This is a genomic window from Polymorphospora sp. NPDC050346, from assembly GCF_040655695.1.
Classification (GTDB): Bacteria; Actinomycetota; Actinomycetes; order Mycobacteriales; family Micromonosporaceae; genus Polymorphospora; species Polymorphospora lycopeni.
Map to the genome: position 1 here is coordinate 173015 of NZ_JBFAKM010000009.1, position 55627 is coordinate 228641.

The 55627-nt window shown below is 70.9% G+C and carries 56 protein-coding genes and 1 tRNA gene (2 of these 57 cut by a window edge); 32 read left to right on the plus strand and 25 right to left on the minus strand.

The genetic code is table 11. From position 1 onward, the window contains the following. From AB0I42_RS12320 to AB0I42_RS12330, 3 genes are all read left to right on the plus strand, one after another. Window positions 1-130 carry the final stretch of an FAD-dependent oxidoreductase gene (locus tag AB0I42_RS12320; RefSeq protein ID WP_357536690.1) on the plus strand. 1256 nt of this gene lie to the left of the window's left edge, so 130 of the gene's 1386 nt are visible here — the last part of the coding sequence; its start codon lies beyond the left edge, outside the window; the stop codon is at window positions 128-130. 89 nt (window positions 131-219) lie between these two features. Further along, the gene (locus AB0I42_RS12325; protein ID WP_357536692.1) at window positions 220-1659 is read left to right on the plus strand and encodes a DUF234 domain-containing protein; all 1440 of its coding nucleotides are present in this window, start codon (window positions 220-222) and stop codon (window positions 1657-1659) included. 246 nt (window positions 1660-1905) lie between these two features. After that, on the plus strand, window positions 1906-4905 hold the full coding sequence (locus AB0I42_RS12330) for a glycine--tRNA ligase (protein ID WP_357536812.1): 3000 nt from the start codon (window positions 1906-1908) through the stop codon (window positions 4903-4905). Window positions 4906-5044: 139 nt separating this feature from the next. Here AB0I42_RS12330 and AB0I42_RS12335 read toward each other — a convergent pair whose 3' ends face one another. Then, window positions 5045-5617, minus strand: coding sequence for a TetR/AcrR family transcriptional regulator (locus AB0I42_RS12335; protein WP_357536694.1), 573 nt, complete (start codon window positions 5615-5617; stop codon window positions 5045-5047). Window positions 5618-5713: 96 nt separating this feature from the next. Between AB0I42_RS12335 and AB0I42_RS12340 the strand changes: the two genes are divergently transcribed. Further along, the gene (locus tag AB0I42_RS12340) at window positions 5714-7243 is read left to right on the plus strand and encodes an MFS transporter (RefSeq protein WP_357536696.1); all 1530 of its coding nucleotides are present in this window, start codon (window positions 5714-5716) and stop codon (window positions 7241-7243) included. Between the two features lie 33 nt (window positions 7244-7276). Then, window positions 7277-8206, plus strand: a complete 930-nt coding sequence (locus AB0I42_RS12345) for a GNAT family N-acetyltransferase (RefSeq protein WP_357536698.1) — start codon at window positions 7277-7279, stop codon at window positions 8204-8206. On the opposite strand, the gene AB0I42_RS12350 is transcribed toward AB0I42_RS12345, so the two are convergent. Beyond that, a complete protein-coding gene (locus AB0I42_RS12350; RefSeq protein WP_357536700.1) occupies window positions 8184-9152 on the minus strand; it encodes a peptidoglycan DD-metalloendopeptidase family protein in 969 nt (322 codons plus the stop codon). The two genes, AB0I42_RS12345 and AB0I42_RS12350, sit on opposite strands and share 23 nt — an antisense overlap. Window positions 9153-9298: 146 nt before the next feature. On the opposite strand from AB0I42_RS12350, the gene AB0I42_RS12355 reads away from it, so the two are divergent. The 4 genes from AB0I42_RS12355 to AB0I42_RS12370 all read left to right on the plus strand — a co-directional run bounded on the left by AB0I42_RS12355 (window position 9299) and on the right by AB0I42_RS12370 (window position 13242). Beyond that, window positions 9299-9853, plus strand: a complete 555-nt coding sequence (locus AB0I42_RS12355; RefSeq protein ID WP_357536701.1) for a PadR family transcriptional regulator — start codon at window positions 9299-9301, stop codon at window positions 9851-9853. Continuing rightward, a complete protein-coding gene (locus AB0I42_RS12360) occupies window positions 9850-10506 on the plus strand; it encodes an ABC transporter ATP-binding protein (protein ID WP_357536703.1) in 657 nt (218 codons plus the stop codon). Before AB0I42_RS12355 ends, AB0I42_RS12360 begins: the two co-directional genes overlap by 4 nt. After that, window positions 10503-12773, plus strand: a complete 2271-nt coding sequence (locus AB0I42_RS12365; RefSeq protein WP_357536705.1) for an FtsX-like permease family protein — start codon at window positions 10503-10505, stop codon at window positions 12771-12773. Before AB0I42_RS12360 ends, AB0I42_RS12365 begins: the two co-directional genes overlap by 4 nt. Window positions 12774-13011: 238 nt before the next feature. Beyond that, entirely contained in the window at window positions 13012-13242 is a 231-nt protein-coding gene (locus AB0I42_RS12370) for a hypothetical protein (RefSeq protein ID WP_357536707.1), read from the plus strand. Between the two features lie 12 nt (window positions 13243-13254). Here AB0I42_RS12370 and AB0I42_RS12375 read toward each other — a convergent pair whose 3' ends face one another. The 4 genes from AB0I42_RS12375 to AB0I42_RS12390 are packed head-to-tail and all read right to left on the minus strand — an operon-like array spanning window position 13255 to window position 15931. Then, window positions 13255-14091 (minus strand): SMI1/KNR4 family protein, encoded by an 837-nt coding sequence (locus AB0I42_RS12375; RefSeq protein ID WP_357536709.1) that lies wholly within the window; start codon window positions 14089-14091, stop codon window positions 13255-13257. A gap of 10 nt (window positions 14092-14101) precedes the next feature. Beyond that, on the minus strand, window positions 14102-14701 hold the full coding sequence (locus AB0I42_RS12380) for a DUF4291 domain-containing protein (RefSeq protein WP_357536711.1): 600 nt from the start codon (window positions 14699-14701) through the stop codon (window positions 14102-14104). A 40-nt stretch (window positions 14702-14741) separates the two neighbouring features. Then, window positions 14742-15179, minus strand: coding sequence for a GNAT family N-acetyltransferase (locus tag AB0I42_RS12385; RefSeq protein WP_357536712.1), 438 nt, complete (start codon window positions 15177-15179; stop codon window positions 14742-14744). Between the two features lie 44 nt (window positions 15180-15223). Then, complete coding sequence (locus AB0I42_RS12390; protein ID WP_357536714.1) at window positions 15224-15931, minus strand: NAD(P)H-binding protein; 708 nt, start codon at window positions 15929-15931, stop codon at window positions 15224-15226. Window positions 15932-16103: 172 nt separating this feature from the next. On the opposite strand from AB0I42_RS12390, the gene AB0I42_RS12395 reads away from it, so the two are divergent. Beyond that, window positions 16104-16739 (plus strand): TetR/AcrR family transcriptional regulator, encoded by a 636-nt coding sequence (locus tag AB0I42_RS12395; RefSeq protein ID WP_357536814.1) that lies wholly within the window; start codon window positions 16104-16106, stop codon window positions 16737-16739. A 4-nt stretch (window positions 16740-16743) separates the two neighbouring features. On the opposite strand, the gene AB0I42_RS12400 is transcribed toward AB0I42_RS12395, so the two are convergent. Beyond that, a complete protein-coding gene (locus AB0I42_RS12400) occupies window positions 16744-17118 on the minus strand; it encodes a VOC family protein (protein WP_357536716.1) in 375 nt (124 codons plus the stop codon). Between the two features lie 113 nt (window positions 17119-17231). Here AB0I42_RS12400 and AB0I42_RS12405 point away from each other — a divergent pair, with 113 nt between their 5' ends. The 9 genes from AB0I42_RS12405 to AB0I42_RS12445 all read left to right on the plus strand — a co-directional run bounded on the left by AB0I42_RS12405 (window position 17232) and on the right by AB0I42_RS12445 (window position 26250). Further along, on the plus strand, window positions 17232-17483 hold the full coding sequence (locus tag AB0I42_RS12405; RefSeq protein ID WP_357536718.1) for a hypothetical protein: 252 nt from the start codon (window positions 17232-17234) through the stop codon (window positions 17481-17483). Window positions 17484-17503: 20 nt separating this feature from the next. Next, window positions 17504-18031, plus strand: a complete 528-nt coding sequence (locus AB0I42_RS12410) for a hypothetical protein (RefSeq protein WP_357536720.1) — start codon at window positions 17504-17506, stop codon at window positions 18029-18031. Beyond that, the gene (locus AB0I42_RS12415) at window positions 18028-19488 is read left to right on the plus strand and encodes a hypothetical protein (RefSeq protein ID WP_357536722.1); all 1461 of its coding nucleotides are present in this window, start codon (window positions 18028-18030) and stop codon (window positions 19486-19488) included. Before AB0I42_RS12410 ends, AB0I42_RS12415 begins: the two co-directional genes overlap by 4 nt. 39 nt (window positions 19489-19527) lie before the next feature. Further along, window positions 19528-22266, plus strand: a complete 2739-nt coding sequence (locus AB0I42_RS12420; RefSeq protein WP_357536724.1) for an AAA family ATPase — start codon at window positions 19528-19530, stop codon at window positions 22264-22266. A gap of 70 nt (window positions 22267-22336) precedes the next feature. Further along, window positions 22337-22873 (plus strand): RNA polymerase sigma factor, encoded by a 537-nt coding sequence (locus AB0I42_RS12425; protein ID WP_357536725.1) that lies wholly within the window; start codon window positions 22337-22339, stop codon window positions 22871-22873. Next, complete coding sequence (locus AB0I42_RS12430; protein WP_357536726.1) at window positions 22870-23631, plus strand: anti-sigma factor; 762 nt, start codon at window positions 22870-22872, stop codon at window positions 23629-23631. The genes AB0I42_RS12425 and AB0I42_RS12430 overlap by 4 nt, the downstream gene beginning before the upstream one ends. Further along, window positions 23628-24380 carry an ABC transporter ATP-binding protein gene (locus AB0I42_RS12435; RefSeq protein ID WP_357536728.1) on the plus strand — a complete coding sequence of 251 codons (753 nt, stop codon included), beginning with the start codon at window positions 23628-23630 and terminating at the stop codon, window positions 24378-24380. The genes AB0I42_RS12430 and AB0I42_RS12435 overlap by 4 nt, the downstream gene beginning before the upstream one ends. Continuing rightward, window positions 24377-25636, plus strand: coding sequence for a hypothetical protein (locus AB0I42_RS12440; RefSeq protein ID WP_357536730.1), 1260 nt, complete (start codon window positions 24377-24379; stop codon window positions 25634-25636). Before AB0I42_RS12435 ends, AB0I42_RS12440 begins: the two co-directional genes overlap by 4 nt. Next, window positions 25633-26250: a hypothetical protein gene (locus AB0I42_RS12445; protein ID WP_357536731.1), complete on the plus strand. Its 618-nt coding sequence runs from the start codon at window positions 25633-25635 to the stop codon at window positions 26248-26250. Before AB0I42_RS12440 ends, AB0I42_RS12445 begins: the two co-directional genes overlap by 4 nt. Before the next feature lie 8 nt (window positions 26251-26258). Here AB0I42_RS12445 and AB0I42_RS12450 read toward each other — a convergent pair whose 3' ends face one another. After that, complete coding sequence (locus AB0I42_RS12450) at window positions 26259-26939, minus strand: helix-turn-helix domain-containing protein (RefSeq protein WP_357536732.1); 681 nt, start codon at window positions 26937-26939, stop codon at window positions 26259-26261. Window positions 26940-27003: 64 nt separating this feature from the next. Here AB0I42_RS12450 and AB0I42_RS12455 point away from each other — a divergent pair, with 64 nt between their 5' ends. The 3 genes from AB0I42_RS12455 (at window position 27004) to AB0I42_RS12465 (ending at window position 29997) form a co-directional block, all read left to right on the plus strand. Continuing rightward, on the plus strand, window positions 27004-27798 hold the full coding sequence (locus AB0I42_RS12455; protein ID WP_357536734.1) for an isocitrate lyase/phosphoenolpyruvate mutase family protein: 795 nt from the start codon (window positions 27004-27006) through the stop codon (window positions 27796-27798). An 83-nt stretch (window positions 27799-27881) separates the two neighbouring features. Then, the gene (locus AB0I42_RS12460) at window positions 27882-29390 is read left to right on the plus strand and encodes an MFS transporter (protein WP_357536736.1); all 1509 of its coding nucleotides are present in this window, start codon (window positions 27882-27884) and stop codon (window positions 29388-29390) included. A gap of 31 nt (window positions 29391-29421) precedes the next feature. Beyond that, window positions 29422-29997, plus strand: coding sequence for a TetR family transcriptional regulator (locus AB0I42_RS12465; RefSeq protein WP_357536738.1), 576 nt, complete (start codon window positions 29422-29424; stop codon window positions 29995-29997). A gap of 13 nt (window positions 29998-30010) precedes the next feature. Here the strand turns inward: AB0I42_RS12465 and AB0I42_RS12470 are convergent, their stop codons facing one another. Continuing rightward, window positions 30011-30838 (minus strand): DUF72 domain-containing protein, encoded by an 828-nt coding sequence (locus AB0I42_RS12470; protein ID WP_357536816.1) that lies wholly within the window; start codon window positions 30836-30838, stop codon window positions 30011-30013. Window positions 30839-31287: 449 nt separating this feature from the next. Between AB0I42_RS12470 and AB0I42_RS12475 the strand changes: the two genes are divergently transcribed. Next, a complete protein-coding gene (locus AB0I42_RS12475; protein WP_357536740.1) occupies window positions 31288-32874 on the plus strand; it encodes a TROVE domain-containing protein in 1587 nt (528 codons plus the stop codon). 42 nt (window positions 32875-32916) lie between these two features. On the opposite strand, the gene AB0I42_RS12480 is transcribed toward AB0I42_RS12475, so the two are convergent. Next, window positions 32917-33540 carry a hypothetical protein gene (locus AB0I42_RS12480; RefSeq protein WP_357536741.1) on the minus strand — a complete coding sequence of 208 codons (624 nt, stop codon included), beginning with the start codon at window positions 33538-33540 and terminating at the stop codon, window positions 32917-32919. 181 nt (window positions 33541-33721) lie between these two features. Here AB0I42_RS12480 and AB0I42_RS12485 point away from each other — a divergent pair, with 181 nt between their 5' ends. Together AB0I42_RS12485 and AB0I42_RS12490 are read left to right on the plus strand one after the other, a co-directional pair. After that, the gene (locus tag AB0I42_RS12485; RefSeq protein WP_357536743.1) at window positions 33722-34276 is read left to right on the plus strand and encodes a hypothetical protein; all 555 of its coding nucleotides are present in this window, start codon (window positions 33722-33724) and stop codon (window positions 34274-34276) included. Further along, a complete protein-coding gene (locus AB0I42_RS12490; protein ID WP_357536745.1) occupies window positions 34269-35858 on the plus strand; it encodes a phosphatidylserine/phosphatidylglycerophosphate/cardiolipin synthase family protein in 1590 nt (529 codons plus the stop codon). The genes AB0I42_RS12485 and AB0I42_RS12490 overlap by 8 nt, the downstream gene beginning before the upstream one ends. Before the next feature lie 40 nt (window positions 35859-35898). On the opposite strand, the gene AB0I42_RS12495 is transcribed toward AB0I42_RS12490, so the two are convergent. Continuing rightward, window positions 35899-35974, minus strand: a tRNA-Arg gene (locus AB0I42_RS12495). A gap of 696 nt (window positions 35975-36670) precedes the next feature. Between AB0I42_RS12495 and AB0I42_RS12500 the strand changes: the two genes are divergently transcribed. The 4 genes from AB0I42_RS12500 to AB0I42_RS12515 all read left to right on the plus strand — a co-directional run bounded on the left by AB0I42_RS12500 (window position 36671) and on the right by AB0I42_RS12515 (window position 40528). Next, the gene (locus AB0I42_RS12500; RefSeq protein ID WP_357536747.1) at window positions 36671-37159 is read left to right on the plus strand and encodes a VanZ family protein; all 489 of its coding nucleotides are present in this window, start codon (window positions 36671-36673) and stop codon (window positions 37157-37159) included. Window positions 37160-37245: 86 nt separating this feature from the next. Next, window positions 37246-38238, plus strand: coding sequence for a tyrosine-type recombinase/integrase (locus tag AB0I42_RS12505; RefSeq protein ID WP_357536818.1), 993 nt, complete (start codon window positions 37246-37248; stop codon window positions 38236-38238). A 36-nt stretch (window positions 38239-38274) separates the two neighbouring features. Then, window positions 38275-39021 carry a hypothetical protein gene (locus AB0I42_RS12510; RefSeq protein WP_357536748.1) on the plus strand — a complete coding sequence of 249 codons (747 nt, stop codon included), beginning with the start codon at window positions 38275-38277 and terminating at the stop codon, window positions 39019-39021. Between the two features lie 379 nt (window positions 39022-39400). Continuing rightward, window positions 39401-40528: a hypothetical protein gene (locus tag AB0I42_RS12515; RefSeq protein WP_357536749.1), complete on the plus strand. Its 1128-nt coding sequence runs from the start codon at window positions 39401-39403 to the stop codon at window positions 40526-40528. A 132-nt stretch (window positions 40529-40660) separates the two neighbouring features. Here the strand turns inward: AB0I42_RS12515 and AB0I42_RS12520 are convergent, their stop codons facing one another. The 9 genes from AB0I42_RS12520 to AB0I42_RS12560 all read right to left on the minus strand — a co-directional run bounded on the left by AB0I42_RS12520 (window position 40661) and on the right by AB0I42_RS12560 (window position 47867). Beyond that, window positions 40661-41113: a hypothetical protein gene (locus AB0I42_RS12520; protein ID WP_357536751.1), complete on the minus strand. Its 453-nt coding sequence runs from the start codon at window positions 41111-41113 to the stop codon at window positions 40661-40663. A 330-nt stretch (window positions 41114-41443) separates the two neighbouring features. Beyond that, the gene (locus tag AB0I42_RS12525) at window positions 41444-41818 is read right to left on the minus strand and encodes an Imm1 family immunity protein (RefSeq protein ID WP_357536752.1); all 375 of its coding nucleotides are present in this window, start codon (window positions 41816-41818) and stop codon (window positions 41444-41446) included. Next, the gene (locus AB0I42_RS12530) at window positions 41815-42210 is read right to left on the minus strand and encodes a DddA-like double-stranded DNA deaminase toxin (protein WP_357536754.1); all 396 of its coding nucleotides are present in this window, start codon (window positions 42208-42210) and stop codon (window positions 41815-41817) included. The genes AB0I42_RS12525 and AB0I42_RS12530 overlap by 4 nt, the downstream gene beginning before the upstream one ends. Next, a complete protein-coding gene (locus tag AB0I42_RS12535; protein ID WP_357536756.1) occupies window positions 42122-42838 on the minus strand; it encodes a DUF6244 family protein in 717 nt (238 codons plus the stop codon). Before AB0I42_RS12535 ends, AB0I42_RS12530 begins: the two co-directional genes overlap by 89 nt. A gap of 154 nt (window positions 42839-42992) precedes the next feature. Then, window positions 42993-44213, minus strand: coding sequence for a helix-turn-helix transcriptional regulator (locus tag AB0I42_RS12540; RefSeq protein WP_357536758.1), 1221 nt, complete (start codon window positions 44211-44213; stop codon window positions 42993-42995). A 337-nt stretch (window positions 44214-44550) separates the two neighbouring features. Beyond that, window positions 44551-44937 (minus strand): hypothetical protein, encoded by a 387-nt coding sequence (locus tag AB0I42_RS12545; RefSeq protein ID WP_357536760.1) that lies wholly within the window; start codon window positions 44935-44937, stop codon window positions 44551-44553. A gap of 91 nt (window positions 44938-45028) precedes the next feature. Further along, window positions 45029-45844 carry a methyltransferase domain-containing protein gene (locus tag AB0I42_RS12550; RefSeq protein ID WP_357536762.1) on the minus strand — a complete coding sequence of 272 codons (816 nt, stop codon included), beginning with the start codon at window positions 45842-45844 and terminating at the stop codon, window positions 45029-45031. A gap of 81 nt (window positions 45845-45925) precedes the next feature. Continuing rightward, a complete protein-coding gene (locus AB0I42_RS12555; protein ID WP_357536763.1) occupies window positions 45926-46891 on the minus strand; it encodes an ABC transporter substrate-binding protein in 966 nt (321 codons plus the stop codon). A gap of 148 nt (window positions 46892-47039) precedes the next feature. Continuing rightward, entirely contained in the window at window positions 47040-47867 is an 828-nt protein-coding gene (locus AB0I42_RS12560) for an SAM-dependent methyltransferase (RefSeq protein ID WP_357536765.1), read from the minus strand. Window positions 47868-48101: 234 nt separating this feature from the next. Here AB0I42_RS12560 and AB0I42_RS12565 point away from each other — a divergent pair, with 234 nt between their 5' ends. Continuing rightward, a complete protein-coding gene (locus AB0I42_RS12565; RefSeq protein WP_357536819.1) occupies window positions 48102-48665 on the plus strand; it encodes an NUDIX hydrolase in 564 nt (187 codons plus the stop codon). Here AB0I42_RS12565 and AB0I42_RS12570 read toward each other — a convergent pair. The 4 genes from AB0I42_RS12570 to AB0I42_RS12585 all read right to left on the minus strand — a co-directional run bounded on the left by AB0I42_RS12570 (window position 48662) and on the right by AB0I42_RS12585 (window position 52644). Then, the gene (locus tag AB0I42_RS12570) at window positions 48662-50038 is read right to left on the minus strand and encodes a helix-turn-helix domain-containing protein (RefSeq protein WP_357536767.1); all 1377 of its coding nucleotides are present in this window, start codon (window positions 50036-50038) and stop codon (window positions 48662-48664) included. The two genes, AB0I42_RS12565 and AB0I42_RS12570, sit on opposite strands and share 4 nt — an antisense overlap. 307 nt (window positions 50039-50345) lie before the next feature. Beyond that, window positions 50346-51452, minus strand: coding sequence for a methyltransferase domain-containing protein (locus AB0I42_RS12575; RefSeq protein WP_357536769.1), 1107 nt, complete (start codon window positions 51450-51452; stop codon window positions 50346-50348). Window positions 51453-51454: 2 nt separating this feature from the next. Further along, window positions 51455-52402 carry an ATP-grasp ribosomal peptide maturase gene (gene tgmB, locus AB0I42_RS12580; RefSeq protein ID WP_357536770.1) on the minus strand — a complete coding sequence of 316 codons (948 nt, stop codon included), beginning with the start codon at window positions 52400-52402 and terminating at the stop codon, window positions 51455-51457. Next, window positions 52402-52644 (minus strand): hypothetical protein, encoded by a 243-nt coding sequence (locus AB0I42_RS12585; RefSeq protein WP_357536772.1) that lies wholly within the window; start codon window positions 52642-52644, stop codon window positions 52402-52404. Before AB0I42_RS12585 ends, tgmB begins: the two co-directional genes overlap by 1 nt. Before the next feature lie 488 nt (window positions 52645-53132). On the opposite strand from AB0I42_RS12585, the gene AB0I42_RS12590 reads away from it, so the two are divergent. Next, the gene (locus tag AB0I42_RS12590) at window positions 53133-53543 is read left to right on the plus strand and encodes a hypothetical protein (RefSeq protein ID WP_357536774.1); all 411 of its coding nucleotides are present in this window, start codon (window positions 53133-53135) and stop codon (window positions 53541-53543) included. A 320-nt stretch (window positions 53544-53863) separates the two neighbouring features. Next, window positions 53864-54778, plus strand: a complete 915-nt coding sequence (locus tag AB0I42_RS12595; protein ID WP_357536776.1) for an aminoglycoside phosphotransferase family protein — start codon at window positions 53864-53866, stop codon at window positions 54776-54778. Between the two features lie 64 nt (window positions 54779-54842). Here AB0I42_RS12595 and AB0I42_RS12600 read toward each other — a convergent pair whose 3' ends face one another. Then, window positions 54843-55627, minus strand: the 3' portion of a protein-coding gene (locus AB0I42_RS12600) for a dienelactone hydrolase family protein (protein ID WP_357536779.1). 10 nt of this gene lie beyond the right edge of the window; only the last 785 of its 795 coding nucleotides appear in the window; its start codon lies beyond the right edge, outside the window — the gene reads right to left on this strand; its stop codon occupies window positions 54843-54845.

Below are 55627 nucleotides of genomic sequence, written 5' to 3' on the forward strand. Positions count from 1 at the left end.
TTTCGCCACCGGTGAGGCGGCGGGTACGGCGGCGGCGCTGGCGGTGCGGGAGGGGGTCAGCCCGCGACTGCTGGACGTCGGGGAGTTGCAGGCCCGGCTGCGCCAGCGGGGCGTGATCGGCGCCCGCTGAATCAGGTCGTGGCCCGCCCCGGAACCGGGGCGGGCCACGCTCACATCCGAGTTACTATCATCAGAGATAGTATCCTGAACGATAGTAACGTGGGTGATATCTTGACCGCCTTCGTCGGCCGCGACGCCGAACTCGCGCTCCTCTCGACCGAATTGGGCCGGGTCCTGCCCGGCACCGACCGGCCGGGACGCTGCCTGCTGATCCGTGGGCGCCGCCGGGTCGGCAAGTCCCGGCTGGTGGAGAAGTTCGTCGAAGACACGGCCGTCGCCGACTTCTTCTTCACCGCCGCGGGCTCGTCTCCCGGCGAGGAGATCCGGCGGTTCTGCGCCGACGCCGCCGAGTCGACGCTGCCGGACCGCGAACTGCTGGCGACGGCGAACCCGCGCGACTGGGACGCCGCCTTCCGGCTTCTGGCGACCACGCTGCCCGACGAGGCACCGAGCGTCGTGGTGATCGACGAGGTCCCGTACCTGATGGACTCCGAGCGGGTCTTCGAAGGGCTGTTGCAACGGGCCTGGGACCGACAACTCTCCCGCAAGCCGGTGCTGCTGATCCTGATCGGCTCGGACCTGTCGATGATGGAAGCGCTGAACGACTACCGCCGCCCGTTCCACCAGCGGGGTCGCGAAATGGTCGTCGGGCCGCTCAACCCGGCGGACCTGGCCGTGATGATGAACCTGCCGGCCGCCGAGGCCATCGATGCCGCCCTGGTGACCGGTGGGCTTCCGCTGATCTGCACCGAGTGGCCGCCCGGCACCGACCTGTGGGACTTCCTCGCCGCCGCGACGGCCGACCCGACCTCGGCGCTGATCGTCTCCGCCGAACGGTCACTGGCCGCCGAGTTCCCGTCCCAGGTCCAGGCCCGCACCGTCCTGTCCGCCATCGGGTCCGGCGAGCGTACGTTCGGCAACATCGCCCGCGCCTCCGGTGAACTCGCCGCCACCTCGCTGCAGCGGTCGCTGTCGGCCCTCACCGACAAGCGGCTCGTCGTCGGCGAACTACCCCTGTCGACCGCCCCGTCGAAGGAACGGCGTTACCGGATCACCGACCCCTACCTGCGGTTCTGGCTCCGGTTCATCGCCCCGAACATGCCGGAGATCGAACGCGGCCGCGGTGACCTGACGCTCGAACGGATCCGCCGCGGCTGGACCAGTTGGCGTGGCCGGGCCGTCGAACCACTGATCCGCGACGCGCTCGCCCGGATCCTGCCGGACGGCCAACTGCCCGTGGCCGGGACCATCGGCGGCTACTGGACCCGCACCAACGACGTCGAGATCGACATCGTCGGCGCCGACCGTGGTCCGGTCGCCCGCGAACTGCTCTTCGTGGGATCGATCAAATGGCTCGACCGCGACACGTTCGACGTACGCGACCTCACCGCGCTGCAACGCCAGCGGGACCGGCTGACCAGCGAACCACTCCCCCTCGTGGCGGTCTCCCGCGGCGGCGTGTCCTGCCCCGGCGTCGACGCGTCGTACGGCCCCGAGCAACTGATCGCCGCCTGGCGCCCCACCGGCAGCGCCCGCTAACTCCGGCTCTGGCGGGCACGAGCCGGCCGATCCGGTACGTGACGACCTTGCGCACCTCCCAGGCGTGGGCCACGAGGCCCACCCCACCTCGCGCTGTGCGGGGCTACCGAGGCCTTCCCAGGTCTCATCCCGGACGAGCCGGCGGAACTGCCGGCAGCCAGCCAGAAACCTGGTGGTCGGGTGGGAAGTAGAGTCGCCTGCGGACGTACGACGATCGCCGGGGAGGTGCGACCGCCTCCCGACCGGATGGAGTTACCCGACGTGTTGACGATGCAGGATGCGCTGGCCCGACTCGCCGCCTACTGGGGCGAGCAGGGTTGCCTGACGGTCCAGCCGATGAACACCGAGGTGGGAGCGGGCACGCTCAACCCGGCGACGTTCCTGCGGGTGCTCGGTCCGGAGCCGTGGCGGGTCGCGTACGTCGAGCCGTCGGTGCGCCCCGACGACGCCCGGTACGGCGAGAACCCGAACCGCATCCAGACGCACACCCAGTTCCAGGTGATCCTGAAGCCGGAGCCGGGCAACAGCCAGGAGTTGTACCTGGGCAGCCTGGCGGCGCTCGGCATCGACGTCGCCGCGCACGACGTACGGTTCGTCGAGGACAACTGGGCGTCGCCGGCCCTGGGCGCCTGGGGGCTGGGCTGGGAGGTCTGGCTCGACGGGCTGGAGATCACCCAGTTCACGTACTTCCAGCAGGCGGGCGGGATCAACCTCGACCCGCCGGCGGTGGAGATCACGTACGGGATCGAGCGCATCCTGATGGCGCTTCAGGGGGTGCGGCACTTCAAGGAGATCGCCTACACCGACACCGTCTCGTACGGGGAACTGTTCGGGCAGGGCGAGTACGAGATGTCGCGCTACTACCTCGACGACGCGGACATCGCGGCGAACCGCAGCCTGTTGCAGCTCTACGCGTCCGAGGCACAGCGGATGATCGACGCCGGGCTGCCGGTGCCGGCGCACACGTACGTGCTGAAGTGTTCGCACGCGTTCAACGTGCTCGACGCGCGGGGTGCGGTGTCGACGGCGGAGCGGGCGACCGAGTTCGCCCGGATGCGCAAGTTGGCCGGTGACGTGGCGCGGTTGTGGATGGAGCGCCGGGCCGAGCTGGATCATCCGTTGGGGGTCTGCGCGCCGGTCGCCGTACCGGAGGCTGTTGATGTCGACCTTGTGCCGCGTGGGCCGGAGCCGCGCGCGTTCGTCTGCGAGGTCGGCACCGAGGAGATGCCGCCGGCCGAGGGGCGGGCCGCCGCCGGCCAGCTGGCGCAGGAGCTGACGGCGCGGCTGGCGAACACCCGGCTGGCGCACGGCCGCATCACGGTGCGGGCGACGCCGCGCCGGCTGGTCGCCCTGGTCGACGGGGTAGCGGCCCGTGAGGAGGACCAGGACCGGGTCGTGAAGGGGCCGAAGGTGGCGGCGGCGTTCGACGCGGCCGGCGAGCCGACCCCGGCGGTGCGGGGGTTCGCGCGGGCGCAGGGGGTCGAGGTCGCCGACCTGGTACGGCAACAGGTCGGCAACGCCGAGCACATGGTGTTGGTGCGGCGTGAGATCGGGCGGGGTGCGCCCGAGGTGCTGGCCGGTGTCGTCGAGGGCGCGGTCGGGGCGCTGCGGTCGGGCCGGAACATGCGGTGGAACGATCCGAAGCTGGCGTTCACCCGGCCGATCCGGTGGCTGCTGGCGTTGTGGGGCGACCAGGTGGTGCCGGCCCGGGTGTCGGCGCTGGTCGCCGACCGGCGGACCCGGGTGTTGCGGACGGCGCCCGCCCCGGAGGTCGCCGTCGAATCGGCGGAGTCCTATGTGGAGACTGTGGAGGCCGCCGGGATCGTGCTCGACCACGCGGACCGGCGGGCCCGGATCATCGAAGGGTCGCGGACGCTGGCCGACGGGGTGGGCGGTCATGTCGACGTCGACGGTGAGCGCGGGCTGATCGAGCAGGTCGCGTTCCTGGTGGAGCAGCCGGCGCCGCTGCTCGGCAGGTTCGACGACAGCTACCTGTCGCTGCCGGAGGCGGTGCTGGCGACGGTGATGCGCAAGCACCAGCGTTACCTGCCGATCCGGGGTGCCGACGGCCGGCTGCTGCCGTACTTCGTCGCGGTCGCGAACGGGCCGGTCGACGCCGACCTGGTTCGGGCCGGGAACGAGGCGGTGCTGCGGGCGCGGTACGAGGACGCGCTGTTCTTCTACCGCACCGACCGGGAGACGCCGCTCGCGCAGATGCGGGCGAAGCTGGCCCGGTTGACGTTCACCGACCGGCTCGGCTCGGTCGCGGAGCGGGCGGACCGGATCGGCACGCTGGCCCGCCGGCTCGCGGACGGGGTCGGGCTGGACGGGCCGGACCGGGCGGTGCTGGAGCGGGCCGCGGCGCTGGTCAAGTTCGACCTGGGCAGCCAGTTGGTGACGGAGATGACCAGTCTCGCGGGGACGATGGCCCGGGACTACGCGGCGCATGCCGGGGAGCCGGCGGCGGTCGCCGAGGCGTTGTTCGAGGCGGAGCGGCCGCGCAACACCGAGGACGCGCTGCCGCGTGGCGACGCGGGTGAGCTGCTGTCGGTCGCGGACCGGCTCGACCTGCTGACCGGGCTGGCGGCGACGGTGGGGCTGCCGACCGGGAGCAGTGACCAGTTCGCGCTGCGCCGGGCCGCGCTCGGGCTGCTCGGGGTGTTCCGGCGGCGGCCGGTGCTGGCGCCGGTGTCGCTGCGTAAGGCGTTGCGGCTGGCGGCCGACCTGCAGCCGGTGCCGGTCTCCGACGAGGTGTTGGAGGCCGTCGCCGAGTTCGTCACCCGCCGGTTCGAGCAGCAGCTCACCGAGGAGGAGCAGCCGGTCGACCGGATCCGGGCGGTGCTGCCGCACGCCGACCGGCCGCACTTCTTGGACCGGACGCTGGCGCAGCTCGACAAGCTGGTCGACCAGGCCGGGTTCCAGCAGCTCACCGAGGCGTTGCAGCGGGCGCGGCGGATCGTGCCGGCCGGCACGCCGGCGCAGTACGACCCGGGGGTGCTGGTCGAGCCGGCGGAGGTCGCCCTGCACGACGCGCTGGTGTGGGCGCGGGCCGGACTCGGCGACGCGCCGGATCTGGACCGGTTCGTCGAGGCGACCGGTGGGATCGTACGGCCGGTGAACACGTTCTTCGACGACGTGTTCGTGATGGTCGACGACGAGCGGCTGCGGCAGGCCCGGCTGGGTCTGCTGGCGTCGGTCGCCGATCTGGGCGCGCCGGTGCTGGCCTGGGAGCACCTGCGGATGTGACCCGCCGCCCGGGTGCCCGGGCTGCGCGCTAACCCGGCGCCCGGGTGTGCCGCTGATCAAGGACAAAGCGTGCCTGCTGTGCCACGGTTTGTCGCGCAACTACTCCTTGATCAACCCCGGGGGCCGGGGCCGAGGCCGGTCAGGTTGTCCGACCGGCCACCGTGCGCAGGGCTACGGCCAGGTCGCGGCCGGTTGGTGCGTTGTCGGGGTCGATGAGCCACTGCAGCACCATGCCGTTGATCATCGTCATGGCGAGTGAGCCGACGGTCCGCGCCTGCTCCTCGGTGACCTCGGTCGGGTCGACCAGCAGCAGCAGGGCCGCCATGTCGCGGCGGGCGACCTTGAAGGTTTCCGCGACCTGCTCGCGGACCTCGGCCGCGTGCAACGCGACGGCGAGCGCCTGGGCGCTGCCCGCCGCCACCGTCCGGTCGGCGTGGACCGCGGCGACGATGCCGTCGAGGAACGCTTCCAACCGGTCCACCGGTTCCCCGTCGCCGACCACCTCCACAGTGAGGCTGATCGCGTCGCCCCACTCGTCGAACGTGGCCAGGATCGCCGCGTTGAGCAGGGCTTCCTTCGAGCCGAAGTGGTAGCCGATCGAGGCGAGGTTGGTGCCGGATTCGGCGACCAGGTCCCGGGCGGTGATCTGCCCGAAGCTCTTCTCCTTGACCAGGCGCTTCGCGCCGGCGAGAAGGTCCTCCCGATGTCCCATCGCGCCATCCTACGCCAAGATTTATACGCTCGTTCTAGACGGACGTATTAGACACTGTACTAGACGTATGTATAAGACGCTCGTATAGTTCCGGGCATGACTGACCACACCGCCAAGGCGGGTGGGCGGGAATGGGTGGGCCTCGCCGTGCTCGTCCTGCCCGCCCTGCTCGCCTCGATGGACCTCTCCGTGCTCTTCATGGCCACGCCCTGGATCAGCGCCGACCTGCAACCCAGCGGCACCCAACTGCTCTGGGTGATGGATGTCTACGGCTTCCTGATGGCCGGTCTGCTGCTGACCATGGGCTCGCTCGGCGACCGCATCGGCCGGCGGAAACTCCTGCTGATCGGTGCCGTCGCCTTCGGCGCGGCCTCCCTGCTCGCCGCGTACGCGAACAGCACCGAACTGCTCATCGCCGCCCGCGCCCTGCTCGGCATCGGCGGCGCCACCCTCGCCCCGTCGACGCTGGCCCTGATCCGCAACATGTTCCACGACCCTGACCAGCGCCGCGCCGCGATCGGCATCTGGACCGGCGCGTTCACCGGCGGCGTCGCGCTCGGCCCGATCATCGGCGGGCTGCTGCTCGAACACTTCTGGTGGGGATCGGTCTTCCTGATCAACGTGCCGGTGATGGTGCTGCTGCTGATCCTGGCCCCGATCCTGCTGCCCGAGCACCGGGACCCGGCCGGTGGCCGCTTCGACCTGCTCAGCGCGCTGCTGTCGATAGCGGCCGTACTGCCGGTCATCTACGGGATCAAGGAGCTGGCCGAGGCCGGCCTGCACTGGCCGGCGGTGCTGGCGATCGTGGTCGGGCTCGCGGTCGGGGTGCTGTTCGTCCGCCGCCAGTCGACCATGGCCGACCCGCTGATCGACGTCGGCCTCTTCCGCAACGGGGCGTTCAGCGCCGCCATCGGCGCGTACGCGATCATGGTTTTCGCCAGCGCGGGCACCGGCTACCTCGCCGTGCAGTACATGCAGGTCGTGCTCGGGCTCCGGCCCTTCACCGCCGCCCTGTGGATGCTTCCGACCGTGGCCGGGACCATGGTCGGCATCGCGCTGGCCACCGCGCTGGTCCGGGTCGTCCGGCCCGCGCTCGTGGCGGGTGCCGGCCTCGCCGTCGCCGGCTGCGGATTCCTGCTGGTCAATCGGATCGACGTCGACTCGTCCGAGATCGTGGTCATCGCCGGCTACACCGTGCTGACGCTCGGGATCGGGATGGTCGCCCCGCTCGCCATCGACCTGATCGTCTCCACGGCCCCACCGTCCCGGGCCGGCACCGCGGCGGCGCTCGGCGAGACCGGTGCCGAGTTCGGCGGCGCCCTCGGCATCGCCGTCCTGGGCAGTGTCGCCATCGTCGCCTACCGGGACGGGATCGGTGATTCACTGCCCGCCGGGGTACCGGCCGAGGCCGCCGACGCCGCGACCGGCACCCTCGGCGGTGCGGTCGCCGCCGCTGGCGCGCTCCCGGCGGAACTCGCCGGCCCGCTGATGCAGGCGGCGAACGTCGCGTTCACCGACGGCTTCAAGCTGGCCGCGGTCGTGGGCGCCGCCCTGCTGTTCACCACCGCCGTCGTGGTCGGCATCCGGCTGCGACGGGTACGTCTGGACCAACCGGTATCGCATTGAGCCGACGGCCGGCAGCCGGCTATAAAACGGGGCGTGACAGCGACCGACCTGCGGATGCGCGGCTACCGCGATGCCGACCTGCCCCGCCTGACGGACACCTTCGCCGGCTGGATCGCGCAGGCCGGAAGCTGCGGGTACGACCACGTCGGCGAGGTGCCGCACCGGATATACGAGAACCTGCGCGGCCGTCCCATCGGCGAACTCGTGCAACTGTGGGAGCGGGACGGTGAGATCGTCGGGTTGGCCGTCAACGGCCGATTCGGCAACGCCTTCGACGTCTTCACCGCCCCCGGCCAGCGCGGTGGTGGGGCGGAGCTGACGATGCTGCGGTCGGCGGCCGACACGACCGCCGGTCAGACCGACGAGGGGGCGGTCCTGACCGACGTCTTCGATTGCGACACGACCAGGATCGAACTGCTGGAACGGCTCGGATTCGCCCGCTTCCGCACCTGGGACCACGTCAACGAGCGTGATCTGCGCGAAGCCGTCGAGGAGTCCCGGCTCCCCGACGGCTTCGCCGTACGACCCGCGCGGTTGGTCGACGCCGACCAGCTCGCGGCCGTCCGGAACCACTCGTTCGGCACCTCCTGGATCGGTGACCTCTACCGGTCGGCGGTGATGACCAAACCGGGCTACGACCCGGCGCACGAGATCGTGGTCGAGGCGCCGGACGGCCGGATCGCCGCGTTCGCCGTCTGCTGGCTCGACCGGCGCAACCGGATCGGCCACTTCGAGCCGGTCGGCACGCACCGCGACTTCCAGCGGCGCGGGCTGGCCGGGGCGGCGATGCGGCACGCGATGCGGTGGATGGCGGGACTCGGCATGACCCGGGTGAGCGTCAACCACGACGCCGAGAACGTGGCCGCCCGCCGGCTCTACGCGTCGCTCGGCTTTCACAAGCGCCACGAGACGTACGGCTACCGGCGGGCGATCGACACCGTCAGACCAGCACGCTCCAGGTGAGCGGGCCGACCTGGCCGTCGGCGACCAGCCCGTTCGCGCTCTGGAAGGCGCGGGCCGCGGCGGCGGTGACCGCGCCGAACCCACCGTCGACCAGGAGCGAGGCGCCCCGGGCGTTCAGCGCCGTCTGGGCGGCCCGGACGACGTCGCCGGAGCTGCCCTGCTGCACCGGAAGGATCAGCGCGGTCCAGGTGATCGGCCCGACGAGCCCGTCGGCGTAGAGGCCGCGTCCACTCTGGAACGTACGGACCGCCGACGCGGTGCCCGGCCCGAAGTAGCCGTCGACGACGACGGAGACGCCCCGCCCGCGCAGCAGGTACTGGATGGTCCGCTGGACCCAGCCGGTGCCGCCGGACACCGAGGGCCAGCCGGTGCTGCCGAGCGGGGCGGTCGAGCCGAGACTGATCCCCCGGTTGGCCAGGAACACCCGGGGGTCGGTCGAGGTGAGCCGGGGGCGGTGGATCTCGAAGTGCAGGTGCGGACCGGTGGAGTTGCCGGTGGTGCCCATCAGCCCGATCAACTGCCCGCAGCTGATCTGCTGTCCGGGGCTGACCAGGACCCGGTGCAGGTGTCCGTAGTAGGTGAAGTAGCTGTCGACGTGGTTGAGGTGGACGCTGTTGCCGGTGCGGCCGGGCAGCGGGCCACTGGTCTGGTCACCGGGGTAGGAGCCGGTGCGGATGTCGCGGACGGTGCCGGCGGCGGCCGCGTAGACCGGGGTGCCCTGGGCGGCGGCGACGTCCCAGCCGAGGTGGCCGGGCCGGCTCGGGGTCTTGTACCCGGAGGTCAGCGTGCCGCGGGTCGGGTTGGTCCAGGTGCTTGGGCCGGCCGCGACGGCCGCGCCGGGTAGTCCGAGCGTGCCGGCGCCGATCCCGGCGCCGAGAGCCACGAACAGGGTACGGCGACTCGCCGCCACGTCACCCAGCCGGCGCGATCGACTCTGATCGTTCATCCGTTCGGTCCTCCAGCGTCCGTACGCCCCGACATCCGGGGTTGATCACCGTGGCGATTGATCGTAGATGATCGATGCTCCATCGGGAAGGCCGGCAAGTAGCAACCCGATTGCTAATTAGCAACCGGGTTGCTACGGTCTCCGCCATGTCGGTCTCCCGCACCCTGCTCGGCCTGCTCGAGCCGAAAGCACAGCACGGCTACACACTGCGCCGCCGCTACGACGGCTGGTTCGGGTCGTCCCGCCCCCTGAAGTCGGCCCAGGTCTACGCCACCCTGCAACGACTCGACCGCGACGGCCTGATCGAACTGGCGGGAGTGACCGCCGGCGAAGGCCCCGACCGCCGGATGTACGCCATCACCGACGCCGGAGTGTCCGAACTGGAGCGGTGGCTCGAGGAGCCCGAGGTGCCCGACGTGACGGCCACCCGCCGGGTGCTGTTCTCGAAAATGGTCATCGCACTGTCCAGCGGCCGGTCCGCGAACCAACTGCTGGACCGCCAGCGGCAGGCCCACCTCGCCCGGATGCGCGACATGCGGGCGCAGCGCCAGCGCGGCGACCTGATCACCCAACTCGACGCCGACTTCGAGATGTACCACCTCGACGCCGACCTCAAATGGATCGACGGCGCCCAGGCCCGCCTGGACCGGCTCGCCACCCTGCTCGGCGAGACCGGCGATCCGGCGGAGGGACAGCCGTGACCCTGACCGCCCGCGAGGTCGGCATCCGGTTCGGGGCGACCGACGCGCTACGGGGCGCGGACATCGAGATCGGCGAAGGGGAACTCGTCGCGGTGATGGGTCCGTCCGGCTCCGGCAAGTCCACGCTGCTGCACGTGCTCGCCGGCATCCTGCGCCCCGACCGGGGCGAGATCCGGCTCGGCGACCGGCGCATCGACAACCTCGCCGACGGTGCCCGCAGCGCCCTGCGCCTGACCTCGTTCGGGTTCGTCCTCCAGTTCGGCGACCTGGTTCCGGAACTGTCGCTGCGGGAGAACGTGGAGCTGCCGCTGCGGCTGCTCAAGGTACGCCGGTCGGATACCCGGGCCCGGGCCGCCGCACTGCTGCGCGAACTGGAGGTCGAGGAGTTCGCCGACCGCCGCCCCGGCGAGGTTTCCGGCGGCCAGGCCCAGCGGGCCGCGGTCGCCCGCGCCCTGGTGCACCGCCCGGCCATCGTCTTCGCCGACGAGCCGACCGGGGCACTGGACAGCGTCGCCGGCGAACTGGTGCTCGACGCGCTCACCGGGCTGGCCCGCCAGCAGGGCAGCGCGGTGGTGATGGTGACCCACGAGGCGCGGGTCGCCGCGTACGCCGACCGGACCGTCTTCCTACGCGACGGGCGGGTCGCCGCATGAGCCGCTGGCTGTGGCTGGGCCTGCGGCTGTCGGTCGGCTCGGGCCGCGCCGGCATGCTGCGTACGGTGCTGATGGCCAGTGGCGCGGCGATCGGGGTGTTCACCGTGCTGGCCGGTCTGGCCGGCGCCACGGTCGCCGTCAGCCAGCAGGAGCGGACCGGGGCGCGCACGCCGGTGCGGGTGGAGAACGGCCCCGGCCAGCTACGGATGATCGAGATCGAGGACGGGATCGGCACCCGGGTGCTGCGCCGTACGGCGCTCACCGGCGCGACCGTCGACAGTCCCCGCCCACCGGGCGTCGACGCCTATCCCGGTCCCGGCGAGGTGGTGCTCTCCCCCGCGCTGGCCGACCTGATCCGGGTCGACGAACGCGCCGCCGACCGCTTCCCGCAGCGGGTCGTGGGGGTCATCGGACCGGCCGGCCTGGTCGCGCCGGACGAGCTACGCGCCTACGTGGGCGTACCGGCGGGCGATCCGATGCTCGACGGTGACGAGCCGTTCTTCCGGGACAGTGTCGTGGTCAGCTTCGGCGCCCCACCGACCTTCGCCCGCGGTTCGGCGTACGGCACCGGCGCCGACGTGTTCACGCCGGGACGGTGGCTGGCGGCCGCGTTCGCGCTGTTCGTGCTGGTGCCGTTCGGCGCGTTCCTGGCCACCTGTGCCCGCCTGTCGGCCACCACCCGCGACCGCCGCATCGCCGCGCTGCGGCTGCTCGGGGTCTCGGCCCGGCAGGCGACGCTGGTCAACGTCGTGGAGACCGGTGTGGTCGCCGCCGGTGGCGCCCTGCTCGGCGCGGCGGTGTTCGCGGTCCTGGCCCCGCTGTCGCAGGGCTGGCGGATCGGCCGCCTGCACTGGTATGTCGCCGACATCGCGTTGCCGGCGGGCTGGATCGCCGCGGTGCTCGCCGGAACCGTGCTCTTCGCGGTCCTGGTCGGGGTGCTCGCCGCCCGGCCGGCCAGGTCGAGGCCGCTTTCGGTACGCCGTGGCGGGTCGGCGCGACGGCCGGGCTGGTGGCGGTCGCTGCCACTGGTGTGCGGGCTCGGCGCGGTCGTGTTCGCCGCCACGGACGCCGCCCCACTGACCCCGAGCGGCCGCGGCATGGTCTTCATAGTCGGGCTGCTGGTCACCGGCCTGGCGCTGCCACTCGTGCTCCCGTTGCTCGCGTACTGGCTGGCCGTCGCGGTCGGCCGTATCCCGAACGCGCCGGTCTGGCTCGGGTTGGCCGCGGCCCGGGTACGGCACACTCCCGGCGTGGCACCCCGGCTGGTCGCCTCGCTGGCGGTGACGCTCTTCGTCATCGGGATGGGGTCGCTCGGAGCGGCGCTGTTCACCAACGACCGTGACCTGCGCAACGACCGACTCAGCCCGCTCTACCAGGTCATCAGCAACGATCCGGGCGTCGTGGACGTACTGCGTGCGGTGCCCGGCACGACGCTCATCGAGTACGGCTCCACGCAGGTGACGTTTGACGACCGACCGGCCTCGGTGATGATCGCCGACTGCGCCGACGTCACCGCCATGCACACCCTCGGCGCGGGCCAGACGTGCGTGGATGGCGAGACGTACCAACTGCTCAGTCCCGGCGCCGCGCCACTTCGACCGGATGCCGAGGTGACGTCCGAGAACGGCATTCGCATCCCAGTGCCGCGGCACGCCCTGGAACTGACCAGCCGCTACGGCGTCGGCTACGGCGACGTACTGCTGGTCACTCGACAGGCGCCGATCGCCGCCGACCTCGCGGTCAGGTGGGACATTCCGTGGCTCTTCGCGCCCGACCGGGATGCCTTCGATCGGGCGGCCCGGGTTTTCGTGGCGCAGGCGCCGGCGGGCATCCTCAACGGGGACCTCGGCGTCCACCGTGGAATCGACAGCGACCTGCTCTTCACGCTCCTGGTCGCCGGGTTGAGCATCAGCCTCGTGCTCGGCATGGGATCGTTCGCGGCGGCCGCCGTCGACCGGGCCGTCGAGCGCCGCCGCGACAACGCGACCCTGGCCGTCGTCGGCGTCCGGCCGGCCGTCATCGCCGGTGGCGAGACCGGGTTCGGCGGACTGCCGCTGGTGGTCGGGGTCGGCGCCGCCGCTGCCGCCACGATCGTCGTCGGGGCCAGCCTCGCCGCCGTCCTCGACACCCCGACGGCCGCGGTCTTCGGCCGGATCGCCCCGATCCTGTTGTTGGGGGCCGGGGCGACCGTTGTCGGGCTGATCCTGATCGCCGTACCGGCGTGGTTCACCCAACGCATCACCGCCGAACAGTTGCGACGGCCGTGACCGGGTCGCCTTCCGACCGGGCTCGGCCGGAAGGCGACCGTCGGGGAGCAGACCGGTCAGGATTCGAGAAGCGTGAGCAACCGGGCCGCACCTAACGTGACTGTCATCGGCACCGCCCTGCGGCTGGCCGGGGCGGCGAGGCACTTTCGCCGTCGATCACACGTCTACGAGCGGCTGAACGTCCTTTCCCGGCGGACCGCCGGGCCATGGGATCGCTCGTCTTACCGAGGAGACCCCGATGAACTGGAACAGGTTGGTTCGGCAGAGCCACCGCTGGCTGTCGATCGCCTTCACGGTGACCGTCGTCATCGCCACCGTCGCCGCCCTGGCGGTGGAGGAGCCCGCCGTCTGGGTGTTCCTGCTGCCGCCGCTCCCGCTCGCCCTGCTCCTGCTCACCGGCCTGTACCTGTTCGTGCTGCCGTACGTCGCCCGGCGGCGCGGCGCGCGACACATCGCCCGCGAAAGCTGACGCCGACCGGGGTCAACGGGTCCAGGTCGGTGTTCCGTCGCCGGTCATCGCCGACAGCACCCGGCAGCCCATCGACGCCACCGCGGCCGACAGCGCGGCACGGACCCGGTCGGCGTCGCCGGGCGGGAACGCGATCCGGATCTGGTGGCCGTACATCGTCTCGTACGTGACCCGCCACCGGGCCGCCGTCGCGACGAACCGGTCCTGGCGCAGCCCGTCGGCGGATTCGACGCCACCCCGGTCCGCGGTGGGGGCCAGGGCGGCGCGCAGGATCCGCAGCCGTTCGGCGTACGGATGTTCGTCGCCGGCCAGGCGGACGTAGATCCGGGTGAGGTCACGTACCGGTTCGAACCAGGGCGCCACCTGCGGCATCGGCGGGAAGAGCCCGCAGGTGAGACGGCCGTCGATCCACGCGGACAGGAACCCGGTCGCGGTGACGTCGTGGCGCTCGTACCGGGAGCCGCGCGGGTCCCAGACGACCACCGGCCACCGGTGTGGCTCTCCCCCGGTCAGCCAGCACAGCCGGTCGCCGTTGACGGTGGCGGCCCACACCAGCAGGCCGCCCGGTTCTGGATGCAGCGGGTACGGGTAGTTCTCCGGGAACTCGTCGCGCAGCGGTCCTTCGAGTTCGAGGAGTCCGTCCGCCTCGTCGAGAAGGTTGCCGAGGCCGAACGGGGTGTGCGGGAAGAGGAAGTCGAGGAACTCGCCGCGGCCGTAGCGGCGTACGAGGTCTTTGAAGTCGGCCGGCAGGGACCGGCCGAGGGTGCGGTCGACGGCCGTCCAGTCGCCGTCGCCGTCCACCGGTGCCGGCGGTGGCGGCACCCGCCGGACCAGGTCGTCGATCGTCACGGCGGCCAGGCTATCCGCTGGCACCGATCGTGGCGGCGAGGCCGGCGGGCAGCGGGTACGGCCGCTCGGGCGGCAGCAGTGCGGTGGCGCCGGTCTCGTCGCCGGCCCGCAGCCGGTCCCGGACGGCGTGCGCGGTGTCGGTGACGTCGGTGAGCCGGACGATCCAGTCGTCGACGTAGCGGTGGACCGCGTCGCCGCTGAGCCCGACCTGCAGCGACCGGTGCGGCAACGCGGCCAGGTGCGGCGAGCGCTCCGGGTCCCACTGCACCCGGACCGGGCTGGACCGCAGCCGCGCCGACCAGTCCTCGCGGCTTTCGTGGTTGTCCCGGTCGTGGTGACTCAGGCATGAGTTGGCCAGCGCCCATTCGAAGCCGGCGCGGGTGATCTCGATGGCGAGGACGTGTTCCTGGTCGGGCTTGGTGGCGTAGCCGCAGCGGTACATCATCCAGAGGAACGAAGGTTTGATCCAGGTCATCCGTTCGCGTTTGAACGGGTCCACGAACCGGCCGGTGGCCAGCGCCGGGCGGGCGATCCGGGCCGGGTACGCCTGGTAGACGGTGATCGTGTCGGCGGTGTGGACGGCGCGGATCTGACGTACGGGAACTGACACGTCGTTGATCGTCGGCGGTGTCGCGGCGGGTCGCCAGCGGTTATCGGTCGGACCAGTCGTAGACGACGATGGTGGTGCCGGGTTCGAGGGTGGCGCCGGCGGCGGCGTACATGCGCAGCGCCGGCTCGTTGTCGTGTTCGGTGCCGGTCCACATTCCGTAACAGCCGGCGGCGCGGGCGATGTCTGCGAGGGCTCGGACGAGGCCGCGGCCGATACCCCGGTCGCGGGCGTGTTCGGCGACGCCCAGTTCGTAGATGAACATCTCGACGCCCTTGTCGGGGTGGATCATCTCGACGCCGGTGACGAAGCCGACCGGCCCGTCCGGGGTCTCGGCGAAGACGAGGTGGTGGCCCGGGGTGGTGAGGAACCGCTCGGTCCACTCCCGTCGGGGCGGGTCGTCGAAGAGGTCGGCGGCGGTGAGGACGAGGTCGACGTCACCCGGTCCGAGGACCCGGTAGTCGACGGTCAGCGGTTCCATCCGCCGATGGTATGGCTTGTGCGCTTCGCGCACGTCCGCCCCGGTCAGTGTGCGGCGAGCGCCGAGGGCGTCTGGCGGCCGACGATGGCCGGGGCCTCGTGGATCAGTTCGTCGTCGACGATGGCGTTCACCATGAACAGCGCGAAGTCGGTGCGCCGTGTGATGTTGCTGCGCAGGGCCGGGTCGCCGACGTGTCGCCGCCACACCGGCAGTCCCTGGCTGTCGCCTTCCTCGAGGTCGCTGCCGCGTACGACGGTCCAGCGGGTGTCGCTGGCGAAGATCCGCCGGCAGGCCTCGACCTGGTCGTTGATGTCGACGGCCCGCGCCAGCCGGCCGACCACCGCGAAGAACCTGACGGCGGCGCGGACGCTGAGCGGGTAGACGTCCTTGCCGTCGCGGGTGATGTGCCAGCCGCAGGAGAAGACCAGGCGGGCGTCGTCCCGGGCGTGGTCCATCACCGCCTGGGCGGTGCCGCTCGAGTAGTTCTTGACGCCCCAGGGGACCAGCACGGTCAGTACGGCGTCGCAGCCGGCGACCGCCTTCGCGATCACCTGCCGGTCGTTGGTGGGTCCGGGTACGACGGTGATGCGGTCGCCGAAGTCGGCCAGCTTCCCGACGCTCCGCTCGCGGCAGACGGTCACGACCTGGTAGCCGCGGTCCAGTAGGTGCCGAATCATGTACTGCCCGAGTTTGCCCGATCCGCCGACGACGCAGACCCGCTTGCCCCGCCCGAGGCTCTCCTGCGTGCTCATCTTTCCTCCTCGAGAGGCGGTTGCGGGCGCAGCGCCCGCAACCGCAGCCAGCCTTACGCTCGTAAGGTTGACTGCAGGTTATCCTTACGCCCGTAAGGTCGTCAATCAGGAACTGGAGTGCCCGGTGGTTCCGAGCCCCAAGCGGCAGCGCCCGCGACTGACCAGGGAACGCGTGTTCGAGGCCGCCGTAAGCGTGGCCGACGCACGCGGGGTCGCCGCCGTGACCATGCGAAACGTCGCCGAGCAGCTCGGAATCGAGGCGATGTCGCTCTACCACCACGTGGCGAACAAGGACAAGATCCTCGATGGGATCGTCGACCTGGTCTTCGCGCAGATCGAGCTGCCCGACGACGAGTCCGACTGGAAGAACGCAATGTACCGGCGGGCCGCCTCCGCCCGGGCGGTGCTCTCGCGCCACCCGTGGGCACTCGGCCTGATGGAGTCCCGCCGCAACCCGGGGCCGGCGACCCTGCGGCACCACGACTGGATGATCGGTCGCCTCCGGACCGCGGGGTTCTCGATCCGGTTGGTCGCACACGCGATCTCGGCCATCGACGCGTACGTCTACGGCTTCGTGCTCCAGGAGTCGACGCTGCCGTTCAGCACGACCGAGGAACTCGAGGAGGTGTCGGCCGGGATCGTCGAACACCTGCCGGCCAACGGGTATCCGCATCTCGCCGAGATGTTCGAACACGCGCTGCGGCCCGGATACTCCTACGCCGAGGAGTTCGCGTTCGGGCTCGACCTGGTTCTCGACGGCCTCGAACGGGCCTTCACCGAAGCGGGTGGATCACCCCGCCAGGGCTGAGGCCCTACTCGGCGAGGACGGAGAGGATGTTGCCGGCCGGGTCGGTGAACCAGGCGATGTGCGGGCCGCCGCCACGGAAGACGTCGTCTTCGTCGGTCTTCAGGCCGGGCATGTCGTAGCTCTCGAACGGGACGCCGCGGGCCTTGAGGTCGGCGACGGTCTTCCCGACGTCGGCGACCGGGAAGTTGAGGATGGTGAAGGGCGCCGGCCGGTGGTCGCGCTTGGGGTAGACGAAGACCCGCGCGCCGGTGGCGAGGTGCAGTTCGAGCATGCCGTCGGCCTCGGTGACGCGCAGGCCGAGGGTCTCCCCGTAGAAGCGTTTCGCGGCGGGTACGTCGTCGACGGAGAACCCGGAGAACGCCTTCGATTCGCCCAACATGCCCCGACGATAACGGCCCTCGTGTGCCCCCGCAGGCCGAACGGCACACCCCCGGCGGGTGCATAGGGAAACACCCGATTCGTCGGCGTGGGTCGCGGCCTAGCGTCGATGGCGTGCCCGGTTCCCTGTTCGCGGTCGAGCGCTACGAGCGCCGGGGCGACCAGCGAACGCCGTCCCTGCCGTCGCTGCCGGCCGATTCCGGCGCGCGGCTGGTGGTGGCCGTCCACCTGCCGGCCGACGAGGTGGTGATCGCGTTGGTCGAGGCGGACGACGTCGCCGCCGCCGAGGCGGCGGCGGTGGGAGCCGGGTGGCAGGTGGACCGGGTCACGTCGGCCATCTGGATCGTGCCGCGGGACTGTGCCTGACGAACCACTTTGGAGCCACGATGCGCAAGACCCTCTCCCTGCTCGGCCTGACCGCGCTCGTGCTCGCCGGCACACTCGGCTGCGGAAGTTCGGCGCCACAGGTGCCGGTCGCCGAACCGTCGGTGACGTCGCCGCTGGACGAGCCGACCGTCGAGGAGACCTCCGGGAAGCCGCCGGCCGCGGACCTGCCGGACCCGTGCGCGCTGCTGCCGAAGCCCGAGGCGGAGACGCTCGCCGACGCCAAGCTCGAGGACCCGGTGCCGATCCGGGAGACGTGCACGTACACCGGGGCGCCGACCGGGCCGACGGCACAGGTGGAGGTCTACGTCGGCGACGGGGCGAAGAAGATGCTGGACATCGACCGCGAACTCGGCCACGAGTTCACCGCGCTGTCGGGCATCGGCGACGAGGCGCACCTGGAGAACGGCACGGTGTTCTTCAGCAAGGGCGGGGTGTGGGTCGCGATCCGGCTGGTCCGGCTGACCGACGACGCCGAGAACAACAAGCGGCTGGAGCAGGCGGCCCGGTCGGCCGCCGGCCGGCTGTGAGCGCGTCGCGGGCCCGGCGCGGCCGTACGGTACTCGCCGCCGCCGTCACCGTGCTGCTCGCCGTGTCAGGCTGTTCCGGCGGCGGTTCCGGGGGCGCACCCGGTGGCGAGGACGACCTGCGGTACGGGGGTGCGCCGGCCCGCGACGCCGACGTGACGTTCCAGCCGGACGTGGTCGTCGTCGGTGACGGCGGCCGGTCGGTGCGGTCGGTCACCGACGACGGGCTGACCTGGCGGATCGACGCGAAGGCGCGCAACGCGGCCGACCTGGATCCCGGTGAGGTCATGTTCGTCACCGGGCGCGGCGTCGGCCGGGTGCTCGATATCGCCCCGGACGGCGACGACCTGCTGGTGACCATCGGTCCGGTGGACATCACCGAGGTGATCCGCGACGGCACGTTCGAGCAGCGGGACGTGACCCTGTCCGACCCGGTGGTCTATGCGGCCGGCGAGCCGTTCTGGTCCGAAGAGGAGCCGGCCGCGCCGAGCACGTTCGGCCGCAGCGTCGCCGTACGGCCGTTGCGGGCCCCGGTGCTGGCGCAACGGCCGGTCGCGCCGCCACCGAAGCGCGGTGGCGGGGCGGACACGAAGTCACACGGGTATTCGGTGTTCTCGTCGTGCTGTACCGACGGCGTCGGCGCCCACTTCAAATACGACGACGGCGGGGTGCGGCTGGTCGGCACGGTGACGCTCACCTCGCGGCGGCCGGACGCGACGTTCCACCTCAGCATCGGCGCCGGGCGGGTCAGCCGGGCCGAGCTGGAGGTCAGCGGCGGGTTCGGGATCAAGGTCGAGTTCGAGGCGGGCATCCAGGACGGGCAGAACCACCGCAAGGAGTTCCCGATCGCCGCCGACTTCTCGTTCCCGATCGGGCAGGTGGCCGGCGTTCCGCTGTCGTTCACGGTCAGCCAGACGCTCGGGGTCCGGACCGCGTTCGGCGCGAAGCTCGGCACGATCAAGGGCTCGGGTGAGTTCTCGCTGGCCGGGTCGCTCGGTTTCGGCTACCGCGACGGGTCGTTCGGGCCACGCGTGTCGCACAACTTCCAGCGGAAGTCGAGCCTGATCAACTCGCTCACCGGGGTTCCGGTCGGCGTCATGGGCCTGGTGATCGAGCACGGTATCCGGTTCACGATCGGCATCAACGCCTACCTGTTCAAGGCCGGGATCTACTTCGAACTGCAGGTCAAGTACGGGCAGACGCTGGGTTCGGCGCTCGGTGCCCCGTACGCGCAGTGCCGTGGGGTCGGGATCGGTGTGCACGCGGTCTTCGGCGTGGGGTATTCGATCCTGGAACCGGTCGTCAAAGTGATCAACAAGTTCCTGAGCCTGCTGGAGCCCGTCACGTCGCTGAAGATCCCGCCCATCAAGGCCGAATCCGGGATCAGGTCGAGCAAGGAGGTCTACACCGCCAGCGAGACCATCCCCGACAGTCCGATCTGCGGCAAACCGCCGGTCTGACCCATCCCCGCCCGGGCGCGGCCGTGCCATCATCGCGCCATGGCGACCGCGGTGTTCGGCCGGGACGCGACCCTCGACGAGGCGTGGCGGCGGCTGGCGGCCGGCACACCCGTCCTGGTCGAGGGTCCGGCCGGGATCGGCAAGACCGCGGTCTGGCGGGCGCTGGCCGGGCGGGCCCGGGCCGAAGGCTGGCTGGTGCTGGCGTGCGCGCCGACCGAGACGGAGCGGGCACTGCCGTACGCCGCGCTCGCCGACCTGCTGCGCCCGTGCGCGCACCTGGTGGCCGGGCTGCCGCCGCCGCAGCGGGTCGCGGCCGAGGTGATCCTGCTGGCGGCGGCCACCGAGGAGGCCATCGACGAACGCGCGGTCGGTGCCGCGACCCGGTCGCTGCTGGCCGGCGCGCTGGCCGGGCCGGCGAAGGTGCTGGTCGCGGTCGACGACGCGCCGTGGCTGGATCCGCCGAGTGCCCGGGCACTGCGGTTCGCGTTGCGCCGGCTGGTGCCCCGGCCGGCGCTGCTGGCATGCAGCCGCACCGACGGCGCCGGGCCGGCGGCCACCCCGCTCGGCCTCGACACCGGCCCGGCCGGCGACGACCTGGAACGGGTCACGCTGGCGCCGCTGGGCGTCGGCGCACTGCACCACACGCTGCGGCAGCGGCTGGGCCGTACGCTCAGCCGGCCGCTGCTGGCCCGGATCGCCGGCGACGCGGGCGGCAACCCGCTGCTGGCGATCGAGTTGGCGCGGGCGGTGCTGCGGCTGCCGGAGCCGCCGCGACCGGGCGACGACCTGCCGGTCGTGGCATCCATCCAGCAGTTGCTGGCCGACCTGCTGCGGTCACTTCCGGCCGACAGCCGCGACGCGGTACGGCTGGCCTCGCTGCTCGCCGTACCCACGCTCGACGACCTCGTCGCGGCCGGGACGTCGGCGGCGGCGTTCGACCCGGCCGAGGAGGCGGGTCTGCTGACCGTCGACGCGACCGGGCTGGTCTTCGCCCACCCGGCGTACGCGGCGGCGGTGCGGGCCGGCATCCCGGCCGGAATCCGGCGCCGGCTGCACCGGCGGCTGGCCGCCGCCGTCACCGACCCCGACGAGCGGGCCAGGCAGTTGGCCCGGTGCACTGACGCCACCGACGCGGCGGTCGCGGCCGAGCTGGCGGCCGCCGCGGGGCGGCAGCGGGCACGGGGTGCGCCGGACCTCGCGGCCGGGCTGTACGAGCAGGCCGCCCGGCTCACCCCGCCGGAGGCGCCGGTGGACCGTGACGGGCGGCGGCTCGCGGCCGCGCACTGCCTTTTCGACAGCGGGGACTACGCCACCGCGGACACGGCGGCGGCGACGGTCGCGGCGGCCGGGACGGGTGAGTTGCGGGCGGAGGCGCTGCTGTTGCGGGCCGTGGTCGCCTGGTCGTCCGACGACCTGGCCGGGGCGGTGACGTACGCCGGGCGAGGGCTTTCGGCCGTGCCGGCGGACAGCCGGACCGCCGGGCAACTGCACGCCCACCTGAGCCTGTTCAACGACGCCCCGCAGGGCGGGCGGCGGCACGCCCGGGCGGCGCTGTCGATCCTGTCCGCCGGCGGTGACCGTGAGCTGGTCTGTGCCGCCCTGCTGCAACTGTTCTTCCACGAGGTACGGGCCGGACTGCCGCCCCGGCCCGAGTTGGTGGACCGGGCGCTGGAGCTGGAGGACGGTCACCCGTCGCGGCTCAGCGGGACGATCCCGGCGATCTGGTGGAAGGCGGTCGACGACCACACGCGGGCGAGGGCACGGCTGCACGACATGCGCCGGTACGCGTCGGCGCGCGGCGACGAGCCGCTGCTGCACGAGGTGCTCTGCCACCTGGGTGAGACCGAGCTGTTCGCCGGCCGGTTCGCGGCCGCCGCCGAGCACATCGCGGCCGCCCGTGACCTCGGTGACCAGGTCGGGTCCGGGCTGGTCGGCGAGACGTGGCTCGCCGCGACGCTGGCCGCCTGCCGGGGTGAGCTGGACGGAGCCCGGCTGGTGGCCGAGGCCGGGCTGCGGCACGCGGACCGGCTCGACGACCCGTGGGCGCGGCGGATCCACACGCAGCTGCGGGCGTTCGTCGCCCTGTCGACCGGACGCATGGCCGACGCCGCCGCCGCGTACGGCGACCTGGCGCGGATGCTGGCCGGCGAGGGAATCGCCGAGCCGATCGCGTTGCGGTTCGAGCCGGACTGGATCGAGGCGTGTGTCGGTGCCGGTGCTCTCGACGAGGCGCGGGTGGCACTGGACCGGCTGGCCGGGCGGCACTCCCGGCTACCCCGGCCGTGGACGTCGTTGGGGCTGGCCCGTAGCCGGGTGCTGCTGGCCGGTGCCACCGGTGGCGACGTCGCCGCCGCGCTGGCCGACCTCCAGGCGGCGCGGGACGGGGTGCCGGCCGATGTCCTGCCGCTGGACCGGGCCCGGTGTCTGCTGGTCGCCGGCCTGGCACACCGGCGGGCACGGCGTAAGCGGGAGGCACGGGAGGCGCTGGAGTCGGCCGTGACCGAGTTCGTCGCGATGGGTGCCGGGGCGTTCGCCGAGCGGGCACGGGCCGAACTGGCCCGGGTCGGTGAGCGGGTGGCGGCGCCGACCGAGTTGACGGCGACCGAGTTGCGGGTGGCCCGGTTGGCGGCGTCGGGGCGGACCAACCGCGTCATCGCCGACACGTTGTTCATCAGTCCGAAGACGGTGGAGGCGAATCTGGCCCGGGCGTACCGCAAGCTCGGTATCTCCAGCCGGGCGCAGCTCGGGGCGGCGATGGCCCGACTGCCGGAGGGTTAGCCGACGTCCCGGATCCCTTGACCGGGGGATGCCGAGAACCGTTTCCGCTGGCCATACGTCCTTACCTGGTGTGACCGAGATCGGCGACGGGGAGCTGCTGCGCCGTGTCGGCCGGGGCGACCGCCGGGCGTTCGAGGCGTTCTACGCGCGGCACGCGCCGTGGCTGTCGCTGCGCCTGCGGCGGCGCTGCCGCGACCCCGAACTCGCCCGTGAACTGCTCCAGGAGACGTTCCTGGCGGTCTGGCGGGCGGGTGGCAGCTATCGCGGGGACGGCGAGGTCGTCGGCTGGGTGTGGTCGATCGCCGTCCGGCGGCTGATCGACGCCGGCCGCCGCGAGCAGGTCCGCCCGCAGACCGTCGAGCTGCCCGACGAGGCCCTGCTGACCTGGTCACCGTCCGCCGAGGAGGAAGCCATGACCGACACGTACGACGCCCGGCTGGAGGTCGCGTTACGCAGCCTGGCACCGGAGCTGCGGGCGGTGCTGCAGGCGACCGTCCTCGACGGCCTGACGGTCCGGGAGGCCGCCGTCGTGCTCGGCCTGCCGGAGGGCACGGTGAAGACGCGGGCGCTGCGGGCCCGGCGGGCGCTGCGGGCGGCGCTGTCGTGAGCGGCTTCCACCTCGACGACTCGGTGCTGCGGGCGTACGCGCGGGAGCGGCTGGCCGACACCGACGCCTGGTCGGTCGAGGCGCACCTCGACCGGTGCGCGGCGTGCAGGTCCCGGCTCCCGTTCGACGTCCCGGCGGCCGCCGAACTGCTGGCGGTGCTGCCCGATCAGGGCCGGGTCCGTCCCGGCACCAGGTGGCGCCGGAGCATGATGCTGCTGGGCGCGGCACCGGCGGCCCGGGTCGCCTGGTTCGTCTCGGTCGCCGCCACCCTCGGGCTGGCGGTCGGGGCGGCGTTCGACCCGCTGCTGATCCGGCCGTGGCTGCTGCTGCTCATCGCACCGGTGCTGCCGGTGCTCGGTGTCGCCGCCTCCTACGGGCCGCACACCGATCCGCTGCACGAGATGGTGGCGGCCAGCCCGTACGGCGGGTTGCGGATCGTCCTGTGGCGCACCCTGTCGGTGCTCGCCGTCACCGTTCCCGTCGCGTTCGCGGCGGGCGCCGCGTCGGGCATCGGCGTACCGGCGATGTGGCTGCTGCCGTCCCTCGCGCTGACCGGGCTGGCGCTCGGGCTGGGGTCGCTGATCGCCCCGGTCCGGGCGGCGGCGCTGGTGGCGGGCGGCTGGGCACTGTTGGTTCTCGCCGCCTCCGGGCCGCAGTGGCTGGTCGTCCCGGCCGCCGGCCCGCTCTGGCTGGCCGTGCTGGCGGCGGCCACCGGGCTCTTCCTCGTACGGACGACACGCAGAGAGGCGTTTCGATGACGGTCACCGTCGAAGGGGTACGGATCGGCTACCGCAACCGGGTGGTGCTCGACGGCCTCGACCTGCATCTCGGCACCGGCGTACACGGGCTGCTCGGCCCGAACGGGGCCGGGAAGACCAGCCTGATGCGGGTGCTGGCCACCGTGGCCCGCCCCGACGCCGGCCGGATCCGCCTCCTCGGCCGGGACGTCGCCGACACCGCCGCACTGCGTCAGGTCCGGCGCCAGATCGGCTACCTGCCGCAGACGTTCGGCTACTACCCCCGCTTCACCGTCCGCGAGTTCGTCGAGTACTTCGCCTGGCTCAAGGAGATGCCGCCGGCCGGGGTGCCGCTCGCGGTCGACCGGGCACTGGAGCGGGTCGGGCTGTTCGACCGGGCCGACGACCGGATGAAGCACCTCTCCGGCGGCATGCTGCGCCGGGCCGGGATCGCCCAGGGCATCGTCAACGATCCGCGGCTGCTGCTGCTCGACGAACCCACCGCCGGCCTCGACCCGGAACAGCGGGTCGACTTCCGGGCACTGCTGCGCGAGGTCGGTGTCGACGCCTGCGTGCTGGTCAGCACCCATCTGGTCGAGGACGTCGCGTCGGCGTGCGCGACGGTCAGCCTCGTCGACGGCGGCCGGCTCGTCTTCACCGGTACGCCGGACGAACTCGCCGCGCTCGGCGCCGGCCCCGGCAGCGGCGACTCGCCCATCGAGCGCGGCTACAGCGCCGCGCTGCGCGACGCCCGGGGGGTACGCCGGTGAGGCGGCAGCTGCGGGTCGAACTGCTGCGCGGTACGGCGCCGGCGGCGGCGCTGGTGATGTTCGGCGCGAGCGTCTGGATGTTCGCCGTGCACCAGGACGACTGGGCCGGGCGCTGGGCCGGGCTGGCGTCGTGGGTCCGGCAGTCGATGCTGATCCTGGTCGCCCTGATGGTGGCGGCTGGTGCCTGGCAGGCCGGCCGGGAGCGGCGGCGGCAGATCGGCGACCTGCTCGCCTCGACGGCGCGCCCGGCCTGGCAGCCGATGCTGGTGGGCTGGCTGGCGGTGTCGCTCGCCGGCACCGCCGGTTTGCTCGCCGCGCTGGCCGGTGCGGCGGTGCTGGTCGGCCGGCTGGCCACCTACGTCGGCGGGGACTGGTGGTGGACGCTCGCCGTCGGTGTGCTGGCGCTGTGGACGGCGAGCGCGCTGGGGGTTCTCGTCGGCCGGCTCGTGCCGCTACGGGTGGCCGCTCCGATAGCGGGGCTGGCCGCGTATGTGGGGCTCGGTATCGCCACCTACCTACCGGTGGGCGCCGGCGCCTGGCTTACGCCGGGCCTTCCCTATGGGGGCGTGGAGCGGCTGGTGCCTGACGGGACACATCTGCGGCAGACGGCCTGGTTCGTGGCCCTGACCGCGCTGCTGCTGGCGGTTGCCGCGCGGCGGATATGGGTGGCGCTGGTCTGCGGTGCGCTGGCCGCCGCGTCCGTCGTACCGATCGTCACCGGGCCACTTCCCCGGCATTTTCGGACCGATTTGGCGGCGGTCGAGCCGGTGTGCACTGTGGAGGGTCCGCAGGTGTGTGTCGCCCGGATCAACGCGTATCTGCTCGACGACGTGGCGGCGGTGGTGCAGCCGGTGCTGCGCCGCGTCGACGGCATTCCGGGCGCGCCGTGGCGGGCCGCCGACGCGGTGACGGCACCGCCGGGGCACTCGACGGTCGACGACGACGGGACGATCTGGGTCGGCCTCGACGGCCAGTCGAAGGCGTTCGGCGGGCTCGAACGCCTGGACTGGCTGCGGGCCAGCACCGACGGCTTCCTCTCGTTCTACTGCGGCGACGGCCCTCACGACCAGGGCGTGTACGACGCGACCATGCTGGCCCGCTCGTGGCTGCACCAGGAGCCCCCGTACGGCGACGTGCCCATCGACCGGCTGCTGGCCCGGCCGATGCCGCAGCAGCGGGCCTGGTTCGCCGAATACCTCGCCGCCAGCCGGGTCTGCGATCTCACCCGATTGAGCGAACTGGCGCGGGTGCCGTGACCGGCCGGCTGCTCCTGCTGCACCTGCGGGCCCGCGGCGGCCCGGCGTTCGCCGCCGGCCTGGTCGTCGTCACGGCACTGGCCTGGGCCGGTGGCAGCTGGCTGATCAGCCGGCCGTACTTCGACGGGCCGGCCGCCCGGATACCGGTGGTCGCCCTCACCCCGCTGCTCGGCGCACTGCTGCTCGCCCCGACCCTCGCCGGTGCCGGCGACGAACTCGAACGCGGCACCCCGGCACCGTGGCGGCACTGGCGGGCCGGCCACGTGCTGGCGGCCGTCGTCGTGATCGGCACCCCGCTGGCGCTGACCGGGCTGCACGCGCCCGAGGTGTTCGGCGCGTACGCGCTGCTGCGCAACACCCTCGGCTGTGTCGGGCTGGTCGCCGGGGCGGCCGTACTGCTCGGGGCCAGGCTGGCCTGGCTGCCGGCGTTCGGATACGTCTGCGCGGTCTACGGGGCGGTGCCGCGCCAGGTCGGCGGGGCGGCCGGAATCTGGGCCTGGCCGGTGCAGCCGTCCGGCGTCGAGGCGTCCTGGGCGGTCGCCGTCGCCCTGTTCGTCGCCGGCTCCGCGAGCTACCTGTGGTACGGGGCCCGGCCCCGGTTCGGCGGCGACTGACCTCTCGGTCAGGGTGCTTCGAGGCCGAGAAGGTCGCGCAGTGCCGCCCGGCCGGGGTCGGTGACCCGCAGCGCCCGGCCGGTGCCGATCCGTACCGCCCAGCCCTGGTCGAGCACGTGCCGGCACAGGGCCGCGCCGGCTACCCCGCCCAGGTGCGGCCGACGCTCGGTGTGGTCGAGGCAGGCCCGGACCAGCGGGCGTCGGCCGGCCGGCAGTTCGCCGACCAGGTCGGTCAGCTGGCGCAGCCCGGCGTCGGTCAGCGCGAACCCGGTCCGCTGCTGCAACCAGCCGGCGTCGAGCAGCGCGTCGGTGACCGCCACCCCGAGCCGGCCGGCGAGGTGGTCGTAGCAGGTGCGGGCCTTCGCACTGGCCCGCTCGCGGGCCGCCGCCTTGAGGGTGCGGGGCGGCGGCGCCGGGGCGGCGTACGCGGCCAGGTCCTCGATCAACTGGGCGGCCGCCGGGTCGGCGAGCCGTACGTAGCGGTGCCGGCCCTGCCGCTCCTGCACCAGTAGCCCGCCGTCGACGAGCAGGGTCAGGTGGGCACTCGCCGTGGACGGGGCCACGCCGGCGTGGCGGGCGAGTTCGCCGGCGGTCCAGGCCCGGCCGTCGAGCAGCGCCAGGCAGAAGGTCGCCCGGGTCGCGTCGGCGAGCAGGCCGGCCAGCGCGGCCAGCGGCGGGTCCGTGGTCATCACCCCATCCTGCGGGTACGACGTTTCGGCCGGCACCGAACCGTCCCGGTTCTAGCCTCGGCGCGTGGGTCCTCGGCCGGCCGGTGCGGCCGGCGTGCCGGAAAGGGGTGCGCGGATGAACTTCCACGAACTGCATCGGCCCGGTGCGCCGCTGCTGCTGCCGAACGCCTGGGACGTCGCGTCGGCGAAGCTGTTCGCGGCGGCCGGCCATGCGGCCGTCGGCACGACCAGCCTCGGCGTGGCGGCCGCGGCGGGACGGCCGGACGGGGTCGGCGCGTCCCGGGCGGAGACGCTCGCGCTCGCCCGGTTGCTGGCGGAGCTGCCCTGCCCGGTCACCGTCGACGTCGAGGCCGGGTTCAGCGACGACCCGGCGGAGGTCGCCGGGGTCGCGGCGACGCTGGCCGGCTACGGCGTCGCCGGAATCAACCTGGAGGATGCCGGCGGCCCGCCGAGCCTTCAGGTCGCGAAGATCGTCGCGATCAAGGCGGCGGCGCCGGGACTGTTCGTCAACGCCCGCACCGACACGTACTGGCTGGGACGGGGCTCGTACGACGAGACGGTGTGGCGGCTCGAGGCGTACGTGGCGGCGGGCGCCGACGGGGTGTTCGTGCCCGGTCTGCGGACGCCGGACACGATCCGGGCCCTGGTCGCTGCGGTCGACGCACCGCTCAACGTGCTGATCGCGCCGGACGGGCCGACGGTCACCGAACTGGCCGGGCTCGGCGTCGCCCGGATCAGTTGCGGGTCGCTGCTCTACCGGGCGGCGCTGACGGCGGCGGTCGGTGTGCTCGGCGCCGTCGCCTCGGCCGGGCCGCTCCCCACCGACGTGCTCAACTACGCCGAGGTGGCGCGCCTGTAGCCGTCCTTCCCCACAGCAAGATACTTGCACGATCGTTCTAGTTGTACGATCGTGCAGGTACTTTGCCTATGGCGGGAGGACGGATGCACACGACTGGGAAACCACGCGCCGGAGCACGGGAATGGGTCGGCCTGGGCCTGCTGGCCCTGCCGACCGTCCTGCTCGGGCTGGACGTCACGGTGCTGTACCTCGTACTGCCGAGCCTGGCCGCCGACCTGCAGCCCTCCGCCACCCAGACGCTGTGGATCATGGATGCCTACGGGTTCTTCATCGCCGGCTTCCTGATCACGATGGGCACCCTCGGCGACCGGATCGGCCGGCGGCGCCTGCTGATGATCGGCGTCGCGGCATTCGGCGCGGTCTCGGTGTTCGCGGCGTTCGCCCCCAGCCCCGCCCTGCTCGTCATCGCCCGTGCACTGCTGGGAATCGCCGGAGCCACCCTCATGCCGTCCACGCTGTCGCTGATCAGCAACATGTTCGCCGACGTACGCCAGCGGGCGGTGGCGATCGGCGTCTGGGCGACGATGTTCGCGCTCGGCATGGCCGCCGGCCCCGTCGTCGGCGGAGCCCTCGTCGCCCACTTCTGGTGGGGCGCTGCCTTCCTCCTCGCCGTACCGATCGCCGTCGTCGTGCTGGCCGGCGCCCCGGTTCTCCTACCGGAATACACCGCCCCGCACCGGGGCCGGATCGACCTACCGAGCGTGGCCCTGTCACTGGCCGCACTGCTGCCGCTCGTCTACGCGGTCAAGCACATCGCCGCGTACGGCATCGACGCGCACGCCGTCGCCATACTCCCCGCGATCCTGGCCGCGACCGCGTTCGTCCGCCGGCAGCGGCGACTTCCGGCCCCGCTGCTGGAGATGACGCTGTTCCGCAACCGGGCCTTCTCCGCCGCGCTGACGGTGCTGCTGATCGGCCTGGTCGGCGTCGGCGGAGCCATGTTCCTCGTCACGCAGTACCTGCAACTCGTCGACGGTCTCTCCCCCGCCGTCGCCGGCCTGTGGATGGGACCACCCGCGCTGGCCATGTTTGCCGCCGCGATCGGTGCGCCGATCCTGGCCAGGCATGTACGACCCGGCACCGTCATGGCCGCCACACTCGGCGTCTCGCTGGCCGGATACGGACTCCTCGCCACCGCCGGCGCCGACAGCAGAACCGCCGTCGTGACCGGGTTCGCCTTCGTCTACCTCGGCCTCGGCGCCATCGCGGCACTGGGCACCGACATCGTCGTCGGTGCCGCACCACCGGCGAACTCAGGCTCCGCGGCGGCCATGTCCGAAACCGTCCAGGAACTCGGCATCGCCGTCGGCGTGGCGGTGCTCGGCAGCCTCACCACCGCGGTCTACCGCGCCCGGGTCGACGTACCGCCGGACACGGCCCCGGACGTCGCCGGGGCGGTGACGGACAGTCTGGCCGGCGCCCTGTCCGTCGCCGACCAGGTGCCCGCGGCGACCATCACGCAGGCGCAGGCCGCGTTCACCGGTGGGCTGAACTCCGCCGCCCTCGTCGCCGGTCTGGCCATCGCCGCGATCACCATCGTGTGTGCCGTCACGCTGCGGCACATCGCGCCCATCGGCGAATCCGAGCATTAGCGGTGGGTAGCCTGAATGCCCGGGAGGAAGCATGGGCGACGAGGAACCCACCACGGACGGGCGCCGGGCCAGGGGCCAGAAGCGCCGGGCCGACATCATTGACGCGACCCTGACCGTGGTGCAGCGCGACGGCGCCGCCGGGGTGACCCACCGTACGGTCGCCCGGGAGGCCGGCATCCCCACGAGCCTGACCACCTACTACTTCGCCAGCCTCGACGACCTGCTGGTGGCGGCGCTGACCAGCGTGGCCGACGCCTACACCGAACGGATCCGGCACATCATCGACCACGACGGCGACAAGCTGCGCGGACTGGCCGAACTCATCGCCGAGACCGCCGGCCCGGGGCGGGAGCGCGCCCTCGCCGAACGGGAGCTGTCCACGCTGGCGGCAAGGCGACCGGCCCTGCGGCCGGCGGCCCGCCGGTGGCGGGACAACGTCGCCGAGCTGGCGAGGACGCGTACCAGTGATCCCGAGGCCGCGGAGGCGCTTGTCGCGGTCGCCGACGGCCTGTGTGCGGCCATCCTGCTCGGCGACGACAAAGCCGATCCCGGCCGCATCCACGCCGTGCTGATCCGGGCCCTGAACGGCGCCCGACGCGCAACCTGACCGGCCGGCCGGATCAGAAGAGGGTCAGCGGCTCGACCGGGATCGGCTCGGGAAGCGGCTCCAGTTCGGGAATTCGCGCCCGTACGTCGTCGTGGAAGCGGCGGGCCAGCACCGGCGCGTCGACGTTGTCCGGAGTATGGACGAACATCGTCGGCGAGCGACCCTCGCGCAGCCATCCGGCAACAATGTCGATCCAGCGCTGCCAGCCCTCGACCGTCCGCGCGGAGTCGTCGCGGCCGATATACCGCACGATCGGCCGGTCGGTCAGCGCGGCGGTCCGCAGCGGCATCCGCGGTTTCCGGGTCCACGCCTCCCGTTCCGTGTCGGTGGTCGGCGGGCTCTGGAAGAACGCGGTGGTGTCGAACGGAACCCATTCGGCGGACGCTGCGGTGAGCACTTCTTCGAGTGCGGCTATCGAGTGGGAATCGTCGAAGAACGCCGGGTGGCGGACCTCGACCGCATACCGGTGCGACGCCGGAAGCCGGCGCAGAAAGTGGCCGAGAGCGGGCACGTCGGCGGGGCCGAACGACCCCGGCAACTGGATCCAGAGGGCGTCGGCGCGCGGGCCGAGTGGCTCGATCGCGTGCAGGAACTCCCGGAGCGGCTCCTCGACGTCACCGAGCCGGCGTTCGTGCGTGATCACCTTCGGTAGTTTGACGACGAACCGGAAGTCGGGGTCGGTCTGCCGCGCCCATGAGGCCACCGTCTCCCGGGTCGGGGTCGCGTAGAACGTCGTGTTGCCCTCGACGGCGTTGCACCAGCCCGCGTAGTGCCGCAGGCGCTCGTGCGCCGGGAGCGGATGCGCCACCAGGCGCCCCTGCCACGACTTGTGGGTCCACATCGCACAGCCGACGTGCAGACGCACGATCCCACTTCCTCCCACGTGTGTGCCCTGCTTTCAGCACCCACCGTATACGGGCATGCCCGGCGCGGCCTCGTCGCTCAAATCTCCTTGCCGCCCCTTGCGGACGGCGATTAGCGTCATGGACGCACCTCCTGTGCGAAGACCGGGGCTACTTCTTTTTGGGTAAAGACCTGTCGCCTCGGTCGTTCGGTTCTCGGAGGGGCACGTACGGGGCGCGCTGGCGGCCAGCCTGTGCGCAGGGTGGGGTTACTTCCAATTAATGAGGCGGTTGCGAGTTCGAGTCTCGCCGATCTGACCTCGGTCAGGCGTAGCTCAAGTGGTAGAGCTCCTCCGGAGCAACATGTCACCTCGCCCGCCTGGTTCTCGGCTGGCTCCCAGTGCGCCCCGTACGACGCCTCTCCGCTGCGAAGGAAAGGGGCGTTCCCATGGCGAAGTTCAACACCACCGCGACAACGACCGCTGTCGGCCGCGGCCCGATCACCGCGTCGCCGACCGCCGACATCCGTACCCACGAGGGCGCGCCCGGCCACAGCCGTGACCTGAAGTCCGAACTTTTCCTGCTCGCGGTGGCAAACTTCGTCAGCGAGGACACCTTCTACGAGCAGGCCGGCGACCGGGACAACCGGTACGCCACCCTCGTCCGCCAGGTCGCCGTCACCGACGTCGAGTGGCTGACCGAGTTCGTCCGCTGGCTGCGCCGCGACGCGAACATGCGGTCGGCGCCGCTCGTCGCCGCAGCCGAGGCGGTCAAGGCACGCCTCGACGCCGGCCTGCACGGCGCCAACCGGCCCCTGGTCGACGCCGCCCTCAACCGGGCCGACGAGCCCGGCGAGTTCCTGGCCTACTGGCGGTCCCGGTTCGGTCGCAAGGTGCCGGGCCCGGTCAAGAACGGGCTCGCCGACGCCGTACGGCGTCTGTACAACCAGCGGTCAATGTTGAAGTACGACACCGACAGCAAGGGCTACCGGTTCGCCGACGTCATCGACACCGTCCACCCCACCCCGGCCGCGCCGTGGCAGTCGGCGCTGTTCCGGCACGCCCTCGACCGGCGCCACGACCACGTCGACGCCATCCCCGACGAGCTGGCGGTCATCCGCCGGCGGGCCGACCTGTGGGCGCTGCCGGTCGAGCAGCGTCGGGCCGTACTCGACGACCCGCAGCGGCTCGCCGACGCCGGCATGACGTGGGAAGCCCTGGCGGGGTGGCTCGACGGTCCCATGGACCGGCGGGCGTGGGAGGCGATGGTGCCGTCAATGGGGGTCTTCGCCCTGGCCCGGAATCTGCGGAACTTCGACGAGGCCGGCGTCAGCGACGAGGTGGCGGCACGGGTCGCGGCCCGGTTCGCCGACCCGGCCGAGGTCGCCCGGTCGCGGATGTTTCCGTTCCGGTGGCTGTCCGCGTACGAGCAGGCGCCGTCGCTGCGGTGGGGGCACGCCCTCGACCAGGCGCTCCAGGCGTCGCTGGCCAACCTGCCGGCGCTACCCGGCCGCTCGCTGGTGCTCGTCGACACGTCGGCCTCGATGACCAGCCGGGCGTTCTCGGCGAAGTCGACGATGACCCCGCTGAAGGCCGCCGCCGTGTTCGGGGTGGCGCTGGCGGCCAAGGGCGAGCAGGTGCACCTGTACGGCTTCGCCGACGGTGTGTTCCGGCATGAGGTCCGCAAGGGCGCGTCGGTGCTCCGCGAGGTCGATGCGTTCTGCCGCCGGGTCGGCGAGGTCGGTCACGGTACGCAGATCGCCGCCTCGCTGCAGGCCACGTACAAGCGGCACGACCGGGTGTTCCTGATCTCGGACATGCAGACGATGGATGGTTTGTACGGCCGAGGTGTCGGTGAGCAGGTGCCGGCGACCGTGCCGCTGTACGGGTTCAACCTGAACGGATACAAGGCGGCGGCGTTCGCGGCCGGCAGCCCGAACCGGCTCGAGTTCGGTGGCCTGACCGACGCGACGTTCCGCATGATCCCGCTGATCGAGGCCGGCCGGGACGAGTCCTGGCCCTGGCTGGCGCGATAGCCGAGGTGGCGCCCTCCCTGGAGGGCGCCACCTCGCCTGCGGTCAGGCTGCCCGCCACCGGAGTTTCGGATCCTCCGCCGTCTTCTTGCACTGCATGAGCTTGCCGGTCTTGGTCTTCCCCATCGCGCCGGCCGTCTTGCAGAACGCGCCGGGATGGACACCCTGCTGGACACTGTCGGTCGGCTTGGTCGTACGGGGTGCGGCGGTCGTCCGTTTCGGCTGTGCGGTGGTCCGCTTCGGCTGCGGCGTCGTCTTCGTCGGCCGTGGCGTGGTCTGGGTCGGCCGGGGTGTCGTCTTCACCTGGCCGGCTGCCGTGGTCGGTGCGGCCGTCGTCGGAGTGGCGCCGGCCGGGGCGGACGTGCCGTCCGTCGGGGTGGAGGAAGCGGCATCCGCCGCTGTCGGGGAGTCGGCCGGAGCCGCCGGTGCGCCGGTGCTGGCCGAAGCGAGCGGTTTGGGATCGTTGCCGGAATCGAGGGCGGCGCCGACCGCTCCGATACCGCAGCAACTGATCAGAAGGACACCGAAGGTGATGCCGATGATGCCGGCGACGCCGAGCCGCCTACGGCGCGGCGGTGGGCTTCCGTACATCGCGGGCTGAACGGGCGGCATGGGCTGGGTGTGGTGGGGGTACGGGGGCCGCTGCTGCCCCCACGGCTGGTTCGTCATCGGTGGCTGCGGCGCGGACCTGGCCCGACCAGGGCCGGTACGAGGCGCCGCTCCCCCTTTCTCGAAGACCTGCGAAACCGCGAACGCGGCCGAATCCCTTGATCCGGGTAGGAGGCCGCCCGCCGAAGTGTGTCGCGGCGATGAAGGGTTCGTTACCAGCCGTGCGGATGGTGTCGCAGGTTTGATCGGCGACTCAGAGTCCACTTACCGACGGGTACGTCGGAAACGCGATCGAGCAGACACGAACGGGTACCGGAACGGGACCACGGAAATCGTCGGCAACCTCTACCCTGCCCTCGACGGGGCGCTGCGCCCGCTGACGCCGGTCAGCCAGGCCGAGGCAACCGTGCTGGACGACCGCACCGTCCGGTTCTTCACGGTGACGACCGAGGGGGCACGGTACTTCGGTGACCAGGGGCTGCCGATCAGCCGCCCACTCGGGCTGAGCATCCGCTCGGCGCAGGCGATCGTGGCCGTACCCGCCCGGCTCGCCCCGGCCGACCCGGCCGCCGCCGGGCTGTTCGCCCTCGACCACGCCGTCCACCACATGCTTGAGACGCCCCTTTCCGAGCTGACACCGCGGACCGCCGCGCAAGCGGTGGCCGGTGCGGTCGAGATCCACCAGCTGGCCGAGACCGCGGTCACGGTCGACGAGCTGCGGTCGGAGCTGTGGCGGCGACGCCACTTCACCCCGTTGTACACGCTGCGAGCCGCCGAGGACTTCGACTATGACTGACGCGTCGACCGCTCCGGCCAGGCCATCGGCTGACGACGTGATCGACCTCGGTGCGCTGCCGGTGTCCGGGGCATACTTCCTGGCCCGCCCCGAGGTTCCCACCCGTACGCCGTTCCTGGCTGCTCCTCTGGCTGCTCCTGGCCCGGCAACCGCTGACGGGACCGACCCGGCGTACCGGCACTGCTGGACGTACGCCGGGGGTGGTTCGACGATCCGGCAGGAACTCGTCGAAATGCTGGACGGAGCCCGGCGAAAGGTCTTCGTCGCGAGCTTCTTCCTCGGCGACGCGGAGGTCCGGGCGGCACTGTGTCGGGCCGCCGAACGACTCCACGGCGGCGTGTACGTCATCTCGGCGCTGGACGACCGCAGCCTGAACCGAGCCATCAACGAGGTCGACGACCAACAGCCCGTGGACAAGCAGACCGAACAAAAGAGGTTCGAGGAACTGACCCGCCAGGGAATCTGGGTCCGCGGGTACGAGGGATGCCACGCCAAGTTCGCGGTGGTCGACGATCAGGTGGCGCTGGTCAGCAGCGCCAACCTGACCACTCACGCCCTCGACGTGACCGGCGAGAACGGTGTGGTGGTGCGGGCCGCGGCGGATGTGGACACGCTCGCCCGGCTGTTCGCCCGACTGTGGCAGGGGGCAAGGTGGGAGATGCCGCCCGGCGACGATCCGGTGGTGTCCGGGCGTACCGCCACCTCCCGGGCGGTCCGGGTCGACACGCCGAAGCCGGGCGCCACCGGTCCCGTCTGGACCTTCGACGACGAGCACCACATCCAGGAGGCGATCGAGGAGCTGATCGACTCGGCCCGGGAGGAACTGCTGCTGGCCACCTTCAGCCTGGACAGCATGACCGCCAACCCCCGGCTGCTGCTCGACCCGCTGCGGGTGGCGGTCGACCGGGGAGTACGGGTCAGCATGCTGCTACGCGGTCGGAACAACATGTCCACCCACCGGGCCGACGCCACGGCACTGGCCGAGCTGGGGGTCCGGCTGCGGCCCTGCCGACTGAACCATGCGAAAGGCGTGATCGCCGACCGGAAACGAGGTGCGTTGTTCTCCGCCAACTTCGACGCTCGCCACGGACTGACCAACGGCGTCGAGGTCGGCATGCGGCTGGACGGCACCCCGAGCCTGGACGAGGCGATCCGCTACTTCGAGCAGGCCATGCGCGAGTGTGACCTGGAGTTCGTACGCGAAACGACGGTCCGGGCGCTCACCCGGCTGGCCAGCCCGGTCTGTAAGCCGTGGCCGTTGCCCAAGCGGCTGACCGTGGCCGGCACCGACAGCGACTGGCAGGCGATGCGGCGGGCCACGGCCGACGGCGGGCCCGCGTTGTACTCGGTGGACTCCGATGGTCAGCACCTGATCCAGGTCGGCGTACAACGGTGGACCCTCACCCCGGAAGCCGACGGTGGACACCGGTTGACCCGCGCGACCCAGGAACGCCGGATACCCACGGCCGCGGCCCTACTCGACGACTGGCTCAGCTCCCGGGCATCGGACCGAACCCGGCGCGGCATCTGCCCGGCGGCCCTGGTCCGACCTCAACCTGGCGATTTGACGTTGCTGAAGTGACCCCCTGGAGCCGAACACCTTGCTGCTCCCCGCGAAATCTTGGTGCCCCCGGCAGGATTCGAACCTGCGACACACGGTTTAGGAAACCGTTGCTCTATCCCCTGAGCTACGGGGGCGCGATGATCCAGACTAGCTAGCAGCGGCTGTCAGCGTACCGCAGGGAGCCGCAGGCGCGGTCGACGCCGGCACCGTCACCAGCGGATCACACGACGACCACACGTACCCCGTCTGGACGGGCGACCATCAGGGGGCGGGCACGGTCGGTCAGCGTCGACCACGGCCGGTCACCGCTGCCGGAGCACACATCGGGCACACACGCGAACGCCATCGATGCCCGCTCACGCCGACCGGTCTCGACGAGGTGGCGCCCCGGATTGTGGGGTTGCCCGAGCCAGCATCTGGCCACCCGCCGACCGGCTCCTCAGCAAGGCGCGGGTGGCGTGGGGTTGGATCGACCCACGGTGGGCACGCAGTGGCACTCCGGGGCGGGTGCGATGTCGGCGGCATCCGTACACGCCCTCGTTCGACCCATCCCGACGAGCGGGTACACCGGCTGGTCGTGGCCATGACCAGCCTGCCGCCTACGGCAGCCGTGCCGCCGACCAGGCCGCACGGTCAGTTACGACTTCGACATCCGCTTCGCAAGCCAGTACGCGCTCTTCTGCTCATGAGCGGTCACCCGATCTTGTGCGTGGGATCCACACACATCGTTGGCGTGGGTTGATGCCCGGCCCGGACTATGATGCTCCACGATGATCCCAGGCGGGTACCTGCGTTGGCTTCCGGTTGTGGCGACTGCGGTGGCTCTCGTCATGGCCAGCCTGGTCGGCACGCGTCACCTCGTGGCCTGTTACCGGCGGCGCGGCGTCCCAGCGGGGCTGGCGGCCCGGCGGGCATTGGCCACGACGGCCATGGCGGTCTGGACGCTGCCGTGGCTGATGGTGGTCCTCACCCCCCTCGACGCACCCCGAGAGGTTCGGCTGGTGCCGCTGCGCGACCTTGTGGAGATCCTCGCCGACCATCCGCTGACCGCGTTCTTCCAGATCGTGGGCAATCTGCTGGTGTTCGCGGCGGTTGGGTTCGGTCTGGGCATGGGGTGGCAGGTCCGGTTCGCATATGTGGTCGTAGCGGCTGCAGGCATGTCGACCGCGGTGGAAGCGCTGCAGTACGCCCTGGCACTCGGACGCGTCTCGTCGATCGACGACGTGCTGTTGAATACGACGGGTGCAGGCTTGGCCGTCCTCGCGGCGCATCGGCTGCCGGTTCCCGATCGCCTGCTGTCCTTACCGCCGTCGCGATGAGCCCCTCCCGGTCACGGCGCCGGACACCCACCACCGCGTGGCCAACCGCTTCCACCGCTGGTCGCGTCGTAGCCGGGCTGGAGTAGCTGCAGCGACTAGAGGTCCGCGGGGAACCACAACATCGCGGTTATGATCGTGGTGCCCGGGTTTGCCGCCGCGCGCGTCCACACCAGTCCGACCTGCGCGTCTTCCTACGCTGGTGCACCGACCACGGCCTTGACCCGATGGCCGCGGCGCGGGTAGACATCGAGCGGTGCGTACGCTGGCTGCAAGACGTACGCCGCTACCAGCCCTCGACCGTCTCCCGCCGACTGTCGGTCGTGGTCGGCTTCTACCAGGTCTGCGTCATCGACGCCATACTGGCGCACTCGCCAGCCGACTACGTCCGTCGACCCACCGTGCCCGCCGAGTCACCGACCCTCGGACTGGGACACCTGCAGTTCGAAGCCCTGATCACCACCGCCCGTAAGTCCTCGAACCCGAACGATTTCGCACTGGTCGCGCTCCTGGGCCTGCTCGGCTTGCGGATCTTCGAAGCCTGCGGGTCGCACATCGCCGACCTCGGTGAGGAACACGGCCACCGCGTTCTGCGCGTACGAGGCAAGGGCGGCAAGGTCGTCCTCGTCCCCCTGCCACCCGCGGTCGCCAGGGCCATCGACCGGGCCGTCGATGAGCGCACCAGCGGGCCGATCCTGCGCAACACCCACAGTCGGCGAATGGACCGGCACCCGCCACCCGCCGACTCAGGCACCTCGCCCACACGGCGGGGATCCGGATGCCGAGGATGCCATCCCCACATGCTGCGCCACACGCTCGTGACGACCATGCTCGACGCTGGCGTCAGCCTCCGCGACGTGCAGATCGCCGCCCGCCACGCCGACCCGAGAACCACCATGCGCTACGACCGCGCCCGCAAAGAACCTCGACCGGCACCCCAACTACATCCTCGCCGCCTACATCGCCTCTGGAACATAGCCAGCGCTCACGACTCTGCCGATGAGCGGTTGTCGCAGCAATCCGGTAGCGCGGTACGCCGAGGACGCATCACCCCATGCCCGAACAAGGTCAATTGGCCGTAGTCTGCGTGATCATCGCCGCAGGAGACGAAGGGTCCAATGGGCGCGAAGACTGCACTGCTTGCCTTCACTGAGGGCGATCTGCCCCCCGCGCTGCGGGGAGCGGTTCGAGCCGACCCCGCGGAGGTCCTCGCGCTCGTGCGCGAAATGCACCCCGACTACGAGGTGACACCGATTGACGACGGCGTACTCGGCGACGACACATACCCGCCAGACGACACCAGCTATGCGACTGTGCTGGCCGGCGCCGAGTTGTTCTGCGATCGCCGGCTCGTCTATGACCCCCCATCGGAGCTGCCCGCCCGTCTGCTTCGTGCCGCGGATGACCGGCGGATCATCATGCATGGGATGCACTCAGCATCTGACTGGCTGTGCTTCGCGGTGTGGGAGAACGGCTCACTGGTCCGTTCGCTCAGCGTTTCTCCGGACGGTGGCATCGGGGAGAACATCGGCGAACCGTACGACTTCGAGCGGCCGTACTGGGCGGGCGAGCGGCCGGTCGAGTCAACGCTCTCAGAAGATCCGTACCCGCTGCCGTTTCATCCGCTGGAGTTGGGTGAGGACGCCTTGCGCGCCTTGTTCGGTTTCGTTCTGGAGGGCCGTCCGGACCCTGACGACGTCGACCCGTACGAAGTTCCCCTGCAGGGGTTCCGGGTTGCCGACCCGACCGGCCGCGAACAGGCGGAACGCGAGGCCCACATGCAGCAGGTATTGCTGCAGATGGGACCGCCGCGCCGCTACCGCATGACGCCCGACGGCACATTCCAGGAAATCACCGACGCTTGACCACCTCGTCCAGGTGGCCTCTATGAACTTCCGGGTCTGCCGCTGTCTGGTCGGGCCGGCCTGAGCCGTCACGGCCGATGGCCGGCGGTGACCGGCTGGCGCCTTGTCATGCCGATGAGCGGACGTTCAACGTCGGGCGCGGCAAGCCGGCATCCCCAAGATGCGCTGCGCCAACGCGGGCGGACTGTTCGGGTTCGTCGCGAGCCAGCACAGGGAGAACGAGCTTTCGGCCAGTCAGGTATGCGCTCGTCGATCACGGGAAGCCGCAGCTTTGGCCAGGCTTCGGAGCGGCCCGCCCGAGCGGCGGAGAGGTTGATATCTTGCCGCGATGCAACCCGATGACCTTCGGCAGTCCGCGACCGAGTACGCACGCGGTGAGGTGGCCCGCGGCGTCATGACGTGCGGGATGATCGTGTCCGGCACGGTGGAGTACCTGCACGGTGAGGGCGAGCCCGCGGACCTGTACGCGCTGGCCTGGGAGATCGTGCCGCGCGAGCTCGCCGCGCATCTGGGTGTCCAGGCGGAGTGGCCCGCGCGGACCGACAGCGACCGGCTCACGGACGCGTTCCGCGCGCTCGACCTGGCGGGAATCGTCGCCCGGGAGGATTTCGCCTGCTGCCAGTCATGCGGGAACAGCGAGATCGGCGGCGAGGTAGGTAAAGGGACGCCGGCTCGTGGATTCGTCTTCTATCACGGGCAGGACGCCGAGCGGGCTGCTCAGGGCGGGACCCTGTGGCTGGCGTACGGCTCCTTCGACAAGCAGATCGGCGCTGCGCAGGTCGGCGAGGAGGTCGTGGCCGCCCTGCGCGGCGAAGACCTGGAGGTGGACTGGAACGGCGACGCCGCCCAGCGCATCCACGTCCGGCTGCGTTGGGCGAAACGCCGGTACGGCCGAATGGCCGCTTTCCCGGTGACCGCTGAGCCCGGCCGTTCCGTGGCGGTTCAGTTCGTTCCTGACCGGCACATGGTCTTCCCACCGATGTCGGTGGGTGCGCTCGCCGCGCTCGAGCTGCCCTGGCTGCCCGACGATACGAGTGTGCGGGTCGACGACGGCGAACGGACGGTGACGATCCGGCGGGAGAGGCACCGTCTGATCAGCGACGACGGTCGGGAGGCGGGCCGCTTCGAGGGCTTGGGGCTTTTCAGCGCGGGCAACGAAGGTGAGCTACCCGACGAGACGGGGCTGATCGAGGTCACCTACCAGTGCATGCCGAGCGGCCCACAACAGATCGCCGGACGGCCGATGGGTCTGCCCGAGATACTCGCCGTCGTGCGGCGGCTGCCCACCCGGACGGACTCGTGGCTGGCCGCCACGCACGAAGCCGGCATCGTGCAGATGCGCTGGGAGAACGGAATGCTATGGCTGGAGTCGCCGTTCGTGGCCGAGTCCGCCTCGGTCGGCAAGTACGCCAGCCTCGACGAGGCCGAGCGAATGCTCACCATCCTGGCCACCGAGAACCGCAACGCGATCCGCGAACTGGACGGCGTGATCACCAAGCCCTGGTGATGACCGGATTTGACCCGCCTCAGTACGCATCACACCGACTGCTGCACCGCCCATCACTTCGCTTCCCACCTCGGCTGAACCCTGAACCGCAACTGGCGCGCGGATTTGCCGCATAGCCAGCGCATGGGCAGCTCAGTCGAACCAGTTGAACAGCAGGTCGCCGAGCCGGCCAGGCCGGTGGTAGGCGACATCCCGACGTTCTTGGTCTGTAAGCAGCCGTAGGTGCCGGTCATTGAGCGGTTGATCCAGTTCCACCCCGGCGGCCACCCACAGACCTGCCCGGCGATAGATCTCCGCGCCTGGCACATCAACAAACAGCGCGTCGAGCGTGTGTGGCTCCCGCTGTCGAGCCCCAGCGACCAGGAGGGCCGCGGCGTTGAAGAGGATGGTCAACGGCTCGCCATCGTGGAGTCGCACACGGACTCGGTAATAGTTTCGGCCGACCATCGGCTCCTCGACCGACGTGGCGACCACCCCGCCGACTGCTCTGGTGCTGCCGTACACCGCCGTCAGCCAAGTGGTACGGGCCACCTCGTCAAGGTGCGGTTCGGTCACTCCCGCCTTCAGCAGATCGATAGTGGCCACGCATGAATCATCCGGCACCGCAGCCCTGACGGCGAGCCTCAGAGCGTGTAGGTCCACCTATTCGAAGCGGCTCCCGGTATCTGGACATGCCGCGAGGAGCCCGGCCCGACCACCGCCGCAGGCCGGCGCCGCTGCTTGGGTGGGAGGCCCAGAGTCCCTTCGCCGCTCTTTCTGCCAATCACTCACGGCAGCATTCCGCCACCGCCTCCAGCCCAGTTTCGATCTCATCAAGAGCAGAAGGTCCCGGGGCACGGCGGCATCGGGAGGTGATCGTCGATCAGGGCGTCGAGAGAATCGGGTGGGTAGCAGCGTTGGCGGGATACCTCCGGTTCAGAGAAGGGCGACCGCTTTCTGGACGGCGGTTTCGGGGCGAAGGCGGAGGTACTCGGCGGGGTATTCGGTGGGCACTCCGCCGAAGTCGAAGGAGATCGCGGTGGCTGGCGCGGGGACGTCGGGGTCGGTCTCGTAGCCGCCGTCGTCGGTGATGTGGACGATAAAGGCGTGGGTGGCGTGGCCCAGGCCGACCTGGACGCCGGGTGGCAGGTCGTCGGTGTCGTCGTCGGGTTCGTCGTAGATGGTGACGACGACGGGTTCGTCTCGGTCGTGGATCTGCCGGAGCAGGCTGTCGAGTGCTGTCGGATCGGTGATGTCGACCTCGTGGGTGTCCCGGTGGTCACCGCGGTCGTAGGCCCAGGTCACCTTCATGCGATCGCCTTTCCGTTTCCGACGTAGGTGCGCCAGTGCCGCACCTGTCCGTCATCGTCGCTGACGTAGACGGTCAGCCGCGAGCCGGCCGGCAGGAGTTGGGGAAGGATTCTCTCGCAGCCGTAGGGCTGGTACTCGCAGGGTGGATTGTTGGTGAGCACGACGGCGTCGGTGATGTGGCCGCGGCGCATCCGGGCGGCAAGCTTGGCCTCGAGGTGATCGGTGGTCGTGGCGATGAGCCGGTAGGCCGGTTTGAGGTCCGCGGCGGCGTCGGGGTCGCGACCGGATCGCATCGGTATCCGCTCACCGGCGATGAGCGCGACTCCCGATGTCGGGTCTTTGGGCTGTCGTCTCGGAAGGTCCAGGGCGGCCTGCGCCAGCCAGGACGGCAACTGCTCCGTCGCCGGGCGGGACCCAGTGCCGGGTGCGGGTGATCCCTTGTCGGGTACGCCCCCACCCAGCTCGGTTTCCCGCGCCGCCGATTGCTCTCGCCTCGCTGATCGCGAACTGCGCTCGTTGTCGGAGGGTGGCACCACGTTGCGCGACGGCGACCAGGGCCTGGTGAACGGCATCGAGTCTGGCCAGCAGAATCCCGGGGTCGCCCCCTTGCAGGACCGCGCCGGTCAACTGCCGGGTTTGGTCGATGCGGCCGATACAGGCGCCCACACCAGCGTGGATGTCGCCCAGTTTCTGGTCGAGCAGGCCGATCGTCGTGATCGTGTCCTCTGGGGTGGGCTGCCGTGGAGCGGCAGCCACCACCGTCGCGGCATCGCCCGCCAGGGTGGACAGGCTGCGGACTCCCGCCCGGATCTGACCGATGATGTCGCGGACCATGGCCATGTTCTGGGCGATCGCGGCGAACCCGGATGCCGCGGCTTGCATGGCGATCTGCTGTGCCACGTGATCGGCGGCCGAGGCCTGTCTCTGGGCGAGTTCAGTGCCGGCTCTGATCGCCTCGATCTCCGCCCGAACGGCATCGACCAGCACATCGACCTCCTTCGCTTCATCGTTCGGCTTCAACCATGGCACGAGCGTGCTGCCGTGGCCTTGTGCCGGAGGCCGGGCGTGGAGGGGAGAGATCGTCGGGACGGCAGTCGCATCATGCGACGCGGCGTCGGCGTGCTGACGGACCGGAACCTCTGCTGTCGGGTGCGAGCCCGTCGCCGGGCCGGGTCTATGGCGCCATCGGCACGCTGTGCTGGAGGGCGGTGAGCAGTTGGCTGGTGCGACTGTCCGCCTGGACGGCGGTTTTGAGGTGGTCGTGGGCGACGGTGAAGCGCAGGCTGCGGGGGTGTTCGAGGTAGAGGCGGCCGGCGAGGCTCTGGGTGACGGCGACGGGTGGGTAGGGGTCGGGCATGTCGAAGACGGTAAACGGGGTGTCGTACCGGGCGGTGATCTCGTGCCCGTCGGGCAGGACGTCGATGGTGTAGCGGGGATGGCGGGCGAGTTTGTGCAGGTGGTTGATCTGCTGCTCCATCAGGTGGCTGTCGCCGACCTCGTTCCGTAGGGCGGTCTCGGTGATCACGGCGGACAGGCGGTTGGTGCCGTCGCGGAACGCCTGTTTCCGGGTGTTGAGGGCGGCGACGGCGGCCCGGTGTTCGGGGGTGGGCTGGTGGATGCCCATCTGGGTTTGGATGAGGCGGGCGGCGTACTCGGGGGTTTGGAGCAGGTCGGGGATGCGGGTGGTGGCGTAGTAGCGGATGGCGGTGGCGCGGGTTTCGAGCCAGGCGAGGTTGACGTAGGGGCGGTAGGGCAGCTCGTCGCCGAAGTCGACGTCCCAGTGGCTGCCGTGGCGTGCGTCCAGGGCGAGGGAGAGCAGCACGTCGCGCTGCCGGTCGTCGAAGACGTGGTAGACGTCGAGCAGCGCGGCGACGTCGTCGTACTTGGGCTTGATCTCGCCGCGTTCGAACCGGCCCAGGCTGCTCCAGTCGAGTGGGAGGCGTTCGGCGACCTGCTGCAGGGTCAGGGAGCGGTCGAGGCGTAGCTGGCGGAGTTGTTCGGCGAGCCACTGGCCACGCACGGTCGGCTGGTGGCGTTCCTGAAACGGCATACGGTTGTTCTCCTGATCGGCCGGCTCTGGTTCGTGGTCGGGTTCGGGATGGTGCAGGTCGTCGGGATCGGCCTCCCACGCGTTACGGCGGTCGACCTCGGCGTCGAGGCGCAGCAGCACGGTGCGACGTCTGGGGTCGGTGACCTGGTAGACGTCGAGCAGGGTCGCGACCCGTCCGGCCAGGAACGGCCACTGACCCCGCTCGAACCGGGCCAGGGCGGAATGGTCGACCCGCAGATACCTGGCGGCGGCCTTGAGGGTGATCCGCCGGTCCCTGCGCAGGCGGCGCATCTGCTCGCCCAGCCACAAGGCACGCAGGCTGGACGGCGGCTGCTTGTACGGCATCGTTCAGACGCTTCCAACAGAAGAGGCTTGGATTGATGTACGTAGGTGGGATGCCGGACGTCGGCACCGTCTCGACGACCGGAATGGGGCGAGGGCTCGGGCCGACCGCCCAGCAGGTGACGCCCCGCGGCCGCGATGGACAGCGCGCGATCGTCGCTGTCCAGGAACCCGCTTCTGTGGACAGGCACCGGTTTGGGTGGGCCGGGCATGGGTGGTGAAGCACTCTTCGCCGCCGGCTTCGACGTTCGTGGTGGCGGATGGCGCGGGCCGGTCTGGTTCGCCGGCCAGCGTGGCCGCTGGTCGGGATGCTCGCTCGGTGCGGGCATCGTCATGGTGGCTAGGTGAGAGGCGTCGAGGCGGAGAGGTCCGCGAGGGTTCGTGCCCTGCGGATCGGCTGCCGGTTGTGGTCGCCGGTGTAGGTGCCGGTGCCGGTGGTGAACTCGTCACGGTGGTCGGCGGCGTCGAGTGCGGCGACGCGGACGATCAGGGTGCGGGTGGTGTGCGGCGGATCGGTGGGGGCCACGACCAGGTGCACCCATTCCAGGCAATTCAGTTGTAGCGGGCTCATGCCGGTGTCGATCTCGACGACGGTGCCGGTGAATCGGCGGTCGCCGCCGAGGTAGTCGTGTTCGGCGATGGAGATGCGGTCGCCGGGGCGGGGCAGGGCCATCCGCGTGGGCGGTGGAGGGTCGAGGCGGCGGGGCAGGGTGCTCGAGGCTGTCATGGCGAGACCTTCCGGATCTGTGGTGGGCACGGCCGACACACACGCGCCTGTCCCAGGCGGCAGGCGGTGAAGCGTTCCTCCTGCACAGGGTCTAGTGGTGGGGTTTGCCGCCGAGGGTGGAGTAGAGCTGGTGGCCGCGCACGACGAGTCCGGAGTCGGGATCGGAGACCAGTTTGGTGACCTCGTGCAGGTCGGCGTCGGTGAGCAGGCCGCCGTGCAGGAGCTGGTCGCGGTGGGAGGCGATCGCGGTCAGGGAGATCTGCAGGCCGGGGCTGCCGGCGTGCCAGACGGGTGCGTAGATGGCGGTGTCGACCCCACGTAGCCCGGCGGCGCGCATGGTGGTGTGGATGCGGGGTGCCCAGTTCGGGTCGGAGCCGGCGGCCTGGAAGACGCGCTGGTTGACCTCGTGCTGGTAGGCGGCGAACAGCCGCCGCTGCTGCCCGCTGGGCGCGTCCAGGACGACGCCGGCGGGCTGGACGTGCCAGTCCTCGACACACAGGATCCCGCCAGGGGCGAGGGCGTCGACAAGCCGGGCAAGGATCTTTTCGGGTTCGGGCAGGTGCATCAGGACCAGGCGGGCGTGGATCAGGTCGTACGGCGGGTCCGGGACAGGTTCGGTGACGATGTCGTGCCGCAGCGGGGTCAGGCGCGGGTGGGTGCCGGTGTGGCTGGTGTCGAGGTCGGTCGCGGTCACGAGGCCGGTCGGGCCGACGTGTTCGGCGAGCCAGACCGGGACGTGGCTGCGCCCGGCGCCGATCTCCAGGCAGCGGCGGCCGGTCAGGTCGAGGTGGGTCAGGCGGCCGATGGTGAAGTCGTCCAGGGCCGCGGAGAGGCTGGCGAGGTGCCGGCGGGCGGAGGGGTGGGAGTTGTCGTAGGCGTAGCGGGCCTCGGTAGCGGGGCGGGCCATCACTGCTCCAATGGGGAAGTTGCGGGGTGGGCCCGAGGGCGTTCGGGACGCCGCTCCGGGACCGGGCGAAGGAGATGGTTGTCAGGCAGGGCCTGTGGCGAAGCCGGAGGCGATCACGTCGGCAGGGGTGAGGCCGGCCGGGATCACGCCGGCGCCCTGGAGTACGGCGATGGCGCGGGCGATCCGTTCCGGGTCGAGGACGCCGGCGCGGGCGTTGGCCAGCACGTACGGCTGCATCAGGGCGACCTCCTGCGCGGCGGCGGCCGGGTCGGCGGAGGGTACGTGTTTGTGCAGGATCTGGCCGGCCTCGTCGGGGTGGTCGATGGAGTAGACGAGCCCTTCGAGGATCGCCTCGCTGAACCGGCGTACCAGGTCCGGATCGTCCCTGATCAGGGTCATGGGCGCGATGACCGCGTTGCCGTACAGGTCGGCGATGACGTCGGAATACGGCAGCAGGTGCACCGGGCGTCCCTGGGCGGCCTTCTCGACGGTGCCGCGGGCGACGGTGAACTGGCCGATCCCGTCGACCCGGCCGGCGGCCAGCAGTCCCGGCGTCTGCTGCGCGGGCGCGTTCACCCACTGCACGCTGCCCGGGTCGATGCCGGCGAGCTTGGCGTACGCCGGCCACAACAGCATCGGCGCCCCACCGGGCACCCCACCCACCCGCTTGCCCACCAGATCGGCCGGAGTGGTGATCCCCGACGACTCCAGCACCGTGATCGAGTTCAGGGTCCGCTGCTGGATCGCCGCGACCGTGCGTACGTCGCCCTGGTAGTCGCCCTGCCCCAGCGTGATCATCACGCCGGACAGGTCGTTGGCCGAGAACTGCGCCTGCCCCGCCGCCAACAGTTTCAGGTTGTCGGCCGAGCCCTGCCCGGGCTTGATCTCGACCTCGATCCCACGGTCGCGGAAGAAGCCCTTCTCCAGGGCCACCCAGGCGTACGCCTCCCGACCGAAGGACGCGAACGCGGTCAGGTAGGTGACCTTGTCCATGCCGTCCGGCGCCTTGGCTGGTTCGCCGGTGGTGCAGCCGGTGGTGACAGCCATCAGCCCGACCACCGCCGCAGCAACTGCCCGACGTGCGACTCTGATACTCACTTATCCTCCCCAGATGGATAAAACAGGCGCGCGATGGGCGCGCCGATCCACCGGCGACCACCTGCGGACTGCTGCCGCCGGCGCCGACCGGCGGCAGCTACACGAGCGGTGAAAGCCGGCCGATGCCGGCCCAGATCGGCACCGGTCCCAGATCCGCGGACTCCTCGACGTCGGTCGGCTCGGGCCGCCACTGGTCGACCGACACCACTCCGGGCAGCACCAGGTCCCAGCCGGTGAACAGGTCGGCGACCTGGTCACGGGAACGGAACGTCAAAGGGGTCGTGGTCGAGGTGTTGTACCGCTGAACGACACCGACCACCTCGCGCGACATCTGCGCCGGCGTCGTCAGATGCGACACCACGAGCCGGCTACCCGCCACCACGGCGGTACGGAACCGGTCAAGGATCCAGGCCGGATCCTCGGCGATGAAGTGCAGCACCGCCACCGCGAGAATCCCGACCGGCCGGTCGAAGTCGATCAGCCGCCCGGTGGCCGGATCGGACAGGATGGCGTCCACGTCGCGGATGTCGGCCTGAACCACCGCGGCACGCTCCACGCCGGCCAGCAACTGCCGCCCGTACGCGACCGCCACCGGGTCGACGTCGACGTACACGACCCGCCCCCGCGGGTTCGCGTCGTGCACGATCTCGTGAACGTTGCCGACCGTCGGCAGACCCGAGCCAAGATCGACAAACTGGTCCATACCCTCGTCCAACAGCGCACCAACGGCCCGCCTCAGGAACGCACGGTTCGCCCGCGCATACCGTCTGACCTGAGGCTCCGCCCCGAGCATCCGCTCGGCCATGACACGGTCGACGACGAAGTTCGACGAGCCACCGAGCAGCGCGTCGTAGACCCGCGCGGCACTCGGACGATTCAGATCCGCACTCGCTGTGTCACAGGTCTCGGCCGAATCGTTGATCATTTGGACCTCCAACTGCCCTGCTTCTATTCACGCCGGCATCGGCTCCCCTTGGCTCGCGGTGGGCATGTGGGATGTCCCCGCTGGAGCAGTCCGCCGGCCGAATGGGCCACAGCCATTGATGAGCAGCCTGGCCACTGCGCAACGTGAAGTGAAGGTGTGAGCCGTCAGCCGCTGTCTGCTGACGTCGTCGCCCGCCAGAGAACGGAGCCGGGCAGGTCAACTAGGGTGCACTCCATGAGTACGGAGGCGCGGCGTGCCAGCGAGTGGACCATCCATGGCGAGCGCATCGTCGACGACAGTCGTCGGGCTGTGCTCAGCATCGCCGACGTGGAGCTACCCGACGGGGTCCGCTTCGAGCAGTACGTTCTTCGGGTGCCGGCCGCCGCGATGGTGGTCGTTCTCGACGACGCGGAGCGGGTGCTGATGATGTGGCGGCACCGGTTCATCCTCGACCGCTGGGTATGGGAGTTGCCCGGTGGTTACCTCGACCCCGATGAGGACCCCGCCGTCTGTGCCGCAAGGGAGGTGGAGGAGGAAACCGGCTGGCGGCCACGGAGCATCGAGCCGCTGGTTACCTTCCAGCCGATGGTCGGCACCATCGACCAGGCCAACATCGTCTATCTCGCGCGCGGCGCTGATCCCACCGGTGCGGCACCGGACGTCAACGAGACCGAACGGCTCGGTTGGATTCCGCTCGCCGAGATCGAGCAACACATGCACGAGGGAAGGATCGTCGGAGCGGGATCGGTCGCGGGTCTCCTTGCGGTCCTGCTCAGAAGGGCGACGGGAACTCTCTAGGCGGATTGCAGTATCGGGCGCACCCGCTCCGTGAAGGCCCGGACATCAGGCAGGCCGACATGGAGGGCGAGCCGGTCCGCGAGGTCCTTCAGGTAGTCCCGTGCCCGCGCCGAACGCAGTCCCTCGGCCGCGTCGGCCGCCTGCATACCGACAGCGCTGGCCTGTTCCAGTTGGCCAGCCTGTGCGTGAGCTACCGCCAGCAGCACCAGATTGAACTGCCGGCCTCGCGCATAGTGCCGGCCATCCATCTCCAGCGACCGCAAGGCGAACCGTTCCGCAAGGTCACCGCGCCCCAAGGCAGCGAAGCAGTGCCCGAACTTCGCTGCCAGGTACGCCTCGTCGAAATAGCCGATCCAGTGCGGGTCGCCGGTCCTGTCCGCTCGATCGAGGGCACGCTCCGCTCGATCCAGCGCCGCCGCGCAGGCAGTCTCGTCATCTCCAGCGGCATATCCCTGTGCCTCCAGAACGGCTGATTCCGCCACAATCGCCTCTACCCCGACGTTCGCGGCCGACTGGCCAGCGGCACGGGCAAGATCAACCGCCTCGGCAGCCGCACCGAGATACGCGGCCTGATGGCTCATGGCCGCAAGAATCTCCGCACCCAGCGCCCGGTCCCCCGCAGCTGCGGCCAGCCTCAGCGCCTGAACCATGTAGCGCTGCGCCAGTCCGTTCAGCCCCACATCGTAGGAGGCCCAACCCGCCAACTGCGTCGTCTCGGCCGCTGCGGACAGAAGACTGGAACCCGTCCGCGCGTCATAGCGGCCCCGCAGGAGCACCGCCACCTCACCGTCGAGAAACCGCACGACACTGTCTCGGACGTGGCCACCGCCGTACTGGTTGTCCAAAGTCCGGTAGACGGCCGTAATCTGCCGAACCATTTCGACATCTGGCATCCCAACCAGTCGTTCGCCGCTACCCGAAGGACGCTCGTCCAGCGGCCAGGTCAGCCACCGCATGGCCGGGTGCAGGAACGCCGTCGCACTGAAACCGGCATCCCGAAGCGGCTGTCGCTGTTGCATGTCCCCCTGCCACAGCTCCACTGCAGCATCCAGGCCGTAGCGCCAGTCTGGCGCGAACTCCAGCCCCAACACAGGACCCTGATCGTCAGTTTGGCCGGTGTCCGCCGACGGCCGCCCGCTGTCTGCCGACACCTCGTGGACCATGGCAGACAGACGCCCCTCCGCATCCAGCGTCGCGTCCAGAGCGGCCGCCACAGACACACTCGGCCGCTTGCTGCCCGCCTCGAGCTCCCACAGGTAGCCGTGCGAACAATGGACGAGCTGTCCCAGCCGCCGAAGCGACAGGCGCCTAAGCTCACGCAACTCCTTGAGCCGAACACCGAAGCTCGGGTCGACCATGATCCGTCGCGCCATGACACACCCCCGATCACCGCAGACGGAGCCGCCCATGACTCGCCGCCAAGCCGATCCGCCGCATGCCGACGGTACAACGGCTCGAGCCTGGTGTCCTACATGTACACCGGCATGGTGATCAGGACGGACTTCATCCGAAACGGCATAGTGACGTACTCTCGGCGCCCGAGCATGATTCGTTGGGCCCGTCTTGGCCCTACTGGCCGGACCCTCAGCGCGTCCGCTCGCCGGGCCGGCGCAACGCGCTCAATCTCTTCACCTCAGGCGCCAACCAACTATGTATTGAGTGAACTCGTTGGGATCGGCCCTACACGGGCATGGGCCAGGCGTATGGGCTGTCGGGGTGGTCGAGCCAGATGTACTGCCGGTCGGTGTGGTTGAGGGCGCTGATCCCGTACCGGCCGCGGTGGGGATGGTCGAGGCGTTGCCACAGCTCGGCGACGTGCTCGGCGGTGTCCCATGGTCTGCCGCCGTACTGGATGGTGGTGTGGCGGCCGTCGACAGCGTCGGCGGTGCGGGCAACCTGGGCGTGTCCGGTGGGTGTGGACAGGGTGAGGAAGGTTCCGTGCGGGTTGTCCATGGCGCCGATGGACAGGCCGGGCAGGTGGAGTTGGAGTAGCAGGTTCAGGTCGTGGTCGGCGTGGTCGTAGACGGCCGGGTCGAGGCTGGTGATGCCGTACTGGCCGATCCCGGTTGCGGCCGGACCGAGGGTCCGTCGGTCGGCGAGTGGGTTGCCGACGTCGGAGCGCAGCGGCATGAAGGCGACGTGTTGGTTGTCGAAGCGGCCGCTGACCTCGTCGTCGGCGGTCTTGTCGAGGATCATCAGGGCGCAGCCGGCGCCGGCCAGTGGTGCGACGATCCGGCCGCCGGTGTGAAGTTGGTCGATCCAGGCGGGTGGGATGTGGTTGACGGCGCAGGTGGCGATGATCCGGTCGTACGGCGCCTGCTCGGCCCACCCCGCGCTGCCGTCCCCAACATCGAGGTGGGGGTGGTGGCCGGTGACGGCGAGTCGCTGGCGTGCGATTGCGTGCAGTGTCGGGTCGAGTTCGACGGAGTAGACGTTGTTCCCGCCGAGGCGGTGTGTCAGGAGTGCGGCGTTGTATCCGGTCGCGGTGCCGATCTCGAGTACGCGCATGCCGTCGCGGATATCGGCGCGTTCGAGCATGGTCGCCATCACGCCGGGCTGGCTGGACGAGGAGGTCGGCAGCAGCGGTCCTGTCGTGCCGGCGGTGGTCGGTGCGGGCCGTTGCTGGGTGACCAGGACCTGGTCGGCGTACACCTGGTCGAGCGGGGCGTCGGGGACGAAGACGTGTCGGGGTACCTGTTCGAAGGCGCGCCGCCAGGCCGGGTCGCTCAGCTCGCCGCTGTCGGCGAGGTGGGCGGCGAGGGTCTGGGCCGCGTGCTGCCAGTCCACGCCTACTCCTTGGTCAGTTCGTCGGCCAGAGCGGCCGCGATCGGCAGGTCGAGTTCCTCGGCCAGCCAGCCCCACTGGCCGGCGCCGTTGCACTCCAGGAACACCCAGCGTCCCCCGCTGGTGACGACGAAGTCGAACGCGGCGTAGGCCAGCCCGAACGCCCGACAGTAGTCTGCGACCTGCCCGGCGATGTCGGACGGGCAGTCCACCAGTTCGTAGGACAGCGCGTCGTAGTCGCTGCGCCAGTCGACCCTCGCCTGCTCGCTACCGGCATGTATGGCCACCGGGAACATGCGGTCCCCGACGACGGTCAGCCGGACCTCGAACCGCTTGGGCACCCACTGCTGGAACAGATGCGCGGTCGTCTCGACACCGGCCAGGTCGTCCAGGTCAGCGGCGGTGAGCCTGCGGGTCCACACGGCGGTGTGGGAGCCGGCCTCCTCGACGATCGGCTCGGCGAGCGGCTTGACGATCAGATCGCCGTACCGGGCCGCGAACTTCCGCACCGCCTCGGCCTGGTTCGTGATCAGGGTCGGCGGAACGGTCATGCCCGCCCGGCTGGCCGTGACGAGCTGGCGGGGCTTGTACTCGGCGTCCGCCAGGACGGCCGGATGGTTGATCCACCGGGCCGGAAGGCTGGACAGGATCCCGCCCAGCCCGACCCGGGCCTGGGCTCGGGCGAACCTGCGTTCCGGTCCGGACATGCCGGCCGGCAGCGTGAAGTCGCTCGGCCGCCGGTAGAACACCGAGATCACCTCACGCAGCTCGACCGGCCGCGCACCGGTCAGGCCGCCGCTCCAGGCGCCGTCGTCGAGTTCGGCGACGAGGGTCAGGTCGAGGGGGAAAGCGCCCACGTCGAGCCAGGCGTACGGGGCGCCGCGATCCCGTAGCTGGTTGGCGACCTGCTCGGCCGACCAGTCCGAGGGTGTGCTGACGATGAGGACCGTCATCAGTCGTCCGGGGTGACGTAGGTGTCCGTCTTGGTCGTGGGATTCTTGCCGTCCGAGGTCGTCGGCTCGGAGTGCCTGTTCTGAGTCGCCGGCGTACGGTGCCTGGCCTCGCGCAAACCACCGAGCGGCGCACCGCGCAGGACGAACGGCCGCATGTGCGTCGGCTGCTCCTGGCTGCCGCCGTCGGACGATGCCAGGCGCGGGAACCGGTGCGTGGCCGGCATCAACGGGTCCGGATTCATCAGAGGATCTCCTTCGTCAGTCAGGGTGGTAGGTATCGGCTCCGCGAAGACTGCCCCCGGCTTCATCACCTCCGTCCGCCGCCGCGACACCGATCACCGAACTACGTGGCGCCCCCAACTGATCGCCAACGCCGTCTCCCCACGACCGTCTGGACAACCAGGATCGGTGAGGGGCCGCAGCTGGCGACAGGGCTCCAAATCGCATCTGAAGGCCAGCCGACGTGGTCCGCCATCGAGCAAGCCATGGTGGGGATGTCGAGCGGCGCCAGAACCACCCGACCCTCGAACCACGCCCGCCTAAAGGTCAACGGACAACGGTGTCGGCTGACACGCCGCAGGCCGTTGCCGGGTCTACGGCGTCACAGCGGTCAGACTGTGGCGGTGGCAGATCCCGTAGGTGCGCGGCGCCCCAGTGACCAGGACGGCCGGCTTTGCCCGAACATCGGCGACGCCGGTCTTCCTGCGGACGCTGACCGGTGACTGGGCGAGTGCGGTTCGTTCGCTTCCAGAGCCCGGAGGCAGACGCCCTTGGCCGATACGTCGGTGTCTTTGGCCTGGTCAACACGTTGGCGCGACAGGGTCGACTGACGCCTGATCAGGAACGGTTTCGACGGGCGAACAACGACTGGTACGAAGCGGCCTATCCCGATCCAAGTACGGTCGTGCCCGGCGTGTACGACCATGACCGCAATCCCGGTGCGGCGGCCTGGTTCAAGATCTCGGCAACGACTCTCATCGAACGGGTCGCCGGCTATCTCGACATACTCGCCGCTCACGAGGTCAAGTGCATACAGTTGGCGGCAACGGATCCGCCGGGTCGCGTGATCTACGAGGACGAATTCCAGATCCTCATCGTGCCGGACCCGACGGCCGCGGCCAGCCGGCCCACAACGGACTGACGCGATGACCATCGCGATGTCGCCAGCGTGCGATGGCCTGACCTCGCGCAGGCCACCAGCGGCACGCCACACAGGAGAACGGCCCGCGTACGCAGGGTGACCTCTATCCTGTTCGTTCGCATCACGCCTGGCGTACCTGCTCCTCGCGTACGTGCAGTGATCCGTGCTGTCCCACGCGCTGCCCGGTGGCATACCCCTGCTCCCGAATACGCGGGGGTGATCCGTGGTCAGGTCTACGTCCGCTGAGGTTCGGGTCGGCCTGTGAGCTGATGACCATCGACCATGCGGGCCGGCTGCTCGGCAGATGACAGGATGGTGTGGTGGGGATTGTCGAGGCCACCGCGGTTCGATGGGTCGAAACGGTCTGGCGACGTCGGGTCACCGCGACGCGGCGCCTCACCGGTGGCTGGACGTCGAGCGTGCTGCGCCTCACCGCCGCCGACGGTGAGGAAGCCGTACTCCGGTTGATGACGAAGGAGCCGTGGCGTCGTCACGCGGCCGGGCTGCTGACGCGGGAGGCGGACGTCCAGGCGCGGCTCGGCCGGTCGTCGATTCCCGTGCCCCGCAGCCTCGCGCTGGATCCGTCAGGGGCCGAAGCGGGAGTTCCGGCCCACCTGATGTCGTACCTTCCCGGTCGCCTACGCCTGGACGACGTCTCGACACAGGCCATCGGCACGCTGGCGGACCTTCTCGTGACGATCCACCGCTTCGATCCCGGCTCGGCGAAACCGCGGGAGTTCCAGTCGTGGGCAGGTCCGGACAAACGCGTCGTGCCGCGGTGGGCCCGGCGGCCAGACCTGTGGGAGCGGGCGTTCGAGGAACTCGATCGGCCGGCACCGGCCTACGTCGGCACTTTCCTGCACCGCGACTTCCACCTCGGGAACGTGCTGTGGACGGGGGAACGGATCAGCGGTGTCGTGGACTGGGTGGAGACGTCCTGGGGTCCGGCGCACCTGGACGTGGCGCATGCCGCGACATACCTGGCCATGCTCCACGGCACCGCATCCGCGGCCGGCTTCACCGACGCCTACCGGCAGCGGGCACGCGACCGACCAGACGACGACGAGGTGCGGTACTGGAACATCATGGACATCGTCGGTTACCTGCCGGATCCCGCCAAGGTGGTCCAGCCGTGGCGCGACCACGGGCTGACGATCGGTCACGACCTCACCCGCGTACGGCTCGAACAACGGCTGGAAGCTGTTCTCGACGATCAAGACGGCGTACAACCTTGATGATCTTCTGAACCAATCGTGCCCGTCTTGCTGCCATCAACAACGGCGCTTCTGCTCCAGCCCCTCAAGTCGGGTGCCGGCGCGACTTTGCCGGGGCCCTGAGGTGGCGGGAGACGAACTCGCGCCACCGGCCGACAGCCGCGGGTCTGGTCTCGGCGTGTCCGCCGGGATAGCCGGCCAGTTCCTTGTCCGGCGAGCCGAGCAGGTCGAAGAGCGCCAACTGGCCGTCTCTGGGGAAGATCTCGTCGTGCCATTGAACGTGGAAGAGCACCGGGGCGGTGACCCGTCGGGCGTCGGCGGCGACACGCTGCGGCGCGTCCAGGCCCTCGTGCACGCCGGGGCCCTGCCGAAGCCCGAACTTACCGAAGACCGCACACCGCAGCCGGTCACCCATGGCCGCCGCCAGAGGTAGACCGAACCGGGTTCCCATGGACATCCCGAGATATCCGACGTTACTGATGTCGGCGAGGCCCGCGCCAGCGAGGGCGTTCACGGTCGCCAGCCAGTCGTCGGCCATCCGGTCGAGAACGACCTCGATCCCCTCCCGGGCGATCCTGGCCTGATATTCCGCTGGCGGCAACGGAGCCGGAACGCGGTCACCGTGATACGGGCCGTCGATCGCGACCGCCGCGAAACCGGAACGCGCGACGAACGATTGGGCAAGTTCGACGATCCGCGCGCTTCTCTTGTACCCGCTACCGCCATGCCCCAGCAGAATCAGCGGACGCGGCGCACGGGCCGAGGGCGGCAACCACACAACGCCCGGTACCGCACCCGACGGCCGGCGCAGGACGAACAACCGCTCAACGACGTCGTCCGCCGCCACACACTGCTTGATCCACTCGATCG

Excerpts from the sequence above, each read along its gene's own strand:
- AB0I42_RS12330 (WP_357536812.1), top strand. The coding sequence starts at position 1,906 with ATGGAGTTACCCGACGTGTTGACGATGCAGGATGCGCTGGCCCGACTC.
- AB0I42_RS12335 (WP_357536694.1), bottom strand. The coding sequence starts at position 5,617 with ATGGGACATCGGGAGGACCTTCTCGCCGGCGCGAAGCGCCTGGTCAAG.
- AB0I42_RS12340 (WP_357536696.1), top strand. The coding sequence starts at position 5,714 with ATGACTGACCACACCGCCAAGGCGGGTGGGCGGGAATGGGTGGGCCTC.
- AB0I42_RS12350 (WP_357536700.1), bottom strand. The coding sequence starts at position 9,152 with ATGAACGATCAGAGTCGATCGCGCCGGCTGGGTGACGTGGCGGCGAGT.
- AB0I42_RS12355 (WP_357536701.1), top strand. The coding sequence starts at position 9,299 with ATGTCGGTCTCCCGCACCCTGCTCGGCCTGCTCGAGCCGAAAGCACAG.
- AB0I42_RS12365 (WP_357536705.1), top strand. The coding sequence starts at position 10,503 with ATGAGCCGCTGGCTGTGGCTGGGCCTGCGGCTGTCGGTCGGCTCGGGC.
- AB0I42_RS12370 (WP_357536707.1), top strand. The coding sequence starts at position 13,012 with ATGAACTGGAACAGGTTGGTTCGGCAGAGCCACCGCTGGCTGTCGATC.
- AB0I42_RS12385 (WP_357536712.1), bottom strand. The coding sequence starts at position 15,179 with ATGGAACCGCTGACCGTCGACTACCGGGTCCTCGGACCGGGTGACGTC.
- AB0I42_RS12390 (WP_357536714.1), bottom strand. The coding sequence starts at position 15,931 with ATGAGCACGCAGGAGAGCCTCGGGCGGGGCAAGCGGGTCTGCGTCGTC.
- AB0I42_RS12400 (WP_357536716.1), bottom strand. The coding sequence starts at position 17,118 with ATGTTGGGCGAATCGAAGGCGTTCTCCGGGTTCTCCGTCGACGACGTA.
- AB0I42_RS12410 (WP_357536720.1), top strand. The coding sequence starts at position 17,504 with ATGCGCAAGACCCTCTCCCTGCTCGGCCTGACCGCGCTCGTGCTCGCC.
- AB0I42_RS12420 (WP_357536724.1), top strand. The coding sequence starts at position 19,528 with ATGGCGACCGCGGTGTTCGGCCGGGACGCGACCCTCGACGAGGCGTGG.
- AB0I42_RS12435 (WP_357536728.1), top strand. The coding sequence starts at position 23,628 with ATGACGGTCACCGTCGAAGGGGTACGGATCGGCTACCGCAACCGGGTG.
- AB0I42_RS12450 (WP_357536732.1), bottom strand. The coding sequence starts at position 26,939 with ATGACCACGGACCCGCCGCTGGCCGCGCTGGCCGGCCTGCTCGCCGAC.
- AB0I42_RS12460 (WP_357536736.1), top strand. The coding sequence starts at position 27,882 with ATGCACACGACTGGGAAACCACGCGCCGGAGCACGGGAATGGGTCGGC.
- AB0I42_RS12465 (WP_357536738.1), top strand. The coding sequence starts at position 29,422 with ATGGGCGACGAGGAACCCACCACGGACGGGCGCCGGGCCAGGGGCCAG.
- AB0I42_RS12470 (WP_357536816.1), bottom strand. The coding sequence starts at position 30,838 with ATGTGGACCCACAAGTCGTGGCAGGGGCGCCTGGTGGCGCATCCGCTC.
- AB0I42_RS12475 (WP_357536740.1), top strand. The coding sequence starts at position 31,288 with ATGGCGAAGTTCAACACCACCGCGACAACGACCGCTGTCGGCCGCGGC.
- AB0I42_RS12480 (WP_357536741.1), bottom strand. The coding sequence starts at position 33,540 with ATGACGAACCAGCCGTGGGGGCAGCAGCGGCCCCCGTACCCCCACCAC.
- AB0I42_RS12490 (WP_357536745.1), top strand. The coding sequence starts at position 34,269 with ATGACTGACGCGTCGACCGCTCCGGCCAGGCCATCGGCTGACGACGTG.
- AB0I42_RS12500 (WP_357536747.1), top strand. The coding sequence starts at position 36,671 with ATGGCCAGCCTGGTCGGCACGCGTCACCTCGTGGCCTGTTACCGGCGG.
- AB0I42_RS12510 (WP_357536748.1), top strand. The coding sequence starts at position 38,275 with ATGGGCGCGAAGACTGCACTGCTTGCCTTCACTGAGGGCGATCTGCCC.
- AB0I42_RS12525 (WP_357536752.1), bottom strand. The coding sequence starts at position 41,818 with ATGAAGGTGACCTGGGCCTACGACCGCGGTGACCACCGGGACACCCAC.
- AB0I42_RS12540 (WP_357536758.1), bottom strand. The coding sequence starts at position 44,213 with ATGCCGTACAAGCAGCCGCCGTCCAGCCTGCGTGCCTTGTGGCTGGGC.
- AB0I42_RS12545 (WP_357536760.1), bottom strand. The coding sequence starts at position 44,937 with ATGACAGCCTCGAGCACCCTGCCCCGCCGCCTCGACCCTCCACCGCCC.
- AB0I42_RS12550 (WP_357536762.1), bottom strand. The coding sequence starts at position 45,844 with ATGGCCCGCCCCGCTACCGAGGCCCGCTACGCCTACGACAACTCCCAC.
- AB0I42_RS12555 (WP_357536763.1), bottom strand. The coding sequence starts at position 46,891 with ATGGCTGTCACCACCGGCTGCACCACCGGCGAACCAGCCAAGGCGCCG.
- AB0I42_RS12560 (WP_357536765.1), bottom strand. The coding sequence starts at position 47,867 with ATGATCAACGATTCGGCCGAGACCTGTGACACAGCGAGTGCGGATCTG.
- AB0I42_RS12565 (WP_357536819.1), top strand. The coding sequence starts at position 48,102 with ATGAGTACGGAGGCGCGGCGTGCCAGCGAGTGGACCATCCATGGCGAG.
- AB0I42_RS12570 (WP_357536767.1), bottom strand. The coding sequence starts at position 50,038 with ATGGCGCGACGGATCATGGTCGACCCGAGCTTCGGTGTTCGGCTCAAG.
- tgmB (WP_357536770.1), bottom strand. The coding sequence starts at position 52,402 with ATGACGGTCCTCATCGTCAGCACACCCTCGGACTGGTCGGCCGAGCAG.
- AB0I42_RS12585 (WP_357536772.1), bottom strand. The coding sequence starts at position 52,644 with ATGAATCCGGACCCGTTGATGCCGGCCACGCACCGGTTCCCGCGCCTG.